Origin of the sequence: Paludisphaera soli, assembly GCF_011064595.1 — a bacterium.
Lineage (GTDB): Bacteria > Planctomycetota > Planctomycetia > Isosphaerales > Isosphaeraceae > Paludisphaera > Paludisphaera soli.
The window spans coordinates 1-56,527 of record NZ_JAALJI010000037.1 but is presented as its reverse complement, the minus strand read 5'-3'; the positions used below and the strand labels follow the sequence as shown (position 1 = coordinate 56,527).

At 70.4% G+C, this 56,527-nt stretch carries 45 protein-coding genes and 1 pseudogene; 15 read left to right on the top strand and 31 right to left on the bottom strand.

Annotated features, from left to right (window positions below):
• Positions 1 to 12: 12 nt before the first annotated feature.
• Complete coding sequence (locus G6O68_RS28725) at positions 13 to 435, bottom strand: hypothetical protein (protein WP_165252652.1); 423 nt, start codon at positions 433 to 435, stop codon at positions 13 to 15.
• 281 nt (positions 436 to 716) lie between these two features.
• On the opposite strand from G6O68_RS28725, the gene G6O68_RS28720 reads away from it, so the two are divergent.
• From G6O68_RS28720 to G6O68_RS28710, 3 genes are all read left to right on the top strand, one after another.
• On the top strand, positions 717 to 3,047 hold the full coding sequence (locus tag G6O68_RS28720; protein ID WP_165252650.1) for a PHB depolymerase family esterase: 2,331 nt from the start codon (positions 717 to 719) through the stop codon (positions 3,045 to 3,047).
• Positions 3,048 to 3,116: 69 nt separating this feature from the next.
• Positions 3,117 to 4,583 carry a glycoside hydrolase family 13 protein gene (locus G6O68_RS28715; RefSeq protein ID WP_165252648.1) on the top strand — a complete coding sequence of 489 codons (1,467 nt, stop codon included), beginning with the start codon at positions 3,117 to 3,119 and terminating at the stop codon, positions 4,581 to 4,583.
• A gap of 15 nt (positions 4,584 to 4,598) precedes the next feature.
• The gene (locus G6O68_RS28710; RefSeq protein WP_165252646.1) at positions 4,599 to 5,414 is read left to right on the top strand and encodes a class I SAM-dependent methyltransferase; all 816 of its coding nucleotides are present in this window, start codon (positions 4,599 to 4,601) and stop codon (positions 5,412 to 5,414) included.
• Here G6O68_RS28710 and G6O68_RS28705 read toward each other — a convergent pair.
• On the bottom strand, positions 5,402 to 6,385 hold the full coding sequence (locus G6O68_RS28705) for a serine O-acetyltransferase (RefSeq protein ID WP_165252644.1): 984 nt from the start codon (positions 6,383 to 6,385) through the stop codon (positions 5,402 to 5,404). The genes G6O68_RS28710 and G6O68_RS28705 overlap by 13 nt on opposite strands.
• A 223-nt stretch (positions 6,386 to 6,608) precedes the next feature.
• Here G6O68_RS28705 and G6O68_RS28700 point away from each other — a divergent pair, with 223 nt between their 5' ends.
• Both G6O68_RS28700 and G6O68_RS28695 read left to right on the top strand, forming a co-directional pair.
• Positions 6,609 to 8,054: a sigma 54-interacting transcriptional regulator gene (locus G6O68_RS28700; RefSeq protein WP_165252642.1), complete on the top strand. Its 1,446-nt coding sequence runs from the start codon at positions 6,609 to 6,611 to the stop codon at positions 8,052 to 8,054.
• Positions 8,055 to 8,302: 248 nt separating this feature from the next.
• Positions 8,303 to 9,445 (top strand): VWA domain-containing protein, encoded by a 1,143-nt coding sequence (locus G6O68_RS28695; RefSeq protein WP_165252640.1) that lies wholly within the window; start codon positions 8,303 to 8,305, stop codon positions 9,443 to 9,445.
• A 9-nt stretch (positions 9,446 to 9,454) separates the two neighbouring features.
• Here the strand turns inward: G6O68_RS28695 and G6O68_RS28690 are convergent, their stop codons facing one another.
• Positions 9,455 to 10,771: a hypothetical protein gene (locus G6O68_RS28690; RefSeq protein ID WP_165252638.1), complete on the bottom strand. Its 1,317-nt coding sequence runs from the start codon at positions 10,769 to 10,771 to the stop codon at positions 9,455 to 9,457.
• A gap of 216 nt (positions 10,772 to 10,987) precedes the next feature.
• Between G6O68_RS28690 and G6O68_RS28685 the strand changes: the two genes are divergently transcribed.
• Positions 10,988 to 12,721, top strand: coding sequence for an ArnT family glycosyltransferase (locus G6O68_RS28685; RefSeq protein ID WP_240911547.1), 1,734 nt, complete (start codon positions 10,988 to 10,990; stop codon positions 12,719 to 12,721).
• On the opposite strand, the gene G6O68_RS28680 is transcribed toward G6O68_RS28685, so the two are convergent.
• The 3 genes from G6O68_RS28680 to G6O68_RS28670 all read right to left on the bottom strand — a co-directional run bounded on the left by G6O68_RS28680 (position 12,677) and on the right by G6O68_RS28670 (position 15,954).
• The gene (locus G6O68_RS28680) at positions 12,677 to 13,846 is read right to left on the bottom strand and encodes a glycosyltransferase family 4 protein (RefSeq protein ID WP_165252634.1); all 1,170 of its coding nucleotides are present in this window, start codon (positions 13,844 to 13,846) and stop codon (positions 12,677 to 12,679) included. The two genes, G6O68_RS28685 and G6O68_RS28680, sit on opposite strands and share 45 nt — an antisense overlap.
• A complete protein-coding gene (gene truA, locus G6O68_RS28675; RefSeq protein ID WP_165252632.1) occupies positions 13,843 to 14,607 on the bottom strand; it encodes a tRNA pseudouridine(38-40) synthase TruA in 765 nt (254 codons plus the stop codon). Before truA ends, G6O68_RS28680 begins: the two co-directional genes overlap by 4 nt.
• 330 nt (positions 14,608 to 14,937) lie before the next feature.
• The gene (locus G6O68_RS28670) at positions 14,938 to 15,954 is read right to left on the bottom strand and encodes an aspartate-semialdehyde dehydrogenase (protein WP_165252630.1); all 1,017 of its coding nucleotides are present in this window, start codon (positions 15,952 to 15,954) and stop codon (positions 14,938 to 14,940) included.
• Positions 15,955 to 16,278: 324 nt separating this feature from the next.
• Between G6O68_RS28670 and purD the strand changes: the two genes are divergently transcribed.
• Entirely contained in the window at positions 16,279 to 17,790 is a 1,512-nt protein-coding gene (purD, locus tag G6O68_RS28665; protein WP_165252628.1) for a phosphoribosylamine--glycine ligase, read from the top strand.
• A gap of 77 nt (positions 17,791 to 17,867) precedes the next feature.
• Here the strand turns inward: purD and G6O68_RS28660 are convergent, their stop codons facing one another.
• Positions 17,868 to 19,562, bottom strand: coding sequence for a hypothetical protein (locus G6O68_RS28660; protein WP_165252626.1), 1,695 nt, complete (start codon positions 19,560 to 19,562; stop codon positions 17,868 to 17,870).
• A 532-nt stretch (positions 19,563 to 20,094) separates the two neighbouring features.
• Between G6O68_RS28660 and G6O68_RS28655 the strand changes: the two genes are divergently transcribed.
• The gene (locus tag G6O68_RS28655; RefSeq protein WP_165252624.1) at positions 20,095 to 20,502 is read left to right on the top strand and encodes a hypothetical protein; all 408 of its coding nucleotides are present in this window, start codon (positions 20,095 to 20,097) and stop codon (positions 20,500 to 20,502) included.
• Here the strand turns inward: G6O68_RS28655 and G6O68_RS28650 are convergent.
• On the bottom strand, positions 20,499 to 20,831 hold the full coding sequence (locus tag G6O68_RS28650) for a hypothetical protein (protein ID WP_165252622.1): 333 nt from the start codon (positions 20,829 to 20,831) through the stop codon (positions 20,499 to 20,501). The two genes, G6O68_RS28655 and G6O68_RS28650, sit on opposite strands and share 4 nt — an antisense overlap.
• 228 nt (positions 20,832 to 21,059) lie before the next feature.
• Here G6O68_RS28650 and ilvD point away from each other — a divergent pair, with 228 nt between their 5' ends.
• Positions 21,060 to 22,952 (top strand): dihydroxy-acid dehydratase, encoded by a 1,893-nt coding sequence (gene ilvD, locus G6O68_RS28645; protein ID WP_165252620.1) that lies wholly within the window; start codon positions 21,060 to 21,062, stop codon positions 22,950 to 22,952.
• A gap of 585 nt (positions 22,953 to 23,537) precedes the next feature.
• On the opposite strand, the gene G6O68_RS32525 is transcribed toward ilvD, so the two are convergent.
• The 5 genes from G6O68_RS32525 to G6O68_RS28630 form a co-directional block, all read right to left on the bottom strand.
• Complete coding sequence (locus G6O68_RS32525) at positions 23,538 to 24,611, bottom strand: type IIL restriction-modification enzyme MmeI (protein ID WP_206108238.1); 1,074 nt, start codon at positions 24,609 to 24,611, stop codon at positions 23,538 to 23,540.
• A 45-nt stretch (positions 24,612 to 24,656) separates the two neighbouring features.
• Entirely contained in the window at positions 24,657 to 25,448 is a 792-nt protein-coding gene (locus G6O68_RS32520) for a DNA methyltransferase (protein WP_206108237.1), read from the bottom strand.
• A complete protein-coding gene (locus tag G6O68_RS32515) occupies positions 25,385 to 26,413 on the bottom strand; it encodes a class I SAM-dependent DNA methyltransferase (protein ID WP_206108236.1) in 1,029 nt (342 codons plus the stop codon). The genes G6O68_RS32520 and G6O68_RS32515 overlap by 64 nt, the downstream gene beginning before the upstream one ends.
• Positions 26,414 to 26,695: 282 nt before the next feature.
• Complete coding sequence (locus G6O68_RS28635; RefSeq protein WP_165252618.1) at positions 26,696 to 28,825, bottom strand: hypothetical protein; 2,130 nt, start codon at positions 28,823 to 28,825, stop codon at positions 26,696 to 26,698.
• Positions 28,826 to 29,128: 303 nt separating this feature from the next.
• On the bottom strand, positions 29,129 to 30,244 hold the full coding sequence (locus G6O68_RS28630; protein ID WP_165252616.1) for an aminopeptidase: 1,116 nt from the start codon (positions 30,242 to 30,244) through the stop codon (positions 29,129 to 29,131).
• Between the two features lie 241 nt (positions 30,245 to 30,485).
• Between G6O68_RS28630 and G6O68_RS28625 the strand changes: the two genes are divergently transcribed.
• Positions 30,486 to 31,250, top strand: a complete 765-nt coding sequence (locus tag G6O68_RS28625; RefSeq protein WP_206108239.1) for an SDR family NAD(P)-dependent oxidoreductase — start codon at positions 30,486 to 30,488, stop codon at positions 31,248 to 31,250.
• A gap of 22 nt (positions 31,251 to 31,272) precedes the next feature.
• On the opposite strand, the gene G6O68_RS28620 is transcribed toward G6O68_RS28625, so the two are convergent.
• Entirely contained in the window at positions 31,273 to 32,448 is a 1,176-nt protein-coding gene (locus tag G6O68_RS28620; RefSeq protein ID WP_165252612.1) for a cupin domain-containing protein, read from the bottom strand.
• Positions 32,449 to 32,696: 248 nt separating this feature from the next.
• Here G6O68_RS28620 and G6O68_RS28615 point away from each other — a divergent pair, with 248 nt between their 5' ends.
• The 3 genes from G6O68_RS28615 (at position 32,697) to G6O68_RS28605 (ending at position 35,802) form a co-directional block, all read left to right on the top strand.
• Positions 32,697 to 33,269, top strand: a complete 573-nt coding sequence (locus G6O68_RS28615) for an ECF-type sigma factor (RefSeq protein ID WP_165252610.1) — start codon at positions 32,697 to 32,699, stop codon at positions 33,267 to 33,269.
• A complete protein-coding gene (locus tag G6O68_RS28610; protein ID WP_165252608.1) occupies positions 33,266 to 35,128 on the top strand; it encodes a serine/threonine-protein kinase in 1,863 nt (620 codons plus the stop codon). The genes G6O68_RS28615 and G6O68_RS28610 overlap by 4 nt, the downstream gene beginning before the upstream one ends.
• An 89-nt stretch (positions 35,129 to 35,217) precedes the next feature.
• Positions 35,218 to 35,802: a hypothetical protein gene (locus G6O68_RS28605; RefSeq protein WP_165252606.1), complete on the top strand. Its 585-nt coding sequence runs from the start codon at positions 35,218 to 35,220 to the stop codon at positions 35,800 to 35,802.
• Between the two features lie 11 nt (positions 35,803 to 35,813).
• Here the strand turns inward: G6O68_RS28605 and G6O68_RS28600 are convergent, their stop codons facing one another.
• The 9 genes and pseudogenes from G6O68_RS28600 to G6O68_RS28560 form a co-directional block, all read right to left on the bottom strand.
• Positions 35,814 to 36,554, bottom strand: coding sequence for an ATP-grasp domain-containing protein (locus G6O68_RS28600; RefSeq protein ID WP_165252604.1), 741 nt, complete (start codon positions 36,552 to 36,554; stop codon positions 35,814 to 35,816).
• Positions 36,555 to 36,596: 42 nt separating this feature from the next.
• Complete coding sequence (locus tag G6O68_RS28595) at positions 36,597 to 37,508, bottom strand: urease accessory protein UreD (protein WP_165252602.1); 912 nt, start codon at positions 37,506 to 37,508, stop codon at positions 36,597 to 36,599.
• Complete coding sequence (gene ureG / locus G6O68_RS28590) at positions 37,505 to 38,143, bottom strand: urease accessory protein UreG (protein WP_165252600.1); 639 nt, start codon at positions 38,141 to 38,143, stop codon at positions 37,505 to 37,507. Before ureG ends, G6O68_RS28595 begins: the two co-directional genes overlap by 4 nt.
• Positions 38,144 to 38,154: 11 nt before the next feature.
• A complete protein-coding gene (locus G6O68_RS28585; RefSeq protein ID WP_165252598.1) occupies positions 38,155 to 38,844 on the bottom strand; it encodes an urease accessory protein UreF in 690 nt (229 codons plus the stop codon).
• A 24-nt stretch (positions 38,845 to 38,868) separates the two neighbouring features.
• Positions 38,869 to 39,439, bottom strand: a pseudogene (ureE, locus tag G6O68_RS28580) (urease accessory protein UreE); the annotation flags it as partial.
• 25 nt (positions 39,440 to 39,464) lie between these two features.
• A complete protein-coding gene (locus tag G6O68_RS28575) occupies positions 39,465 to 41,183 on the bottom strand; it encodes an urease subunit alpha (protein WP_165252596.1) in 1,719 nt (572 codons plus the stop codon).
• Between the two features lie 23 nt (positions 41,184 to 41,206).
• Entirely contained in the window at positions 41,207 to 41,692 is a 486-nt protein-coding gene (locus tag G6O68_RS28570; RefSeq protein WP_165252594.1) for an urease subunit beta, read from the bottom strand.
• Between the two features lie 34 nt (positions 41,693 to 41,726).
• Complete coding sequence (locus G6O68_RS28565) at positions 41,727 to 42,029, bottom strand: urease subunit gamma (protein ID WP_165252592.1); 303 nt, start codon at positions 42,027 to 42,029, stop codon at positions 41,727 to 41,729.
• A 31-nt stretch (positions 42,030 to 42,060) separates the two neighbouring features.
• Positions 42,061 to 42,945, bottom strand: coding sequence for an urea transporter (locus tag G6O68_RS28560; protein ID WP_240911545.1), 885 nt, complete (start codon positions 42,943 to 42,945; stop codon positions 42,061 to 42,063).
• Positions 42,946 to 43,185: 240 nt separating this feature from the next.
• Between G6O68_RS28560 and G6O68_RS28555 the strand changes: the two genes are divergently transcribed.
• Positions 43,186 to 44,895 (top strand): porin, encoded by a 1,710-nt coding sequence (locus tag G6O68_RS28555; RefSeq protein WP_240911544.1) that lies wholly within the window; start codon positions 43,186 to 43,188, stop codon positions 44,893 to 44,895.
• A gap of 14 nt (positions 44,896 to 44,909) precedes the next feature.
• Here G6O68_RS28555 and G6O68_RS28550 read toward each other — a convergent pair whose 3' ends face one another.
• From G6O68_RS28550 to G6O68_RS28515, 8 genes are all read right to left on the bottom strand, one after another.
• Positions 44,910 to 46,262 carry an erythromycin esterase family protein gene (locus G6O68_RS28550; RefSeq protein ID WP_165252588.1) on the bottom strand — a complete coding sequence of 451 codons (1,353 nt, stop codon included), beginning with the start codon at positions 46,260 to 46,262 and terminating at the stop codon, positions 44,910 to 44,912.
• Between the two features lie 36 nt (positions 46,263 to 46,298).
• Entirely contained in the window at positions 46,299 to 46,970 is a 672-nt protein-coding gene (locus G6O68_RS28545; protein WP_240911543.1) for a dienelactone hydrolase family protein, read from the bottom strand.
• 12 nt (positions 46,971 to 46,982) lie between these two features.
• Positions 46,983 to 47,678 (bottom strand): phosphoribosyltransferase, encoded by a 696-nt coding sequence (locus tag G6O68_RS28540; protein ID WP_165252586.1) that lies wholly within the window; start codon positions 47,676 to 47,678, stop codon positions 46,983 to 46,985.
• 212 nt (positions 47,679 to 47,890) lie between these two features.
• Positions 47,891 to 50,857, bottom strand: coding sequence for a hypothetical protein (locus G6O68_RS28535; protein ID WP_165252584.1), 2,967 nt, complete (start codon positions 50,855 to 50,857; stop codon positions 47,891 to 47,893).
• Entirely contained in the window at positions 50,854 to 52,011 is a 1,158-nt protein-coding gene (locus tag G6O68_RS28530) for an ATP-binding protein (protein ID WP_165252582.1), read from the bottom strand. Before G6O68_RS28530 ends, G6O68_RS28535 begins: the two co-directional genes overlap by 4 nt.
• 29 nt (positions 52,012 to 52,040) lie before the next feature.
• The gene (locus G6O68_RS28525) at positions 52,041 to 53,474 is read right to left on the bottom strand and encodes a vWA domain-containing protein (RefSeq protein ID WP_165252580.1); all 1,434 of its coding nucleotides are present in this window, start codon (positions 53,472 to 53,474) and stop codon (positions 52,041 to 52,043) included.
• Positions 53,475 to 53,481: 7 nt separating this feature from the next.
• Positions 53,482 to 54,771 (bottom strand): hypothetical protein, encoded by a 1,290-nt coding sequence (locus tag G6O68_RS28520; protein WP_240911542.1) that lies wholly within the window; start codon positions 54,769 to 54,771, stop codon positions 53,482 to 53,484.
• Entirely contained in the window at positions 54,768 to 55,235 is a 468-nt protein-coding gene (locus G6O68_RS28515) for a hypothetical protein (protein ID WP_165252578.1), read from the bottom strand. The genes G6O68_RS28520 and G6O68_RS28515 overlap by 4 nt, the downstream gene beginning before the upstream one ends.
• A gap of 369 nt (positions 55,236 to 55,604) precedes the next feature.
• Here G6O68_RS28515 and G6O68_RS28510 point away from each other — a divergent pair.
• Positions 55,605 to 56,527 (top strand): 2-oxoacid:acceptor oxidoreductase family protein (locus tag G6O68_RS28510; protein WP_206108235.1); only part of this gene is annotated, 923 nt, incomplete at its 3' end.

Genomic DNA, 56,527 nt, shown 5'->3' with positions numbered 1-56,527 from the left:
ATAGAGTCCGTATCACTTCCAGACGAAATGGCCGATCAGGAGGCCGGCCACGAAAGCCGAGGGGATCGCCGCCAGGACCAGGAGCGACCACGCCAGGACCACGGCCGGGGCCAGGACGACGTCGGCCGCGCGGGGGGCGTCGGCCCCGGCGGCCGGCGGGCGGATCGACGGGGGGTCGTAGCGGATCGGGGGGATCACCGGATCGCCGGCCGGCTCCGGCGCGAGGAGCGCGGCGAACAAGGGCTCCTCGCGAGGCTCCTCGGGGGCGGGGAAGGCCGGCTCGGGAGGGGACGTCGGGTCGCCCGGCCCGGGCTCGGGGACCTGGATTTCGGCCCGACACTGGGGGCACGTCGCCACGCCTCCCGCGCGTCGGGCGGGGGCCCCGAGCAGCTTGCCGCAGCGGTAGCAACGGAACTTGATGGGCTCGTCGGGCATCGCGATCCTCGACGCGTCGAGGCTCCTCCGGTCGGACGTCGACATCCAGGTTACGACCGAGGCCCCCCCGCCGCCAGCCCGCCTCGCAGCCCCGCCCGATAGAATAAATGGCGCCCGGGGAGCGTCCACACAAGGCCGAGAACCGCGACATCGCTCAGGACCGGCGGAACTCGCGTCTGGTGGGGGGGACGCCGCGCCCGGGCGTCGGCTATGCTTGAGTTTGCGGCGGGCGCCGGGAGGGTTTCGGCGGCGGTGGGACGAGCTCAGGGAGGCGGGCTTTGATGCATGGACCCTCGACGAGGACCCGTTCCGGGCCGATCGCGACCCGGCCGGCCCTGGCGATCGCCCTCGCGATCGCCGGCGCGACGCTGGCGGCTCGCGGCGACACGGTGGTGATGAAGAACGGGGTGGCCTACCGGACGCTCGCCCCTCCCGATCGCGACAACACGCTCCTGTACCTTTGGGACGGCCTCAAGAAGATCGTCGTCCGCGATTCCAAGGTCGAGCGCGTGACGGCCGACAACCTCCTCCGCACCGGCGAGAAGTTCTCGCTGGTCCAGCCGATGACCGTCCACGCCGGCGTGATGCCCAAGGCGGTCGTGAGGGTCGCGGCCGAGCCCTGGGACGAGAAGGGGCGTCGCAAGTTCCAGTACTTCGGGACCGCTTCCAGGCCGGTGGCGATGGAGCAGGCGATCAACGAGATCAGCCCGAACGTGATCCGTTATCGGGGCGTGGACGGCTTCTGGCAGGGCCAGGTCGCCACCCGAGCCGTGCCCCGGCCGGTCCTGATGAGCCTGCTGCACCGCGTCGAGAAGGAGAACCAGGCGGAGCGGGAGCGGGTCGTCCGGTTCCTGATGGGGGCCGGCTGGTATCCCGAGGCCAAGGCCGAGCTCGACCGCCTGATCGCGGATTTCCCCGACAGCGACCTGGCCGAGCGGGCCGCGAGCGCCCGGCAGTTCATCGTCCAGGCCGAGGCCACCCAGCGCCGCTCCGACGTGGACGCCCTCCGCCGCGCCCGGCGGTTCAAGGAGGCGGCCGGGCTGCTGAAGACATTCGACGGCGTCGAGATCCCCACCGAGTTGCAGGTCGAAGCCCGGGAGCTGGCCCGCCGCGACGAGGACCAGGCCCAGGCCGACCTGACCGTCCGCAACGACCTGCGGCGGATCGAGCTGAAGCTCGCGCCCCAGGTCCACGCCGCCTGGAAGGCTCGCCTGGCCGAGGTCCAGCGGGCCCTGGCCGAGGCCCCCGACGTCGTCCGCGAACGCCTCGCCGCGTGGCGGAAGGCCAAGGCCGAATCGTCCCCGACGGACGAGGCGCAGCTCGCCCTGGCGATGTCCGGCTACGTCGTCGGCCAGGACGCGGCCGTCGTCGACCTGGCCCGCGCCGACGTCCTCTGGCAGGCCCGCGACCGGATCGCCGAGTACCTGACCGGCGACGAGGCCGATCGCGAGGACGCCCTCGCCCGGCTCGACGACCTGAGCTGGCCCGACGGCACGCCCGACGCCCCCGGCCTCGAACGCATGGAGCTGGCCCAGCGCCTCTGCAAGCTGATGCCGCCCCCCCTGAGGCGCGCGGCCGACGAGGCCGAGAAGGGCCCCGTCGAGATCGTCGTCGAGGCCGAGGACTCGATCCCGACCCGCTACCTGGCCAAGCTCCCCCCGGAGTACCACCCGCTGCGGTCCTATCCGGCCGTGGTCGTCCTGCACTCGGGCGACGGGCCGGAAGCGGCCGTCGAGCAGTGGCAGGCCGAGGCGGCGCGTCGAGGATACATCCTGATCGCCCCCGAGTACGGCGCGGCCGAGGGGGCGACCGACTACCACTACACGCCCGGCGAGCACGCCGCCGTGGAGCTGGCCCTGCGCGACGCCCGGAGGCGCTACGGCATCGACGCCGACCGCGTCTTCCTGGCGGGCCAGCTCGCCGGCGGCAACATGGCCTGGGATTTCGGCCTCGGCCACCCCGACCTGTTCGCCGGCGTGGTCGCGGTCTCGGGCTTCCCGGCCAAGTACGTCCCCCGGAGCCTCTCGCAGCACGAGCGGCTCCCCCTGCTCTGCATGATGGGCGACCTGGCCCCGGCGGCGAACGAGGTGATCTACAACAACTACGTGAAGCCCATGATCCTCAAGGTCTGGGACGTGACCTACATGGAGCTGAGCCGCCGCGGCCTGGAGGAGTTCCCCGAGGAGATCCCCACCTTCTTCGACTGGATGGAACCCCGCCGACGCGACCCCTACCCGCGCGCGTTCGAGTCGTCCGCCGCCCGGATCTGCGACGACCGCCGCCACGGGATCGTCGTCGAGAACTTCGCCGAGGGCCGGACCACCTCGGCCGAGGCGGTCGATCCCCTGGGCCGGAACCTCAACCCGGCGACCCTCAAGATGCGGACCAGCACGCTCAGCAACCTCGTCGACCTGACCGTGAGCGGCGTCGGCCGGCTCGACGTCTGGCTCAGCCCCGAGCTGGTCGACTTCAAGCGTAAGCTGGAGGTCCGGGTCAACCGCAAGGCGCTCTACAAGGGCCAGCCCAAGCTGGAGTTCCGTCCGATGCTCGAGGACCTGCGGATCCGGGGGGACCGCGGCCAGATGTACTGGGTGAAGATCGAGGTGGGATGATCTGCTAGGATGGCGGGCCGGATCCGAGTTCGGCCAGATGGATGCAGAGACCGGGAGCGCCTCGTGACGATGGAAAGACCAGAGACTCCGGATTGGGTGCGGGACGCCGTCTTCTACCAGATCTTCCCCGACCGCTTCGCCCGCAGCCTGAGCGTCCCCAAGTCCGGGAACCTGGAATCCTGGGGCTCCCCCCCGACCTACAACGGCTATCAGGGGGGCGACCTCGTCGGCGTGGCCGAGCACCTGGACTACCTCCAGGAGCTGGGCGTCAACGCCATCTATTTCACCCCCGTCTTCCAGTCCGCCTCGAACCATCGCTACCACACCCACGACTACGAGAAGGTCGACCCCATGCTGGGGGGTGACGCCGCGCTCCGGCGGCTGATCGACGCCGCCCACGACCGCGGGATGCGGGTGGTGCTGGACGGCGTGTTCAACCACGCCAGCCGGGGTTTCTTCCAGTTCCACGACATTTTGGAGAACGGGCCGGACTCGGCCTACGTCGACTGGTTCAAGGTCAGCGGCTTCCCCGTCAACGCCTACCACCTGGACGTCGCGCCGAACTACGAGGCCTGGTGGAACCTGCCGGCCCTCCCGAAGTTCAACATCCAGAATCCCGAGGTCCGGGAATACCTGCTGGGCGTGGCCGTCAAGTGGGTCGAGTTCGGCATCGACGGCTGGCGGCTGGACGTCGCCAACGAGATCGAGGACGACGAGTTCTGGCGCGAGTTCCGCCGCCGGGTCCGCCGCGCCAACCCCGAGGCCTACATCGTCGGCGAGGTCTGGACCGACGCCCAGCACTGGCTCCAGGGAGACATGTGGGACGCGGTGATGAATTACCACTTCACCCGCGCCTGCCTCGCCTTCTTCGCCCGCGGCGAGGTCGACCTGCCGGAACTCCAGCGCACCAGCCTCTTCCCGATCCCCGAGCCCGGCGCCCCGGCGTTCGCCGCGGCCATCGAGCGGTTGCACGGCCTGTACGCGCCCGAGATCACCGGCTCCATGCTCAACCTGCTGGGCAGCCACGACATGGCCCGGTTCCTCACGCTCGCCCGCGAGGACGTCTCGGCCCTTAGGCTGGCGACGCTCTTCCAGATGACCTACCCCGGCGCCCCGTCGATCTACTACGGCGACGAGATCGGCATGAAGGGGGGCCACGACCCGGCCAACCGCGGTGCCTTCCCCTGGCACGACCACGACGCCTGGGACAGGGACCTGCTCCACGATTTCCAGCGCCTGACGGCCCTGCGCCGGGCCCGCCCGTCCCTCCGCCGGGGCTCGTTCCGCGTCCTCCAGGCCGAGGGGGACGTCTTCGCGCACGCCCGCAAGCTCGGCGACGAGGCCGTCCTGGTCGCGTTCAACGCCGGCACCGAGCCGAAGCGGATCGACCTCGCCGTGCACGACCAGGTCGCCGACGGCGTCGAGCTGGCCGACCCCTGGTCGCACCAGGCCGTCCGGGTGGAGGACGGCCATGTCCGGGGGCTGGAACTCCCCCCGCGTTCGGGCAAGGTGCTGGCGACGTCCCTGGGCGGCTGAGGACGAGACCCTCCCATGAGCACGCGACGCCCTCCCCCCGCCTGGCGGCTCCCGCAGGGCGTCGACGCGCCTCTCTGGGAGTACTGCAACACCCCCCGGCTCGCCGCCGAGGAAGACGCCTACTTTTCCGGCCACCCGCTTTTCGAAGCCGACGCCGAGGCTCTCGACGCGCGGTTCAGGACGCCGGGGCGGCTGGTCGACCTCGGCTGCGGGGCGGGCCGGCACGCGGTCCGGTTCGCCACCAGAGGCTTCGACGTCGTGGCGATCGACCTGGCCAGGCCGATGCTCGAGGTGGCGGGACGCAAGGCCGAGGAGGCCGGGACGCGGCTGCTGACCGTCCAGGCCAACCTCTGCGACCTGGGCTGCCTGCCCGACGCCAGCTTCGACTACGCCACGTCGATGTTCAGCACCCTCGGCATGATCCGGGGCCGCGACGCCCGCCGTCGGGCGCTGGCGGAGGCCGCCCGCGTCCTGAAGCCGGGCGGGCGGCTGGCGCTCCACGCGCACAACGTCTGGCTCAACCTCCGCGACTCCCAGGGCCGACGCTGGCTCCTCCGCCAGGCGCTCCGCCTCTTCGGGGGCCGCGACGAGTTCGGCGACCGCCGGATGCTCTATCGCGGCATCCCCGGCATGGAGGTCCACCTCTACCGCTGGGGCGAGCTGAGGCGCGAGCTGGCGTCGGCCGGCTTCCGCATCGACGAGGCGATCCCGCTCGACGAGGTCACCGCCGCCCCGATCCCCAACCCCGGCCGCTTTCCCAGCCTCCGCGCCGGGGGCTGGCTGGTCTTCGCGAGCCGTCCCGGTGGCGGCGGCGGGGGTCAGATCTGGTAGTTGAGGCGCTCGGGGTAGGCGTCGTCGGGGCGTACGTCGGGGCTCTCGCGATAGCGGAGCCTGGGGTTCTCGATGGTCACGGTCGTGTACGGCGCGACGCTCCGGGTGAGCCAGGCGGACGAGCCGACGACGGAGTGGTGGCCGATCACGGTGGCGCCGCCGAGGATGGTGGCGTTGGCGTAGATGACCACGTCGTCCTCGATGGTCGGGTGCCGCTTGCTGCCGCGGACGATCTCGCCGGTGGCCTCGTCGCGGGGGAAGCTGAGGGCGCCCAGGGTCACGCCCTGGTAGACCTTGACGCGGTCGCCGATCTCGGTGGTCTGGCCGATGACGACGCCGGTGCCGTGGTCGATGAAGAACTCGCGGCCGATGCGGGCGCCGGGGTGGATGTCGATCCCGGTCTTGCCGTGGGCGTACTCGGTCATCATCCGGGGGATCAGCGGGACGCCCAGGTTGTACAGCTCGTGGGCCAGCCGGTGCACGGTGACGGCCGAGACGCCGGGGTAGCAGAAGACGATCTCGTCGAGGCTGGAGGCCGCCGGGTCGCCTTCGAAGGCCGCCTTCACGTCGCCGGCGGCGGTCTCGCGCAGCTCGGGGATCCGCTCCAGGAACCGGACCGTGCAGGCCTCGGCCTTGGCCTCCGACTCCGCCAGCGGCTCGCGGGCCTCGCAGTCGTGCTGGAAGGCGCGGGTGAGCTGCTGGCCGAGGCGGTCGTAGAGGCTGTCGATCAGGTCGCCGACGTGGTAGGCCACGTTCCCCATGTGCAGGTTCTGGCGGCGGCCGTAGCCCGGGAAGAGGATCTCGCGGAGGTCGCCGAGGATCTCGACCACTTCGCGATAGCTCGGCAGCGACGAGTGCCCGAGGTGGTTGATCGACCCGCAGCCCTTGTAGGTCGCCACGATCCGGCTCGTCAGATCCGGCAGCGCGTCGCGCAGCTTCCCGTTCGTATCCGCGTCCGCGTCCGTCGCCATTTGCCGCCTCTCGCGTCGACGTCCCGCCCCCGCCTTTCACTCCCGGGCCATCTTACGGCAAGCCGGGCGGCCGAATCAACGCGGACCGGCCCCCTCGGCCCCGCCCGCGCACGTCGCGGCGTTCGTTGACTTGATCGGGGAGTCTCCCTAGCATGACTCGGGAGCTCCTCGGTCCCCGCGTGAATCGACATCCTTTGCGACGTACCCGAGAGGCAGGCGATTGATGGCGACGGATCGGCCCCGGACCCTGGGCGAGCTGCGACGGAGCGGGCATCGGCTGGAATCGGTCAAGGACGAGATGAGGCGCAACCTCGTCCGCAAGCTCCAGTCCGGCGAGCCCCTGTTCCCGGACATCCTGGGATACGAGGACACCGTCGTCCCCCAGATCCAGAACGCGATCCTCTCGCGCCACGACATGCTCTTCCTGGGCCTCCGCGGCCAGGCCAAGACCCGGATGCTCCGCCAGCTCGTCCACCTGCTGGACGACGCGACGCCGATCGTCGAAGGTTCCGAGATCCACGACCATCCGTTCCACCCCGTCTCCAGCTACGCGCGCAACCTCGTCGCCGAGAAGGGGGACGACACCCCGGTCGCCTGGATCGGCCCCGAGGCCCGCTACAACGAGAAGCTCGCCACCCCCGACGTCACCATCGCCGACCTGATCGGCGAGGTCGACATGATCAAGCACGCCGAGGGCCGGTACCTCTCCAGCGAGGCCACGATGCACTACGGCCTGATCCCGCGCACGAATCGCGGGATCTTCTGCATCAACGAGCTGCCCGACCTCGCCCCCAAGATCCAGGTCGGCCTGTTCAACGTGCTGGAGGAGCGCGACGTCCAGATCCGGGGCTATCCGATCAGGCTGGAGCTGGACCTCTGCCTGGTCTTCTCGGCCAACCCGGAGGACTACACGAACCGCGGCCGGATCGTCACGCCGCTGAAGGACCGGATCGGCTCGGTGGTGCGGACGCACTACCCGCTGACCCGCGAGATCGGCATGGCCGTGAACGACCAGAACGCCTGGCTCGACCGCTCCACCGACGGCGAGGCCGCGACTCCCGAGACCGCCGTGCCGACCTACATCAAAGAGGTCGTCGAGGAGGCGTCCCGGCTGGCGCGGACCTCGCCGCACGTCAATCAGCAGTCGGGCGTCTCGGTCCGGATGTCGATCGCCAACCTGGAGAACGTCGTCTCCAACGCCGAGCGTCGGGCGTTGACGAACCGCGAGCCCGCGATCGTCCCCCGCGTGGGCGACCTGGCCGCGGCGCTCTCCAGCTCGCGCGGCAAGCTCGAGCTGACGATGAGCGAGGAGGACGGGCATGAGGACAAGCTGATCCAGCGGATCGTCGACGAGGCGGTCAAGAACGTCTTCCTGCTCCACTTCGACGTCCGCGAGTTCCGGCCGATGGTCCAGTACTTCGAGTCTGGCCAGTCGATCGAGACCGGCGACATGCTCTCCGCCAAGGAGGTCCTGGAACGCGCCGCCAAGGTCCCCGGCCTCAAGAAGCGGGCCGAGGAGGCCGCCGGCGAGCTGGCCCCCCAGGCCCGGTCCCCCGAGGCCAAGCTCGCCGCCACGGCCAGCGCCGCCGAGTTCATCCTCGAAGGGCTGCACGTCCACAACAAGCTGAACAAGTCCGCCAAGGGGGGCGGGACGTCGTATCAGAGGTGACCCCCTCCGGACTCATCCGATCCTTCCCCCCTCGCGCGGTCAGTGGAGAAAGGCAAGCCGTCGCCAATCGTCCTTCTCCCCTCGTGGGAGAAGGTGGCCGAAGGCCGGATGAGGGGGGCGTGTCAGAAGGCCATCGGATCCTCGCATCGTCCACTTTGATGGTCCCCCTCATCCGGCCCTGCGGGCCACCTTCCCCCACCAGGGGGGGAAGGAGAAGAGTGCTTTCCCTCCCGAGGCCCGATCCGCCCATGCCGAACTACGAATACTCGAAGTGGGACGGCTCGCAGGAGTTCCTCCCCCAGTCCGCCGACAAGCTGTTCGAGCAGATCTCGGAGTACCTGCTCCAGTACGGCGAGGACGTCCTGCGCAACCTCGACGATGTGGACGACGACGACCTGCCCGAGGTCGTCGAGATGATCCAGAAGGAAGGGCTGATCGAGCGCGACGAGGAAGGGAAGTGGGCCGTCACGCCCCGAGGCCTCCGGCGGATCCAGGACAAGTCGCTCCACGAGCTGTTCCTGACCTTCAACCGCGACGCGCTCGGACGCCACGAGACCCAGCAGAAGGGCGAGGGGACGGTGTCACTTGAGGACACCCGGCCCTACGTCTTCGGCGACCCCCTCGCCAACATCGACATGCATGAGACGATCAAGAATGCGTACATCCGCCAGGGGGGCGGCGTGCCGATCCGCCTCGTCCCCGACGACTACGTGGTGCACGAGACCGAATACCAGACCCGCTGCGCGACCGTCGTCCTGATCGACATGAGCGGCTCGATGGGCCGCTACGGCAAGTACTACACGACCAAGAAGGTCGCCATGGCGCTCCAGGCCATGGTGCGCTCGCAGTACCCGCAGGACTCGATCCAGATGATCGGGTTCTATACGTTCGCCAACAAGATGAGCGAGCGCGAGCTGCTGAACTCGGCCCCCAAGCCGGTCAGCATGTACGACAGCCGAATCCACCTGCGGTTCGACATGGAGAAGCCCCAGGGGCGGGTGCCGCAGCACTTCACAAATATCCACGCCGGGCTCCGCCTCGCCCGAAACCACCTGGTCCGGCAGCCGGCGGGGAACAAGCAGATCATCGTCATCACCGACGGCGAGCCCACGGCGCATATCGAGGGGCACGAGGTCGTCCTGATCTACCCGCCGGCCGAGAAGACGGCGGCCCACACCCTGAACGAGGTGCGCCGCTGCGCCTCGGCCGGGATCCGGGTCTCCAGCTACGCCCTGATCGAGGACTACTACTACCTCGGCCTGGTGAACTTCGTGCAGGAGATGGCCCGCGTCTCCAACGGCGTCGCTGCCTACTGCTCGGCCGAGGACCTCGGCAAATTCGTCTTCGAGAGCTTCCTCGGCGGCCGCCACACGCGTCGCTATCACGCCTGACCCGAGCCGTCAGGCGAATTGCTTGACTAGGCTGTAGGGCACGACCTTCACCCCGCGCTCGCGGAGGCTGGAGAGCCCCTGGCGCAGGAGGGCGAGCTGCTCCTTCCACTCCTCGTCGTCGAGCGGGTCGAATCGCATGCCGTCGTCGTCGGGTCCGGCGATCTCGCGCTCGTCGAGCAGGAACACGAGGTCGCCCCGGGTCAGCAGGAGCGACTCGATCAGCCCCCTGGTGCGCTCGACGTGCTCGGCGCGGCGGTCCTTGCCGCCGGCCCCGACCAGGGTCAGGACGCTCAACTCCATGCCGGCGGCCTTGGCGTGCGCGGCGAACGACTTCAGGTCGGCGTCGGCCCACCCCTTGCCATACAGCCGCCGCAGTTCGGGCGCGCCCGACTCCACCCCCAGGGCGATGCGGGTCAGGCGACGATCGTAGGCCCGGCGGAGGGTCTCGGCGTCGACCACCGGCCGCTCGAAGTCGTCGAGGAACGCGTGGACCGAGTCGATCCAGGGCTCGCGAGGGTCCGCGTCCACGCCCGCCTCGGACTCGGGCCGGAGTTCGCGGCCGACGACGTCGAGGTACGCCAGGACGTCGGCGCCGGGGAGCCGGAGCACGTCGGCGTCGGCGAGGAACGCGGTGCGGGTTTGGAGCAGGCGTCGGCCGTACAGCCGGGCTACGTCGCGGACGTGCTTCTCGAAGGCCTCGGGGTCCCGGACCTCGTGGTCGCGGACGGGGGCTCCGGCGAAGCTCCGGCCGTCGCGGTCGCCGAGGGAGGCCTGGACGACCACGGCGTTGGGGCAGTCCGGGGGGAGGAACGGCAGCTCGCGATAGACCCGGCGGCCGGACCCCTCGTGGGACTCCCAGGCGCGAGCGTCCCAGGAGGCGATCCGGCCCAGGAAGTCGCGAAGCTCGTCGTCGGAGATCGGCCGGGCCTTGCCGTCGGGGGGGTCGAGGCGACGGCCGCCGTCCCGGTCCAGGTCGGCGATCAGCTCGTGGGCGACGGCCCGGATCTCCTCGTCGAGGCGTCGGGAGTCGGCCGCGTCGAGGGTCCGGCGCCGCATGACGAGTCCGCCGGGCTCGCGCATCCGCTCGATCTCGTGGATCGCTCCGTCGAGCCGCTTGAGGTAGTGGCGGTCGCGGGCGTACGCCCGCTGCCAGCGGCCTTCCAGGTCGAAGTGGTAGATCGGCGCGTCGCCGAAGTAGAGCGAGAACGCCCCCTGCTTGAAGCCGGCGAAGACCAGGTCGCGGCCCTCGCGCTGGAGTCCCTCGCGACGGGTGTAGAGGGCCCCCGTCTCCAGGAGGCATGCCGCCTCGTTCTGCTGCGGAGTCATCGTGCGTCGTCCCTCGTCTGGCCCCCGAGCGTCGCCCGCCCGCGAGGGGCGAGGACCTCGGGCGCGTCCGCGGTTCCCTTCGCGGAAGCGCCCTCGCCGGATTTCCGGGCTCGATTATACTACGGCCGGCGAGGTTTGGGGTCGTCGGCCGGGGCTCGCGAGGAAGTTCGCCGGCGACCCACGCCTGGACCCTCGCCCGCATGGAGGACCGCCGTGATGGGGCAGGACGCCGCCGAACCCGACGCGACCGAGGCGTCGACTCCCACCGCTAAGGCCGGGAGACTCTCCGCCTGGATCGAGCCGCTCGCGCTGGTCGCGGTCTGCCTCGCGCTCAACCTGGCGGGTAACGCCCGGACCGGTTTGTGGGATCGCGACGAGCCCCGCAACGCGGTGGCCGTGCACGAGATGCGGGCCCGGGGCGAATGGCTCTTCCCGACGTTCAACGGCGAGCCCCGCCATCACAAGCCGATCCTCACCTACTGGCTCATGGGAGCCGCCACGGCCGTCCTGGGCGAGGGCCCGGCCGGGATGCGGCTGCACTCGGCGCTGGCCGGGACCGGCACCTGCCTTTTGGTCTGGATGCTCGGCCGGAGGATGTTCGGCGCGAGGGCCGGGTACCTGGCGGCCCTGATGCTGGCCGTCTCGCCGATCATGGTCGCGGAGTCCAAGCTGGCGACGACCGACGCCGTCCTCGCCCTCTGGCTCACGGCCTGCCAGCTCGGCTTGTGGGAGCTGGCCCGCCGCGGGTCGCGACCCATCGCGACCGCGTTCTGGGTCCTGCTCGCCCTGGCGATGCTCACCAAGGGGCCGGTCGGCCCGGCCCTGCTGGCCGCGACCGCCGGCCTCGCCTGGTGGTGGGGATGCCCCGTCGTGGAGGTCTGGCGGCGGCTGGAATGGCGTCGCGGCCTGATCGTCTTCACGGCGCTGAGCGCCCCGTGGTATCTGCTGATGCTCTTCGCCACCCGGGGGGAGTTCGTCGAGGTCGCGGTCAAGCAGCAACTGATGCAGCGGATCGCGACCGGGCTGGAGGAGCATGGCGCGATCCCGGGCTATTACGCCTTGATGTCGACGGCCGTCTTCTTCCCCTGGTCCTGCCTGGTGCCGATGGGGATGCTCGCGGCCTGGCGACGTCGGAAGTCGGACCCGAACCTGGCCTACCTGCTGGCCTGGATCGTCGGGCCGATGCTGCTGCTGGAGTGCGTCCGGACGAAGCTGATCCACTACTATCTGCCGGCCTACCCCGCCTGCGCGCTCCTGGCCGCCTGGGTGATCAAGTCGGTCGACCGCCAGGCGGTGACGCTGCGGCGATGGCCCCTGGGGAGGCTGGCGCAGGGGATGATCGGCGGGATCGGCGTGACGGCCGGCGTGGGGATGGCGGCGGCGGCCTTCGCGGCCCCGTCGGGGCTGGGGCTTCCCCTGGTCGCCTGCGGCCTGGTCGTCGGCCTGGGCACGGCCGCGAGCCTGCTGCAGCTGCATCGCGGGGCGGCCTGGCGCGGGGCCTATGGGCTGGCCGGCTCCGTCGGGCTGATGATGTTCCTGCTCTCGGCCTGGCTGATCCCCCGCGCCGAGCCCCTGCGGGTCTCGCGGGTCGTCGGCGAGCGGATGGCGGCCCTGAAGGCGGAGACCGGGCTGGACCCGCTGCTGATGAATTACCAGGAGCCGGGCGTGGTCTACGCCTACGGCCGGCCGATCGCCCTCACGCGAGAGGCCCCCGCCCTGCGCGCCCAGCTCGATCGCCGAGAGGCCATGATCACGGCCGTCACGCCCGAGGAGCTTCCCGAGTTCGCGGCGAAGTTCGGCGTGACGTTCACGCCGATCGAGGACGTGGTCGGCTTCAACACGGCGAAGGGGAAGGCGTATCGGCTCCACCTGGCGGTGATCCGCAAGGCGGCGAAGGCTCCGGACTCAACCGCCCTGGGTACGGCCGGCGAGCAGCCGCTCGTAAAGTGAGCGGAGCTGGGCCGTCATCGTCTCGTGCCGGAACTGGTCGGCGAACCGCCGCCGGCCCTCGCTCCCCAGTCGTTCGCGGAGCGCCGGATCGGCCGCGAGGCGGATCACGGCTTGAGTGAGGCCGTCCAGGTCGCGGGGTGGGAGGAGCACGCCGGTGTCGGGGGTGACGACCTCGCGGGCGCCGTCGACGTCGTAGCTGATCGCGGGCCGGCCGACGAGCAGCGATTGCGGCAAGACTCGCGCCAGCCCTTCGCGGAGGCTCGGGTGGATCACGGCGTCCGACGCCGAGAGCAGCTCGGGGATGCGACCGGGCTCGACGAGGCCGGTGAGCACGAAGGCGTCGCGGACCCCCTTCGCCTCCAGGTCGGCGATCAGGCGGTCCCGCAAGATGCCGTCGCCGATCCAGACGAACCGGACGTTCGGGTTGGCGCGGAGGACGGCCGGGGCGACGGCGATCAGGTCGTCGTGCCCCTTCAGCTCGAACAGGCGGGCGACGGTCGCGAAGGCGACGTGCTCCGGGGCCAGCCCCAGCTCGCGGCGGACTTCGTCGCGGGGACGGGGCGGGTTCAGGAAGGCGTCGGCGTCCATGCCGCTGTAGACGGTCGAGTACTGCTCGGGACTCCCCACGCCGGCCGCGAGCGCCTGGTCGGTCATCGCGTCGCAGACGCTGACGATCGCGTGGCAGCGGCGGGCCGCCCAGCGCTCCAGGGCGATGTAGAGCCGATTCTTCGCGGCCGATTCGAACGGCCCGAACGGCAGGCCGTGGATCGTATGCACGACGGCCGGCACGCCTTCCTTCCAGGCCGCGGCGCGGCCGACGATCCCGGCTTTCGAGCTGTGGGTGTGGACGACGTCGGGCCGGAGCCGGCGGAACGCCCGCCGCAGCTCGCGATAGGCCGTCCAGTCGGTCGTCGGGCTCACGGCCCGGATCAGGTTGGGGGTCAGCTCGACTTTCAGCCCCTGTTCCTCGGCGCGGCGGAAGAGGTCGCCCTCGGGGCCTTCGGCCGGGCCGGTGATGAGCGTCACGTCGTCGCCGTAGCGGTGGTGGAGCCCTTCGACGGTCAGGAGCGTATTCTCCTGGGCGCCGCCGAGGATCAGCCGGGTGATGACGTGGACGATCTTCATCGGCGGTCGGCCCTCTCCGGCGGGCGGTCGTAGTTGACGTGGAGCAGGAAGAGCCCGCGCGCGGGGGCGGTGGGGCCGGCCTCGACGCGGTCCTCGGCGCGGAGGACCTCGGCGACCCAGCCTTCCGGCCGCTTGCCGGTCCCCACCAGCATCAAGGTCCCGGCGATGGCGCGGACCATGTTGTAGAGGAAGCCGTCGGCCTCGACCTCGACGTGGACCAGGTCGCCGTGGCGCGAGGCCTCGACGTCGTAGATCGTCCGGACCGAGCTGAGCCGGTTGGGCCAGTCGGTCTCGAAGCTCCGGAAGTCGTGCCGGCCGAGGAGCGCGGCGCCCGCCCGGTTCATGGCGTCGACGTCGAGCCGGTGGAAGACGTGCCAGGCGTAGCGCAGCTCGAACGGGCTGGCGTACTGGGCGTTGTCCAGCCGGTAGCGATACCGCTTGGAGCGGGCGTCGAGCGTGGCGTGGAAGGCCTGCGGGACCTCCGCGGCGTCGAGCACCCGGACGTCGCGCGGGAGCGTCGCGTTGAGGGCCTTCAGGTAGACCTCCGGCCCGTGCCGCGATGCCGAGAGGAAGTGGACCACCTGCCCCAACGCGTGGACGCCGGCGTCGGTCCGGCCGCTGGCGTTGGTGTTCGGCCGCGCCCCGAGGAGCCGCTCGATCGCCTCGTCCAGCACCCCCTGCACCGTCCGCAACTCCGGCTGGCGCTGCCAGCCGTGGAAGTCGGTGCCGTCGTAGGCGATCGTGAGCTTGATGTTGCGCATGGGGGGCGGGCTGAGGGGAAGATGCGAGGGAGCGACGTCGGCGTCGTCTTCCCTTCCCCCCGGGTGGGGGAAGGTGGCCCGCAGGGCCGGATGAGGGGGACCATCCAGGCGGACGACGCGAGGACGCGAAGGCTTCGCGGCCGTCCCCCCTCATCCGGCCTTCGGCCACCTTCCCCCACGAGGGGGGAAGGACGATTCGCGAAGGATCATCCAGGCTGAAGAACCAAGAGGGCGACGGCTTACAAGACGTCCCCCCCCATCCGGCCTTCGGCCACCTTCTCCCACGAGGGGAGAAAGCACGACGTCGACGGCCTGCGTTCCTCACCCGGCTCACGCGCGGGCGGGTTCGAGCTTCAAGAGTTCCTCGGCGATCTGGACGGCGTTGGTGGCGGCGCCCTTGCGGAGGTTGTCGCTGACGCACCAGAACAGGAGGGCGTTGGGATTCTTCAGGTCGTTGCGGATGCGGCCGACGAAGACGTCGTCGCGGCCCTCGGCCGAGGCGGCGAGCGGATACTGGAGCTGAGACGGGTCGTCGACGACGGTGACGCCGGGGGCCTCGCGCCAGAGGGCCAGGGCTTCCTCGGCCGAGAGCGGGCGGGCGGTCTCGACTAGGATCGACTCGCTGTGCGAGTAGGCGACCGGGACGCGGACGCAGGTCGGGCAGACGTCGATCGAGTCGTCCCCCATGATCTTGCGGGTCTCGTTGACCATCTTCATCTCCTCCTTGGTGAAACCGTTGGGGAGGAAGTCGTCGATCTGGGGGAGGCAGTTGTTGAAGATCGGGTGGGCGAACTTGGCGGGGGCGGGGATCGGCTCGCCCCGGCCCCAGGCGCGGGTCTGGTCCTCGAACTCGTCGATCCCCTTCTGGCCGGCGCCCGAGGCCGACTGGTAGGTGCTGACGACCACACGCAGGACCCTGGCGGCGTCGTGCAGGGGCTTGAGCGCCACGACCATCTGGATCGTCGAGCAGTTGGGGTTGGCGATGATCCCCTTGTTCTTCGCCACGTCCTGAGGGTTGACCTCGGGGACGACCAGCGGGACGTCGGGGTCCATGCGGAAGGCGCTCGAGTTGTCGACGACGACGGCGCCGGCCGCCGCGGCGATCGGGCTCCACTCGCGGGAGACGCCCCCCGGGGTGCTGGACAGGACGATGTCGACGCCCCGGAAGGCTTCCTTGGAGATCGGCCGGACCGTGTGCGACTCGCCGCGGAACGTGACCGTCTTGCCCGCGCTGCGGGGGGAGGCCAGGAACTGGATGGCGGAGATCGGGAAGTTCCGCTCCTCCAGCAGGCGGATCATCCTCTCGCCCACGGCGCCGCTGGCGCCGACGACGGCTACGTTCTTCACGGTCGAGTTCTCCGGACGTTGGGAGGGCGGGACGCGGCCCCGATCGTCGTGGCGGGCCGGTTCTTCCCCATCTTACGATCCCGACGGCCGCGACGCCACGCGAAGCGGCCGGCGGGGGTCTCGCGGAAACGGTCCTGTGCGCGGCGGGCCCCGGATTATTAGAATGGCGTCCGAGGTTCAGACAGCGTGCCTTCGGCCCGGACGAGGACCGGCCGGCCGCCCCCGAGGCGGACCGAGCCGACCCGCGACGCGCGACGACCCATCGGTCGCTCCGACGCGAGCGTCGCCCGAGAGGTTCGTGCTTTTCTCCGGGGAGTCGACGTCGTGAAAGTCTTGGTCATCGGCAAGGGGGGACGCGAGCACGCCCTGTGCTGGAAGCTGAAGCAGTCGCCGCGGGTCACCACGGTCTACTGCGCCCCGGGCAACGCGGGGACGGCGCTGGACGCCCAGAACGTGGCGATCGAGCCGGGGGACCACCGCGGCCTCGCCCAGTTCGCCCGCCGCGAGGGGATCGGCCTGACGATCGTCGGCCCCGAGGAGCCGCTGGCGAAGGGCCTGGTCGACTTCTTCCAGCGCGAGGGGCTGCGGATCTTCGGCCCCCGCCGCGACGCGGCCGAGCTGGAGGGGAGCAAGGTCTTCGCCAAGGAGCTGATGCGCCAGGCCGGCATCCCCACGGCGGACTACCGGGTCTTCCGCAGCGCGCCCGACGCCGAGCACTACATCCTCTCGCGCGAGGTCGCGCTGGTCGTCCGCTCCCGCGGCCGTTCGATGATCCGCAACACGATTCATTGCCGGACCGCGGCCGAGACCCTGGAAGCGGTCGAGCGGATCCTCGACCCCCGCGAGATGCTCGGCCCCGGCGTCCAGGTGGAGATCGAGGACCGGGGCGCCCGCAAGGTCTTCGGCACCTTCGCCGAGGCCCGCGATTACGTCCTGAACTGCCCGCTCGGCCTGGTCGTCAAGGCCGACGGCCTGGCGGCCGGCAAGGGGGTCTACGTCTGCGGCACGCTCCGCCAGGCCCTGGAGGCGATCGACCAGATCATGGTCCGCCGGGTCTACGGCCAGGCCGGCGACCGCGTGCTCATCGAGGAGCGGCTCGACGGCCGCGAGACCAGCGTCCTGGCCCTGACCGACGGCCGGACCATCGTCCCGCTGGTCTCCAGCCAGGACTACAAGCGCGCCCTCGACGGCGACGAGGGGCCCAACACCGGCGGCATGGGCGCCTTCTCCCCCACCCCGATGGTCACCTCGGACCTGATGGAGGAGGTCGAGCGCGAGATCCTCGTCCCCATCGTCCACGCCCTGAAGCGGGCGCGGAAGCCGTTCCGCGGGGTCATCTACGCCGGCCTGATGCTGACCAACCAGGGCCCCAAGGTCCTGGAGTTCAACGTCCGGTTCGGCGACCCGGAGACCCAGGTCATCCTGATGCGGCTCAAGTCCGACCTGCTCGACGCCCTGGAGGCGGTCGTCGACGAGCGGCTCGACCAGGTCGAGCTGGAATGGGACCCCCGGCCCTCGGTCACGGTCGTCATGGCGGCCGAGGGCTACCCGGGCCCCTACGAGCGCAACCGCTGGATCCAGAACGTCGAGGGGGCCGATCGGCTCCCCGACGTGAAGGTCTTCCACGCCGGCACCAAGCTCCGGCCTGACCCCGAGGCGGGACGCGAGCCCCGGATCGTCAGCGACGGCGGACGGGTGCTCAACGTCACCGCCCTGGGCGACGACCTGGCCAAGGCCCGCGAGCGGGCCTACGAGGCCGTGGCCAAGATCCGGTTCCCCGGCGGGCTCTACCGCCGGGACATCGCCGCCGAACCGGCCCCGGCCCCCGAGGCCTGACGCCGCCCCCCGCCCCTGGGCGGGTCGGCCCGATCGCGGATCGATCCGGCCGACCCCTCGGGTAGGGGCCGTCACCGTCAGACCTTCCAGAGGCCCTTGAGGGCGTTCTGGGCCTTGCCGTACTGCAGCTTGCGGTTGAACGGCGCCGAGTCGACCTTGGGTGGGAAGGTCGCGCCCTTCACGACGTCGACGTGCTTGGCGAAGAACGCGGTGTTCGACGGCACGTCGGGCGAGACCAGGGTCCCCTGGATCGCCGAGTTGTCGACCTCGCCCTCGATCTTGGCGTAGATGTACCCGCGAGGCAGGACCACATTCTCCGGGGCCCCGAACGGGAACCGCTTGGACGTCACCTGCTGGAACTCGCCCGGGTCGTTGAGCCCGGAGGGGTCGGGGTCGACCGACACCGACACCACCGAGTTGACCACGCTGCCGGCGATCTGGGCGTTGATCCCGCCGCCGCCGTGCGCCGAGGGGAGCGACTGGCCGGCGAACGAGTTGAACGTCCGACTGTCGATCGCCTTGGGGGCGACGCCGTTGAAGGCGCCCCCGCCGGCCGAGAAGGCCGAGCCGGGCGAGTTGGCCTCGGCCGAGAGGGTCTGCGTGTAGCCCGACTGGATCAGCGAGTTGACCAGGTCGCCGCCGAGCTTCAGGTTGTCGAGCGTCCGCGAGACCGTGACCTTCGAATTCACCGCCCCGCGGTTGGCGTGCAGGTGCTCGATCCACTGCGAGTTGATCACCACGTTGTCCATGCCGCGGCCGAACGACACGTCGCGCGAGCCGCCCGGGGCGATCAGCATGACGTTGTTGGTCTCGCCGCCGATCAGGAAGTTGGTGACCTTGGGGTCCAGGACGTCGCCGGGGCTGCCGCTGAAGATGCTGCTGGCCAGGGCGAACGTGGTGAAGTTGGTGGCGGCGCCGCCGACCCGGACGTAGCCGATCTGGCCGGTGACGTCGGCCCCCTGCGACACCAGGTAGGTGCCGCCGGCCGTGGGCGTCGTGGCCGACGGGTTGAACTGCGTCGGCGCCAGGCCGGGCGCGGTGTTGCCGTTGATCTGGTTGGCCTGGAAGAGGTTGATCCGCCCGGACACCAGGAACGTCACGCTCTGCTGGTTGACCGTCGGCGTGGTCGACCCGGAGGCGACCGACGTCCCCGCGTTGGTGGTCACGCTGTCGACGATGATCGTCGTCCCCGTGCTGACCGGCAGGCCGAGGTTCACCACGAATTCATTCTTCTGCGCCGAGTTCACCAGCGGCGTGGCGCCGGCGGGCGTGTAGTTGACGTCCACGCCGCCGAAACGCAGGACGTTGATCCCCTCGGGGGCGGTGATGCCGCCGGCCAGGAAGAAGCCCGAGTGGATGTCGGACGAGATCGTCGAGGCGCTGGGGCTGTTCCGGCCCAGCCAGAAGTCGGGCATGTCGACCAGCGCGATGCCGTTCTGGGCGGTGTTCCCCCGCCGCTGGACGTTGTTGGCGTCGATCTGGCCGAAGGCGCCGTTGTTCTGGACGTTCAGGTTCTGGAAGAAGACCTTGCCGTCGCCGCCGGCGGCCGCCTCGACCCGTCCGACCAGGCGGCTGGCGTGGGTGACCGTGCCGGCGACCGTGATCGTGTGGATCAGGTCGGGCGTCGCCGCGTTCGCCTGGGTGAACGCCTGGCCGGTCGGGTCCACGACGTTCAGCGTGCCGGGCCCGTACAGGGTCATGGTCCAGCGGTCGCCGTCGGCGTCCGTGCCGGACACCACGGCCGACGGGATCGTCGAGTACGCGGAAAGCACTTGGCGGGTTTCCAGGCCCTCGGCCAGGGGCCGGAGGGATCGTCTCGAAGGCGTTCGCTTTCGCGTCCACATGGATCATTTCCCCTTTGCCAGGAGGCTCGCCCGGGCTTGAGTCTCGCGGCGCCCCCCGGGCGGTCGCCCAAGGCGTCGACTCCACCCAGCTCTCGGCCCGGCCCCGGTCGGATCGGACAGGCGTCCTCGGGCCGGGCACTGGATGACTGCGGTCATCACCTCGCGGGGAGATGACCCTGGAGATTCGGCACACCTTGTTCGATAATCGGTCCGCCGAACGGCGTCCTTGAGAAATTCGTCAAAATCGGCGCATCCCGCGCAGGACGAACAAGGCCACCCTTTCTATCGGCCTGCGTCTCAAGTTTCGTGAGCGGCGGGGAGGGATTCCCGCGAAGGGAGAGAGGCGGGCCGGGTCGTCCCCCTCTCCGAGATCGGGCCCGAAGTCAGGCGCCAGGACGGCACGTCAGGACCGAGAGGGCTCAAGGAGGAGCCCGAAGTTGATGGGAAGGATAGTCTTTCGATGAGCGACTCTCCGGGCGGTCGACGGCGTGGGTCGGTCCACATCACGCGGCAGCGGGCCTCCCGCCTCTATCGGCTCGTCCGCCTCCTGGGCGATCGGCCGCGGACCCGCGACGAGGTCCTCAAGGGCCTCGCCATCGGCCTGCGGACCTTCTACCGCGAGCTGGACCTGCTCAAGCGCTGCGGCCTGAAGGTCCAGCACAAGGACAAGCTCTACACGCTCGCCTCGGCCGCCGCCCAGGCCGAGGGCCGCCTCCCCTTCCCCGACCCCCAGCTCAGCTTCGCCGAGATGGCCGAGCTGGCCCGCTGCGAGGGCGAGGCCGGCCGTCGGCTCGCCGCCCTCCTCGCCGCCGTCACCGACCAGGCCGCCGCCCCGCCGGGCCGGAAGCGCAAGCCCAAATCGCGCTAGCCGCCGTCGCGACGAGGCGAGCCCCGCGACCGCCATCCCGCCCTCCGCCGGGCGCGGCGGATCCAGGCGTGCAGGGACCGGGCGTCGAGCAGGACCTCCACGAACTCCTCCAGCTCGTCGCCCCTCGTGAAGCGGTAGGCCGAGGCCGCGGCCCCGACCTCGGGCAGGTCGTAGCCGCCGACGTCGGTGATCAGCAGGTAGCCGCCGGCCAGGTCGAGCCGCCAGGCTCGCGAGATCCCCGGCTCGTGGACCAGCTCGAACCCCAGGGCCGCAAGCCAGTGGCCCTCGCCGCCGCTCCGGAATCGGCCGTCGGCCTGGATCGACGTCATCGAGCGCTCCCAGGTACCCGCGCCTCGGGATGGAAGTCGCCGGCGAGGCGGGCCGGGGGCGACCGACGACGGCGTGAGGTTAGCTGCCCCCGCCCCGGCGTCAAGGCGAGCCCACCCGGGCCGAACCGGCCCAGCCGACTTGGATGGCGGGGGGGCGTTCTGATACGATCGAGGGTCGCAGAGAGGGTCCCCCTGCCCCCAGACGGTCCGCCGACCGAGGACGACGACATGCGTTCCGACACGATCAAGCAAGGCGACGCGCGCGCCGGCCACCGCAGCCTCTTGCGCGCCACGGGCGTCCGCGAGGACGACTGGAAGAAGCCGTTCATCGCCATCTGCAACAGCCACGTCGACATCATCCCCGGCCACGTCCACCTCCAGGAGGTCGGCAACTTCGTCAAGGAGTGCGTGCGGGCGGCCGGCGGCGTGCCGTTCCTGTTCAACACCATCGGCGTCGACGACGGCATCGCCATGGGCCACGGCGGGATGAAGTACTCGCTCCCCTCCCGCGAGCTGATCGCCGACTCGGTCGAGACGATGATCAACGCCCACATGTTCGACGGGATGATCTGCATCCCCAACTGCGACAAGATCGTCCCCGGCATGTTCATGGGCGCCATGCGCGTGAACGTCCCCACCATCTTCGCCTCGGGGGGCCCGATGGAGGCCGGCAAGACCGCCTCCGGCAAGACGGTCGACCTGATCGACGCCTTCATCGGCGGCGTGCAGAAGGCCCAGGGCAAGATGACCGCCGAGGAGCTGGACGAGATCGAGAAGGCCGCCTGCCCCACCTGCGGCAGCTGCTCCGGCATGTTCACCGCCAACAGCATGAACTGCCTGGCCGAGGCCCTGGGCATGGCCCTCCCCGGCAACGGCACGCTCCTCGCCACCGCCGCCGACCGCAAGGTCCTGTTCGAGAACGCCGCGAAGCGGATCGTCGAGATGGCCCTGGAGTTCAACCGCGTCGGCGAGGGCCACGGCCTCCTGCCGCGCGAGATCGCCACGGCCGCCGCGTTCGACAACGCCATGGTGCTCGACATGGCGATGGGGGGGAGCACCAACACCGTGCTCCACATCCTGGCCATCGCCCACGAGGCCGGCGTCCCGTTCACGCTCGACCGGATCGACCAGCTCAGCAAGAAGACCCCCAACATCTGCAAGGTCAGCCCGTCCAGCAGCTACCACATCGAGGACGTGGCCCGCTCCGGCGGCATCCACACCATCCTCGGCGAGGTGGCCCGCGGCCTCCCCGGCCTGCTCGACCTGACCACCCGCACCGTCACCGGCCGGACCCTCGGCGAGAACATCGAGGCCTACGACGTCCGCAGCGCCACGGCCCTCCAATCGGCCCAGACGATGACCCGGGTCCGCCCCGGCGGCGAGCGGTCGTCCCAGGCATGGAGCGTCCCGGCCGTCTCCGACCCCAACTCCCAGGCCGCCGGACTGGCCGTCCTGGAAGCCGAGGGGGAGGCCGTGGCCCCGCAGAACGGGCCCGGCGGCGGTTCGGGCGACGGCTTCGACCCCTACGACGTCATCCGGACGGTCGAGAACGCCTACTCGGAGACCGGCGGCCTGACGATGCTCAAGGGGAACCTCGCGCCCGACGGGGCGGTCGTGAAGACGGCCGGCGTCAGCCCCAAGATGCTCCAGCACACCGGCCCTGCCGTGATCTTCGATTGCGAGGAGGAGGCCTACAACGGCATCGTCTTCGGCAAGGTGAAGGCCGGCGACGTCATCGTCATCCGCTACGAAGGCCCGCGCGGAGGCCCCGGCATGCAGGAGATGCTCGCCCCCACCACGGCCGTCAAGGGCTCCGGCCTCGACGACAAGTGCGCCCTCATCACCGACGGCCGCTTCTCCGGCGGCACCGCCGGCGCGTCCATCGGCCACGTCAGCCCCGAGGCGGCCGTCGGCGGCCCCATCGGCCTGATCCGGGACGGCGACATCGTCGAGATCGACATCCCCAACGGCAAGCTCGCCGTCCGCCTCTCCGACGAGGAGCTGAAGGCCCGCCGCGAAGCCTGGCAGCCTCGGCCGTCCAAGTTCAGGACCGGCTGGCTCGCCCGCTACCAGAAGCTCGCCACCAGCGCCGACACCGGCGCGATCCTCAAGTGCGACTGACCCGCATCGGCGGAACCTCCCCCCAGACGCCGACCGGCTCGGACCGGTCGGCGTCCTCCCCCTCTCGACCTCGCCGCCCTTCCGGAATCGGCTTCGTTCGCCCCACCCCGAAAACGAACCCATCGGACGCAACTCATATTCCAGAAAGACTTTAACCGCCGAACTCGGACCCTGAAAATTGGCTTCGTTCGGCGCGCTTCGCCCCGTAATCCCTCCTCCCACATCGCCCCCGGGCGTACGACGACCCGCCCCGGCCGATCGCTCGCGAGCCTCGCTCGCGGATCGGGTTCGTTCGCGCGGCCCGAAAACGAACCCATCGAATACAAACCTCGACCCCATAACACTTTAATACTCCTTTTGCCCCCTGGAAATTGGGTTCGTTCGGCGCGCTTTCGCACTTCGCGGGGACGCGTGTTGCGTCCGGCGAATCGCGGCCGATGACTCCGCGCGCGGTATCGCTTACCTGGATCCTGGTGCGGGATCGGGGATTGCGATCACGGCGGGGTGCGATTTCGAGCCTGCGGACCGGAGGGGGATCGTCGCCGAGGATCTCCGCATCGCAAACGAGCCGGGTCGGCCTGAGGGCTATCGGGCGATGGTGATGCAATCCTCCGTCACCAGCCCTGCCACATCCTTCACGACGGGCGGCAGTCCCGGCCCGACGACGGGCAGCAGGGAAGCCTTGCGGTCCGCAAGCTCTCCGTTGAGCGCCAGCAGGAAGGCGAGCGGATCATCCTTCGGCCTCATGCCGTAGGCCGCTCGGACCGCCGCGTCCAGCGCCTCCTGCGCGGAACGTAGCGGATTATGTCCGGGTATGTCCAACGTGCGATACAACTCCCGAAGGCTCCAGCTGTTCTCGCACATCACCTCGCGACGCAATCGTCGCAGGGCCACGGCGGCCTCGGCGACCTTTTCCACCTGCAGGAGCGTCGGCCCCTGCGGCCAGGGGAAGGTGTCGAACACCGTATCCGAGGTGTAGCGGAAATCCCCCTTGAGGGTGGAGCAACGGGCGACGAACCAGGCCCAATGAATGCCCGATTGCAGGATGCCGAAGGAGTAATCGTCAGGTAGCGGGAAAACAATGAGCGCCGCATTTGGTCGGATTCTCGTCTCTATGAATTCAAAGGTGGGCCTCTTGGTCACCTGGCTGCAGACGATGTACCGGGGTAGGGTCGAAATCCTAGCGATTAGCTCCGGGCGTGGATACGACAGCAGCCACCATCGGTTCAAGAAGTTGCGATGGTGCTGGTTTACCTTCGCTTTGGGATTGGCACCGAGCACCGCCTCATTTCGCGCCGCCTCCTCCGCCGCGGCCGCCTGGCGTGTGGGCAGTACGGAGGCTTTCAGCCGATCGAGCAGCTGCGAGTATCGCCCGGCTTCCAGGATGTCGCGCGGTTGCAGATCGATGACGTAGCGTTGCGGAGCGGGCGGCCGGTTCGACAGCAGGTCGTCGCCCGTTAGATAGGGGAAAAGGACCTGCGCGTTTCCCGGCGATTGCAGCAACGCGTCAGCCTCGGCCGGCGAGAGCAAGAACCCCTCATGCCCGTGCGTCTGCCCCTGGTAGCACGCGCCCGACTCGATGTTCGTCCTGAGCCGCACGGCCTGAATCACGTCGAACCCGGCGGAGAGGGCGGGTCCGATGACGTCCACTTCCACCACGCCCCACGGGCTGTCGTCCGCATCGCCGAGCTGAGTGAAGAGCTTCTACTTACCCGGCTGATCGCCCTTGATCCAGTTGGCGATGGAGACGTGGACCACCGCGTCGCCCGACCAGACCTGGGAGGAGACGGCCTCGGTGATCGTGCCGCCGTTTCGGACGATGTGATCCAGCCCGCCCTCGCGGCTGTAGTTCTGGCGGATCGTGTTCGTGCCGACCAGGCCGGCGCGTCCTCCGGCGGGGAGTTCGTCGTGGGCCCGGCGGAACCAGTACACGCAGTAATCCGCGCGCCCCGGCACCTTGGGATAGGCTTCCCGCAGTCGATTCAGGTAAGAGGGGCCATACTCGCCTTGCATCTTGTTCTTGGACTGGAACGGCGGGTTGCCCACGATCGCATCGGCCTTCGGCCACTTGCAGAAGAGGGCGTCGTCCGCCTTGATGTTGTCATCGAGGTTGTCCAGCGGGAGGGCGGCGTCGAACTCGATGGGGAGGTCGAGCTGCTCGCCGTCCATCCAGGCCTGGCTCTCGTCGATCGCCAGCTCCTTGGCGATCATCAGCGTGACCTTCGCCAGTTCGACCGCGAACTCTTCCTTGTCGAGGCCGTAAAACTGCCTGGTGCCGACCAGCGAGCGCGTCCCCACGGCGCGCTGGGCCTTGCGGCCGAAGTCGGCGTGGATCCGGGCCATGAGCGCCAGTTCCAGCCGCTTCAGCTCGCGGAAGGCGACGTAGAGGAAGTTCCCCGAGCCGCAGGCCGGGTCGAGCACGCGGAACGTCCTCAGCTCGTCCAGCAGGCCGCGAAGTTCCTTGAGCGTCTTGCCGCCTCGATCCGTTCCCGCCACGGCCGGACGATGGTGGGAAGGACCACCTTCTGGATGTCGGTCTCGCTGGTGAAATGGGCCCCGAAGGCGTGCCGCCGTTCCTTGCCCATGCTGCTCTGGAAGAGCGTACCGAAGATCGGCGGCTGGACCTTGCTCCAGTCTTCGGCGGCGGCCTTCAAGAGCAGGTCGATCTCGTCGGGGTTCAGCTCCAGGGGCTGGACGGCCTGGAAGATCCCGCCGTTGAAGTAGCGCACGCCCTTGTACCGCCCGCCGGGGGCCTCGGTCGGGGAGTTCATCTGCCGAAAGAGCCCGCCGAGGAGGTCGTAAGTGCTCGCCCCGCGCCGGCAGTCGTCCAGGAGTTCGCTGAAGAGCCCCTTGGGCAGGAGGTCCGCATCCTCGGAGAACATCGCCACCACGCACTGGAGGGCGAACCGCTGCGCGGACTCCCGATCCTCGCCGCGAGCGACCAGCGAGTTGAACACTCCGGCCACGTCGGCCGCCGCGGCCCGCGTGACGTCCACGCGGTTGTTCTGGAACTGCGGCGTCTTCTCGACCGGGAACAGGAAATTCAGGGCGTTGTAGCGCCGGGGCAACTCTTCCAGGGCCACCCTGTCCACCGGGTCGTCGAGCTGCGAGTCGAAGTCGTAGATCCAGAACTCGTCGAAGTTGCAGAGGATGACGTACTTGGGTCGTTGAGGGACCAGTTGGAGCCAGTATTCGAACGCATAAGAGTAGTGCTTCTGGAGCTTCTCGCCCCGTTTCTTCATCTCCATCAGCAGGCGGGGCCGCCAGAGCAGGTCGGCGAACTTCGTGCTCTTGGCCGCCTTCACCCGGAACTCCAGCGTGGCCCCGGCCTCCTTGTATCCGCCATGCCCGAAGGCCCTGAATAGGCGGTCGCAGAAGACCTGGGCCTCGCCCTTCTCATCGCCGTTCAGCGTGCGGGCGTACTCGATGAATTCGCGGATTTGCTCGACGGGAGTGCTCATTCCGTCCCCTGGAGGTCGTTCGGCCATCATCTCGGCGTGAAGCGGCGGATCGCGGGCCGAGGCTCGCCCGGGCATCCTAATCGCCGCGTCCCGCTCGTCCTAGTCTCCATTTCAGGGGACCTTACGGCGCGGAGGACCGAGACCCGGGCTACTTCCGCGAACTTCCGCCTGAGGGATCCGATCGACGTATGCGCGGATCGACGAAAGCCATCGAGGTGATTTCCGGGACCGCGGCTCGGCTTCGTTCGACTTCGGTTGCCTGCCGTGAAACATCCTCCGGCCTCACCGAGCGGGGGCGTCCGGCCGCGTCTCGTCGGCGAGGAGGCGGACCGTCTGGGTGAAAGCCCCGTCGCCGGCCACGTCCCACGCTTCGAACCGCACCCAGGTTCGGCCCCGAAGGTCGAGCGGGATGCGGAGCTTGCGGGTGCCGAACTCCTCGGTGTCGATCAGGTCGATCCGGTGGCGGAAGACGTGCCGGCCGTCGCCGGAGACGACCTCGGCGAACGCCATCGGGAAGGTCCATTCCAGGCTCGCCTCGACCACCGTCTCCCCCTCGACGATCGGCCCGAGAGTCTGGCCCGACGGCTTGCCGCCGACGGTGAACTCGGGGATCAGGACCTCGCCGGTAGTGGTGAAGTAGCGGCCGCCGCGCAGGGCGTCGAGCACCGGCTTCCAGCCGTCGGCGAAGCGGGGGGTCGCGTCGAGCTGGAGGTAGTTGACGTTCATGTGCGCGTAGGTCTCGAAGTCGGGCTCCATGCGGAACAGGTCGGCCTCGCCGACGATCTGCTTGCGGGCGCCCCAGTTCTCCATGTCGTCCAGCAGGTCGAGCACCCGCCAGCCGAGCGTCGGCCGCGACAGGTCCGCCGGCATGGCCTTCCACGCGCCGCCGAGGAAATGCTCGGACCGGAAGAAGTCGCGGGCCTTGTAGGCGTCCGGGAAGCCGATCGACGACTTGATCCGGGGGTGGGCCGTCCACATGAGTCCGCCTTCGCGCTCCATCAGCTTCAGCACGTCCTCCGAGCTGCCGACGTGGTAGACCGTCCCGTAGCCCTCGACTTCCTGGACGAACGGCTGGTCCTCCCGGCGGTTCAGCACCCAGTAGACCGGCTTCGGGAAGAAGCTGATCCAGTGGCCGCCCAGGTGGACGTTCGGCTCCTCGCCGGGGAGCATGAGTACGCCCTGCTCGGAAAGGCGGGCGCATTCCTCGTGGAGGAGCTTCAGCAGCGGGAGCCGCTCGGCGTCTACCATGCGGGGCGTCTCGCCGACGTGGAACTCGGCCAGGTGGACGATATCCACGCCCCGGGCCTTGAAGGTCGTGACCATGCCCGGCGTCTCCAGCTCGACGGGCAGGCCCGAGATCCCCTGCTCTTTCTGGCGACGGAGATATTCGAGCGTGTGTTCGACGTGATAGTGGCTGGTGAAGGTCTTGTAGCCCGGCAGGGCCTTGTAGCGGTCGCCTCGGGTGTACTTCGCGACCTCGTCGAGCGCCCGGCGGCCGTCGGCCCGGGCCAGCAGCAGGTAGACGCCGAGGTGCTGCTCCGTCCCCGGCGGGGCGTTGAACCAAGGGACGTACCGCCGGTCGCCGGTGAGTTCCTGGCGGACGCCGATCCCGTATCCCGAGCCCGTCCCGCCGTAATCCCGGCCGTGCCAGGCGAACTTGAGGTTGAACGCCTCGTCCAGCGGGTAGAAGTACCGGTGCGGCTCCGGGAAGACGGCGACCGCCCCGCCGGCCGACTCGGCCGCGACGGCCCGGCCCGAGACGGCGAGCGGGGTCGCCGGCGTGCCCGGATCTAACGCCACCTTCTGGAACGGCCCCGCGGCCTCGTTCCAGGCGACCGCCTCCCAGCCCGGCCCCGCGCCGGCGAAGCCCATGTCATAGACGATCGCCCGACCGTCCTCCTCCGTGGCGAGCACCGTCTCGGCCCGGATCAGCGGGCTGTTCGGGTAGAACGTGAAGCGGACGTCCCCGCGGAACGACCCGGCGGAGGCCTCGGCCACGCTCACGGTGGTCCGCGCTCCGTCACGAGTCACGACCGCCCGACGCTTCCCGAGCACGACGGGGAACGTCTGGTGGGGCCGCTTCGGCGGGTTGTCGAAGAACGCCACCCACCCCGCCGGGTACTTCAGGTCGCGGCTCCCCACCGTCAACATCGTCACCGGGTTCAGGCCCGTCGCGACCCGCGTCTCGGCCCCGCCGGCGGCGACCCCGAGCGACTCGATGAGGGGTTTCTCCGCGTCCAGGCTGATGACCGCCGTTCCACTTTCTTCGGCGGACATCGGCCATGTCACCCGGACCCGGCCATCGGCCTCGACGACCTGGACGCCGGATTGGGCGGCGGCCGTCGCGGCGAGGCCCAGCCAGCAGAGGATCCCGATTCGAATCGCCCGGATCGGTCGGAGGGTTCGTGGCATGGGCTTTCTCGCGTCAGTACTGGGCCCGTGGTGCTCTGTCAAAGACACGCGGCGGATCGGCCTCGAACGCCCTTCCCCCCTCGCGGGGGAAGGTAGCCCCGGAGGGCCGGATGAGGGGGAAGACGAGCACGTAAGCCGCTCGGAGGAACAAGCGGGCCGAGAAGCCGTCGCTTCCTCGCGCGGTCCGCCTTGATGGTCCCCCTCATCTGGCCTTCGGCCACCTTCCCCCACCGGGGGGGAAGGGAAGACATCCGAATCCCGAGGTCCTTTCCCGCTCCGCGATCTCGCGAGGAGGCCGGGCGTTCAGGGGGCGTCCAGCGGCATCAGGTCGTCGACGACGAACTTGCCGTCGACGCGGATGGGGACGCCGTCGAAGGCGATGACGCCGCCGCCGTATTCGGGGCGTTGGATCTGGACGAGGTCCCAGTGGATCTTGGAGCGGTTGCCGTTGTCGGCCTCGTCGTAGGCGTTGCCGGGGGTGAGGTGGAAGCTGCCGGCGATCTTCTCGTCGAACAGGATGTCGCGCATCGGGTTGAGCACGCGCGGGTTGCAGCCGATCGACCATTCGCCGGTGTAGCGGGCCCCCTCGTCGGCGTCGAAGATGCGCATCAATTTCTCGGCGTCGCCGCCGGCGCAGTCGGCCTTGACGATCTTGCCCTTCTGGAATTCCAGGCGGACGCCGTCGAACGAGGCGCCCTGGTAGATCGTCGGCGTGTTGAAGCGGATGTGGCCCTCGATCGAGTCGCGGACCGGGGCGGTGAAGACCTCGCCGTCGGGGATGTTCATGGTCCCGAAGCAGGGGACGACCGGGATGCCGGCGATCGAGAACTTCAGGTCGGTCTCGGGCCCGGTGATCCGGACCTCGCTGGCCTTCTCCATGCGGGCGACGAGCGGCTCCAGCGACTTCGCCATCTTGGCGTAGTCGAGCGTGCAGACGTCGAAGTAGAAGTCCTCGAACGCGCCGGTGCTCATGCCGGCCTGCTGGGCCATGCTGGCGTTGGGCAGGCGGAGCACGCACCACCTGGTGTGCGTCACCCGGCGCTCGAAGTGGACGGGCTTCTGGTAGAGGGCGTTGTAGGCGTCGAGCTTCTCGGCGGGGACGTCGCCCATCTCGCTGATGTTGCGGGCGCCGCGGAGGCCCAGGTACGCCTGCACCTGATCCATCCGCGCCCGGTCGATCCGGCCCCAGGCGGCGATGGCCTCGGGCGAGCTTCGGAGGACCAGTTCGCGGACGATCCGCGCGTCGCGGGTCTCCACGAGGGCGATCCCGCCCCGCTCGGCGGCCTTCTGCACGAGCAGGCGGGGGAGCGTGGAGTCTTCGAGGTCGAAGCACTCGATCAGGAGGGTCTCGCCCGGCTTGATGCGGACGGAGTGGTCGATGAGGATGTCGGCCAGGGTCTCCCAGCGCGGGTCGGGCATCGGATCGGACCTCCCGGGGCGTCCCGGATGATGCGACGGCCCCGGCTCGCCGCGGGCGAGGCTCGCTTGCCGGCGGCGGAGGCGTCGATTAGCCTTGAACGGACGAGCGGGGACGCGACCGGACGAACTCCGCCGGCCCCCTCGATTCGCCTCCATGATCCAACCTTCGCACCGCGACGGCAAGACGCGCGGCGGCCGGGACGCCCACGAGGGGCGGCCGGGCCGGAAAGGGAGCGGCTCCTTGAATCTCTTCGACCTGACGGGTAAGACGGCGATCGTGACCGGCGGCAACGGCGGGATCGGCCTGGGGATGGCCCTGGGCCTGGCCGGGGCCGGCGCCTCCGTCGCCGTGGTGGGACGCAACCCGGAGAAGACCCGCGAGGCCGCCGCGACGATCGAGAAGACCGGGGCGAAGGCGCTCGCGGTCGTCGCCGACCTCTGCAAGCCCGAGGAGGTCGAGCGGGCCGTCGCCGAGGCCGGCGAGCGCTTCGGCCGCATCGACGCCCTGTTCAACAACGCCGGCATCAACATCCGCAAGCCGCCCCAGGACCTGTCGCTCGACGAGTGGAACCAGGTGATGGACGCGAACGTCACCAGCGCCTTCCTGGCGTCGAAGGCCGTCTACCCCTGGATGAAGCGCCAGGGGGCGGGCAAGATCATCAACACCGGCAGCATGACGTCGGTCCTCGGCTCGTCGTTCGCGGCGGCGTACGCCACTTCGAAGGGGGCGATCGTCCAGCTCACCAAGAGCCTGGCCCTGGCCTGGGCGGCCGACCGCATCCAGGTCAACGCGATCCTCCCCGGCTGGTTCGACACCGAGATGACCCTGGCCGCGCGCGAGCAGATCCCCGGCCTGCACGAGCGCGTGCTGGCGAGGATCGCCCACGGCCGATGGGCCAAGCCCGACGACATGGCGGGCGCGGCCGTCTTCCTCGCCAGCGCCGCGAGCGACTACATCACCGGGATCGCCCTGCCCGTCGACGGCGGCTATCTCGCCACGCTCTGACGGCCGGGGCCGCGAGCGACTCTCACTCGGCCTCGCCGGCAGGCGCGATGAACACGTCCTTCCTGGGGAACTTCTCGAACAGGGCGGCCGGCTTGCCGAAGTTGGTCGCCAGCACGTCGGGAGGGTTGCCGGCGATCCACTGCGACAGGTCGATCGTCGCGTAGATCCCCGTGTTGAAGCCGATCAGCAACCGGGCCGGCGCGTCGCCGACGTTCTCGATCGAATGGCCGTAGCCCTGGGGGATGTAGCCGACGTCCCCCTTCGCCAGCCGCTCGGCCCGATAGCGGCCGTGCGAGCCGAACATCCCGACCTCGACGTCCCCGTCGATCACGTACTGCCACTCGTCGGCCGTCGGGTGCCAGTGCAGCTCTCGCAACGCGCCCGGCTCCAGGTCGAGGACGACGGCGGTGATGGTCTTCGCGATCGGGAACGAGGTCGAGTCGACCCGCCACTCGCGACCGCCCTTGAAGGTTCGGTGCGGAGGCCGCTTGAGAAGCTCGTACCTATGGGTCAGCGCGGGGGGCTTCCAGCCCTGGAGGGGTGCCGCCGGCCCCTCGGGGGGCTTCGCGCCGCGGGCGAAGTAGACCTCGCCCCTGGGGAAATCGTCGAAGGCGGACTCGGGGAGGCCGAAGTTCTTGGCGAGCAGCGCCTTGGGGACGTGGCCGATCCAGTCGGTGACGCTGAAGGTGCCGAACTCCGAGAAGTAGCCGTTGTCGAAGATCAGGATGAAGTGGCAGGGCGAGTCGCCCAGGCACTCCAGCATGTGGCCGTGGCCCCGTGGGAAGTACCAGACGTCGCCGGGGTCGAAGTCGTTGGTCTCGGCGCCGCCTTCGGGGTCGACGACGGTGGTGCGGACCCGCCCTTCGATGACGAAGGCCCACTCGGCGGCCGTGGCGTGCCAGTGCATCTCGCGCATCGCGCCGGGCTCCAGGCGCATCGAGACGCCGGCGATCCCCTTGGAGACGGGGAGCTGCACGACGGTCGCCTCCTTGCCGGAGCTGCCGCCGATCACCTTGCCCTCGCTCTTCTCCAGCGCGAACTTGAAGGTCGGCAGCTCCGCGCCGTCGAGGACCTCGTCGGGGACGTTGTTCAGGAAGCTGGGGTCGCCGGCCGCGGCGTCCTTGGAAGCGATCGCGGCGGCCGCCGCCGCGGCCAGGCCCGCGGCCGCCAGGAATTCTCGTCTCGGAAGGTTGGACATGCGATTCTCCTTGGAGTCGGCCGGCGAGGCGCTGATCCGCCTCGGCCGGCCCCGGGCTCGTCCCACGACGTCAGGATAGGACGCGAAGTTCGACCCCGCATCCCTCCATCCGCCCCCGCCGGAATCCCCAACGCCCCGGCGCCCTCCGGGCCGCCGACGCGGGCTTGCCCTCGGCCGGCGTCTTGCCGGAGAATGCCGGTGCGTGCGGACTGGCGCGATCGGGCGACGGCCTCCGGTGAAATCGAACGATGGACGCTCGCGGTGAGTTGACCCAGATCCTGGACCGGGCGCGCGTCGGCGACGAGCAGGCGCGTGACGAGCTGCTGGCGCGGATGTACGACGAGCTGAAGCGGGTGGCCGGGCGGATGATGACCCGCGAGCGGTCGGACCACACGCTCTCGCCGACGGCCGTCGTCCACGAGGCGGTGATCCGCCTGCTCGGCGAGGAGGTCTTCGCGAAGGCCGGGGACCGGGGGTTCGTCCTGGCCTCGGCCGCGCGGGCGATGCGCGAGGTGCTGATCGACCACGCGCGACGCCGGGGGGCCGGCCGTCGCGGCGGCAAGTGGCGGCGCGTGCCGCTCGACGGCGTGGTGGACTACTTCGAGGAGCAGGGGCTGGACGTCGTCGCGGTGCATGAGTCGCTCGACCGCCTCGCCGCGATGAGCGAACGCCAGGCCCAGGTCATGACGCTCCGCTACTTCGCCGGCATGACCGTGCCCGAGGTCGCCGCGGCGCTCGACGTGGCCGTGGTCACCGTGGAGCGCGACTGGCGGCTGGCGCGGGCCTGGCTCGGTGACCAGCTCCGCGGGGGCGACGCATGACCCCGGAGCGCTGGCGCCGAGTCGGCGAGCTGTTCGACCACGCGACGGGCCTCGACCCGGCCGATCGCGAGCCCTGGCTGCGCGAGGCCTGCGGCGACGACGCAGAGCTGTTCGACGCGACGGCCCGGCTGCTCGCCGAGGACGAGCGGGCCGGGCGCGACGGCTTCCTGAGACCGCCCCCCGCGTCCTCGACGGCCGTCTGGCCCCGGCGGGAACCGGCCGCTTCCGAGGCCGCCGCGACGGCCAAGACGCCCCGTCGGGGGTTCACGCCGTACCAGGCCATCCGGCCCGGAACGGGCTCGCAGCCCTCGGTCGGCGGCCGCGACCTGGCGCGTCGCCGCCTCCAGGGCCTGACGACGACCTGCATTTTGATCACCGTCCTGATCCTGGCCTGGAAATTCGCGGTGGTCCGCGACCCCGAACCGTCCCAGGCGATCCCCTACGCGATCCTGCTCGCCGGGCTGGGGACCCTCGTCGCCCTCCTGCGAAGCTCGCGGACGTTCACGCCCGCCGCGCTGGAGGCGATGGAGCTGGGGATGATCCTGGCGGTCGCCGGCTTCTACGCGTTCGCCCAGTATCAGACGATGCTGGACTTCTCGCGGCGCGGCGACCCCACCCGCGCCCAGCTCGTGTTCAACCATCGCGTGCTGGTCGCGACGATCCTGATCCTCTCGTACGGGATCTACGCCCCGGCGAGCTGGCGACGCGCGGGGTTCGTGGTCGGTTCGATCGCGCTCCTGCCGTTCGCGGTGCTCGTGCTGCTCCAGGTCCGGCACCCGGACGACATGCTCTGGATGGCCCGCCTGGGGCTGGAGCGCGGGAGCACGCCGCTTGCCCACTTCGGCTTCGACGCGATCCTGCTGCTGATCCTCGCCGCCTGGTCCACCCACGGGGCCTACACCATCGCCCGGCTCCGGCGGCAGGCGCGCGAGGCGCGGCGGCTCGGCCACTACCGGCTGGGCCGGAAGCTCGGGGCGGGGGGCATGGGGGAGGTCTACCTGGCCGAGCACCAGCTCCTCAAGCGGCCCTGCGCCCTCAAGCTGATCCGGCCCGGCTTCGACCCCGGGGGGAAGGTCCTGGAGCGGTTCGAGCGCGAGGTCCGGATCACGGCCGAGCTGTCCCACCCCAACACGGTCGACGTCTACGACTACGGCCGCACCGAGGACGGCGAGTACTTCTACGTCATGGAATACCTGCCGGGCCTGGGCCTGGACGAGTTGGTGAAGCGGCACGGCCCGCTCCCCCCCGGCCGGGTGGTGTACCTCGTGCGGCAGGTCTGCCTCGCGCTGGCGGAGGCCCACGCGGCGGGGCTGGTGCACCGCGACATCAAGCCCTCGAACATCTTCGCCTCGCGCCGGGGGGGCGCGGACGACGTCGCCAAGCTGCTCGACTTCGGCCTCGTCCGCCCGCTGGCGGCCGACCGGGATCCCGACCTGAGCGACGAGGGCCAGATCCTCGGGACGCCGATGTTCATGTCGCCCGAGCAGGCCACGAGCGACCGCGAGATCGACGGCCGGAGCGACGTGTATTCGCTGGGCGCGGTCGCGTACTTCCTCCTCACCGGCGAGCCGCCGTTCGCCGCCGGGGGGACGATCGGCATCCTGCTCGCCGTCGCCCGCGATCCCGCGCCGGCGCCCTCGCTCCGCCGCCCGGACGTGCCCGAGGAGCTGGAGCGGATCGTCCTGACCTGCCTGGCGAAGCAGCCGGCCGATCGCTTTCCCGACGTCCTGGCCCTCGAACGCGCCCTGGGCGGATGCTCCTGCGCCCGGGACTGGGACGCGGACCGGGCCGCCCGGTGGTGGCGGGAGAACGAACCCGGGCATGGGGAGTCCGAAGGGGCCACTTCCGCGGTATCATGAGGCCGCCGCCGTGTCGCCGCGGATCGTCCCCCGCGGACGATCGGGCCGGCCGGCCCTGACATGACGCACGTGCCAAGGAGGACGCTCGCGTGGGGAACTTCTACGTCAACTTCTCGGTCAAGGGCGCCGACCCCCGGAAGGTCGCCGAGGCCCTGGCCCGCGCCGGCCGGCGCGCGATCGTCACGCCGTCCCGGGGCGGCTTCGTGGTCGTCTACGACGAGGAGGCCGACACCCAGGCGACGGCGCCGATCCTGGCGGTCGGCGCGGCCCTCTCCCGCGATCTGGACGCCCGCGTCCTGGCCGTGCTCAACCACGACGACGACGTGCTCGACTACTGGCTGTTCGCCGACGGCGAGATCGCCGACTCCTACTGTTCGGATCCCGACTATTTCGAGGACGACGAAGAGACGCCCCCCCCGGGCCCCGGCGACCCGGCCAGGCTCTGCGGCCTGCTGAGACCGGGTGCCGACGCGGCGGCCGTCGAGAAGGTCCTGCGCGGCGAGTACGTCTTCGCGGCGGAGCGGCACGAGGAACTCGCCCAGCTCCTGGAACTCCCCGACTGGTCGGTCGGCCTGGGATACAAGTACGTCGACGAGGGTGAGATGGACGAGGAACTCGACCCCGCCCTCCTGATCCGCGTGGGCGGGTCGGAGGCGAGGCCGCAGGATTCGTAGAGCTCGGACGATCAGCCGCGCACGTGGAACGTCGCCGCGCGGAGGACGTCGAGCACCTCCACGGGATCGCAACCGTAGATCCCCGATCCCGACGCCTCGTTCGCCTCGACGACCGCCGCGCCGACGCCTCGGATGACGCCCGCGTCGAGCACGAAGGCGGTCGGCAGGTCGACTCGGGGATCCGCGAGCAGCCGATCGAGCAAATCCCTCGTGGCCCCCGCCGCGTCGGCGTCGACGATCCAATCCTCTCCCTCGCGGGCCAGGGCGCCGCTCAGCCAGTACGGCGACCAGGCCCGGACCCGACGATCGCGGATGAAGAAGCGGAACTCGGCAGCCCACTCGACGGGGTCCGATGTCAGGATCGGATCGTCGCCGGGCATGTCGGGCAGGTCCGCCCCCGAGGCGAAGACCCGGGCCGGGAAGAGCTTGCGGTTGGGCGGCTTGAGGAACACCGGGCCGGGGAGCGAACGGGCTTCATCGGCCGTCGTCAGCCGCACGCGACGTCCGACGTACTCCTCCGGGAGCCGCACGAGGAAATCCTCGGGGGGCTCGACGACCTGGAGGCCCAATTGCTCCGCGACCGCTTCGTTGAACAAAGGCTCCGCGTACAGGACCGGCTCGTCCGGCTCGAAGTCCTCGGGCGGACGCCAGCTCGCCAGGCGCACCACGTCCCAGCCGAGGGCGATCGCCGCGCGTCGCAGCGTGATCGAATCATCGGAGAAGCGGGGCGACAGGATCAAGGTCGGGGTCATGACGGGCCTCCGGGTGCCGGACACGCCGGGACGCCGCCCGGTTCAGCGCCAGGCGAACTCCGGAGGAACGGGGCGGCCGGTCACCTCGGGGCGGACGAGCGACCAGAAGTCGCGGATCCGGGCGCGGACGACGCTCGACTCCCGGGCGACGACCTTGTAGATCAGCCCCGCGTCGTTGGGCAGTCGGCCGACGCCGGCGGCCCAACCATCGGCTTTGTTCCAGGCCGAGACGGCGCGCGGGGCCACGGCGTCGGCGATCGCGCGCGGGGTGAGGAGGATCACGTTGCCGAAGACGTCGAAGTCGTCCATGACGCCCGGCCGGAAGACCGGCGAGCGACCCGGCTCGATCAGGAACTTCTCGACGAACAGGCTCTCCCCGGTCGGCCGCTCGGCGGCGACGGTCGACGAGAAGAGGTCGAACCGGAACCGCTCGCCGTCGCCGTAGTACTTTCGGCCCCCCATCAGGGTCTCGGCGTAGAGGAGGGTCGCCGTCGGGGCGATGCGGATCCGCGTGCGGGTCAGGAACCGCGAGCGGGCGAACGGGATGACCGCCTCGGGGAGGTACTCCAGGTAGCCTCCGTCGTCGAGCCTGATCTCCTGGACCTGGGTCGCGTGGTTGGCGTCCATCTCGTGGATCTTGGTCGCGGCCTGGGTCGTGACGTGGCCGATCGCGCCGGGGCCGACGGCGAAGTCCATCGCGTAGCGGTCGCCCTGGAGGATGCCGCCGGAGTTGGTGATGATGAAGACGACCGGCAGGCCGGGCATCCCCTCGTCGCAGTAGAGGGCCTTCTGAACCAGCAGCGGGGCCTTGCGGACCATCTCGGCGAGGATCGAACGTCCGCCCCGGCGCTCGAACCGGAGGAGCAGGCGCGCATCCTTCCCGAACGCCCCGGCGCGGAGCTGCGGAGGCTCGTCGAGATACGGGGCGAGTTCGTGGGGCGTGTCGGCGGTCACGCGGGGGCCTTGGTTTCGAGGTCGAACAGGACGTTCTCGCGGATCAGGTCGATAAGGCGGTCGATCCCCTCGCCGGTCTTGCAGTTGGTGAAGACGAACGGCCGGTCGCTCCGCATGAATCGGGAGTCGCGGTCCATGACCTCCAGGCTGGCGCCGACGTAGGGGGCCAGGTCGGTCTTGTTGATGACCAGGATGTCGGACTGGGTGATGCCCGGGCCGTTCTTGCGGGGGATCTTGTCGCCGGCGGCGACGTCGATGACGTAGATGAAGAAGTCCACGAGGGCGGGGCTGAAGGTGAGCGTGAGGTTGTCGCCGCCGCTCTCGATCAGGACGACGTCGGTGTCCGGGAAGCGGGCCTCCATGTCCTCGACGGCCGCGAGGTTCATGCTGGGGTCCTCGCGGACGGCCGTGTGCGGGCACGCCCCGGTCTCCACGCCGAGGATCCGCTCCTCGATCAGGACCCCCTTGAGCGTGCGCCGGACGTGGTTGGCGTCCTCGGTGGTGACGACGTCGTTGGTGATGATGAGGATGCGCGAGCCCAGGTCCAGGAGCTTGGGCGTGATCGCCTCGATGATCGCCGTCTTGCCCGAGCCGACGGGCCCCCCCACGCCGATCCTGGTGATCTTCTTCGCCATAGGAAAGTCTCTCAATTCATGAACATGCGGACGTGGGCCCCGACGTGGAGCGAGGCCAGGACGTCGAAGACCGGGGAGAAGGCCGCCATGTCGTCCAGCGAGCGGCCCGAGACGCGGTCGTAGGCGTCCTCGGCGTCGGCGTTGATCTCGTAGAGGATCGCCTGGGCGTCGAGGTAGTGGATCTTCATCAGGCGGAGCGAGGCGTTGACCATCATGCCGGCGACGCCGTACTGGTGGACGGCGAAGGCGTCGCGCTCGGAGGGCCCCAGGGCCGAGAAGACGAGGGCCTGGCCCACCGGCAGGCAGCCGGGGGCGGAGCCCGACCGGATGCGGCCGAGCCAGGCGGACGCGGCCGACGGCCCGATCACGCGGTCGGCCATCTCGGCGAGCTTGCGGCCCATCCGCACGGTCATCGTCCGCATCTCCTCGTTGAGCTTGCGGTCGAAGACGGCGCGGTCGGCCCGGTCGACCCCCTCGGCGTCGCCGGCCGCCGCGGCCCGGAAGGCCGACAGGACCGCCACGCCGTCGGAAGTCGCCGCCTGCTCGACGGCCGCCCGCACGAAGTCGCGCAGCGAGTCCAGGTCGCGCACGACCCCGAGCTGCACGGCCGACTCCAGGCCGTTCGAGAACGAGAAGGCCCCCACCGGCAGCAGCGAATCGCCGAACTGCAGGACCCGCATCAGCTCCGCGATCGTCGCCAAACGCTTCCCTCGCCTTCGCTGTCGGTGATCGTGGTCATGGTGTCGGCGCGTGCGAATGGGGCGTGGAGTCGGCTCCGCCGAAGAGGCGGCGGGACTCGTGCGGGGCGAGGTACGGGATGACCTCGGCCCCGGGGACGAACTCGCAGGTGATTCCTTCGAAAGCGTGGGTCTTCATCACCGAGGCCATGACCTTGCGGTCCACGGTCAGCGGGACGTAGACGGTGGTCCCCTTGACGACGGCCGGCCAGTGCTGGTTCCCCAGCGCGTGGCCCAGCTCGACGCAGGTCCGAGCGAGGGCCTCGGGAGCCTGGCCGAGCACCGCGTCGAGGCGGAGGACCATGACCTCCTTGAGGCTCACGCGGGCGACGATCGCCGTCAGGTTGGCCTCGTCCCAGGCGAGGACGTCGCCGTCGCGCAGGTGGGTGTTGCGGTCGAGCGCCATCGCGACGTCGACGCCCGCGGCCGTCTTCAGCCGGAAGCGGTTCTTCTGTGCCTGCCACTGGTCCAGGTCGAGGGGGTCGATCACGGCCCCTTCCAGGAGCTGGGCCCAGGCCGGGTCGTCGGCGTTGCCGAGCGGCTTCTCCACGAGGATCATCGGCATCCTTCCCGCCGGTCCGGCGTCAGCAGAAGAAATAGAGCTGGTTCAGCGAGATCGACTTCGGCGGCTCGACGGTCGCGTGGACGCCGTCCACCTTGACCGCGAACGTCTGCGGGTCGACCTCGATCTTTGGCAGGAGGTCGTTGCGAACCATGTGCCGTTTGGTCAGGACCCGCGTCCCGGAGACCGGCTCGACGATCCGCTGCAGGCCGTACTTCTCCTTCACGCCCAGGTCGTAGGCGGCGCGGGAAACGAACGTCACGCAGGTCTTGGCCAGGGTGGTACCGAAGGCGCCGAACATGGGGCGGTACATCATCGGCTGCGGCGTGGGGAGCGAGGCGTTGGGATCGCCCATGTTGGCCCAGGCGACGAAGCCCCCCTTGAGGACCAGCTTCGGCTTGGCGCCGAAGAAGGCCGGCTCCCAGAGGACCAGGTCGGCCATCTTGCCGGGGGCGATCGAGCCCAGCGTCTCGGCGACCCCGGCGGTGATGCAGGGGTTGAGCGTCACCTTGGCCAGATAGCGGAGCACCCGGAAGTTGTCGTTGCCTGGGGAGTCCTCGGGGAGCGGGCCCCGGGCCTTCTTCATGGCGTCGGCCGTCTGGAAGGCCCGCAGGAAGGTCTCGCCGATACGGCCCATGGCCTGCGAGTCGCTGCCGATCATGGAGATCGCGCCCATGTCGTGCAGGACGCTCTCGGCCACGATCGTCTCGGCCCGGACCCGGCTCTCGGCGAAGGCCACGTCCGAGGGGATCCTGGGGTTGAGGTTGTGGCAGACCATGATCATGTCGAACAGCTCGGCCACCGAGTTGACGCCGCAGGGGAGCGTCGGATTGGTCGAGCTGGGGAGCACGTTGGGCTGGCCGACGACCTTCAACAGGTCGGGGGCGTGGCCGCCGCCGGCCCCTTCGGAGTGGTACGTGTGGATCGTCCGGCCGTCGAACGCGGCGATCGTGTCCTCGACGAAGCCCGACTCGTTGAGCGTGTCGGTGTGCACGGCGACGCTCACGTCGTACTCGTCGGCCACCGACAGGCAGGCCCGGATCGCGGCGGGGGTGGTGCCGTAGTCCTCGTGGACCTTGAACCCGGCCGCCCCGGCGCGGAGCTGCTCGATCAGGGGGGCGGGCGCGCTGGCGTTCCCCTTGCCCTGGAAGCCGAAGTTGATCGGCAGGCCCTCGACGGACCGGAGCATCATCTCCAGGTTCCAGGGGCCGTTGGTGGTGGTCACGCCGTTGGTGCCGTCGGTCGGCCCGATCCCGCCACCCCAGAGGGTGGTGATCCCGTTGGAGAGCGCGGCCCAGACCTGCTGCGGGCAGATGTAATGGACGTGGGTGTCCATGCCGGCGGCGGTGAGGATCAGGTGCTCGCCGGTGATGGCGTCGGTGGCGGTCCCGGTGGTCAGGCCCGGCGTCACGCCGTCCATCGTGCTGGGGTTGCCCGCCTTGCCCACCCCGACGATCCGGCCGTTGCGGATCCCGACGTCGGCCTTGATCACCCCCAGGATCGGGTCGAGGATCGTCACGTTGGTGATGACCAGGTCCAGACAGCCGGCCTCCTGGGTGAGTTGGTTGTCCGACCCCATCCCGTCGCGGAGGGTCTTGCCGCCGCCGTAGACCAGCTCGTCGCCGTAGACCCGAAGGTCCTTCTCGATCTCGACGTAGAGGTCGGTGTCCCCCAGACGGATCTTGTCGCCGACGGTCGGGCCGAACAGGTCGGCGTACTGCTTGCGCGAAATCTTCGACATGGCCTTCGATCACCCTCGTGGCGTCAGGACTCGGTCGACTTGAACCCCTGCTCCTTCGCGCGTCGCACCGCCGCCTCGTAGTTCGGGCGGAAGTCGGGCGTCGGGCCGTCGCCGGTCCAGCCGTCGACGAGGTTGGCGAACCCGAGGCAGAACTGCTTGCCCCCCATCGGCACGAGCGTCACCTCCTTCTCGTCGCCGGGCTCGAACCGGATGGCGGTCGTCGCGGGGATGTCCAGGCGCTGGCCGAACGCCTTCGGCCGGTCGAAGTCCAGGTGGCGGTTGACCTCGAAGAAGTGGTAGTGCGAGCCCACCTGGATCGGCCGGTCGCCGGTGTTCCGGACCTTGAGCGTCGTCGTGGGCCGGCCGACGTTCATCTCGATCTCGCCGTCGGCCAGGATCAGCCCCCCCACCGGGACCGCCCGGCCCTCCTCGGCGTGGGGCGACGCGTCGGGATGCCGCTTCCAGTCGCCGACTCCGGGCTCGTCCGGCTTCTTCTCGGGCTCGGCCATGGTTCGCCTCCGGGTTCGTCGCGGTTGCGGGGGATTACTTGATGGGTTCGTGGACCGTCACCAGGCGGCTGCCGTCGGTGAAGACGGCCTCGAGCTGCACGAACGGGATCATCTCCGGGACGCCTTCCATCACGTCGTCGCGGGTCAGCACGGCCGCCGCGTCCTTCATGACCTCCTCGACGGTCTTCCCTTCCCGCGCCCCTTCCAGGGCCGCCGCGCAGATCACGGCCATGGACTCGGGATGGTTGAGCTTCAGCCCCTTGGCCTTGCGCCTCAGGGCGATGTCGGACATCTGGTGGATGATCAGCTTCTCGAGCTCGCGAGGCGTCAGATGCATGGGGTTCCTCCGATCCTTTCCAGGCCTTCGATCATCGCCACGGGCCGAAGAGGCGGCCCTCGGCCCGCAAGACCGCCAGGCCGATCCAGGCCGCCGCCACGAACGGGGCCGTCAGCGCGGGGAGGCCCAAACTCGGGAGGGATTCCGCCAGGACCGTGGCGAGCAGGGCCGCCAGGATGGGCGTCGTCAGCGACTTCCGGCGGAGGAAGAGCGCCTGCGCCGCCAGCGCCGCGTTGTAGCCGTAGAGCCCCAGCGAGATCTTCCCCGAGGGGTCGCCGTGATACGCCGCCAGCGCCGTCCCCGCGATCGATCCGAGCACCGCGATCGCCGCGTGCCAGGGGTCGCTCAAGGCCAGGCCCGCGACGAACAGGGCCCCGGTCGCCGCGGTCGCGCCGAACATGACCTCGGCCTCGCCCCGCAGCACGGCCGAGAAGAATCCGACCGGGGACGGCGAAGGCGGGGGCGACGCGGCGTCGATCCCCGGCCCCGAGATCGCGTGGGCGAGGATCAGCAGCAGCCAGGTCGTCAGCACGAACGGCGCGGTGTACGCGGGGATTTTCCAGGCCCCCGCCAGCCGGGTCGCGAAGGTCGCGGCCACGCAGCCGAGCAGCAGCAGGCCGAAGCTCGGCGGGGCCGGCTTCAGGAAGACCAGGACGGCCAGGCCCACCAGCGTCGCGTTGAAGCCGTAGAGCCCCTGCTCGATCTCGGCGCGGTCAAACCCGGCCAGGTAGGCCGTCGCCGGCCCGATCAGGGCGCCCAGCACGGCCCCGGCCAGCATCATCGGCGACGCCAGCGCGATCCCCGCCAGGAAACAAAGTCCCGTCCCCGCGTGGGGCTGGAACATGATCTGGCCCACGCCCCGCAGGACGACGAGGGCGAAGGTCCGGGGGTCGGGCCTTGCGGCAGGATTAAGCACAGTGAATCCGGAACTGAAACGTCGTGGCGAGCCTTCGGAAGCCGATTTCGCGAGGGCACAACGAGGATCCCAGATTCACCGCCTCGGTTCAATCGGGCAGGGGCGGACGCTTTGGCTCAAGACCGACGGCCGACGCAATCGATACAACACGCAAGCTCCGGACGGAACGCCGCACGTCGGCTCGCCTATTCCGGTCGAATCGAAGCAGGGGCCGCCGGCCTGCCGGTCGAGGGGGTGATCGTGCGAGGGCCCGAAATCCGCCATGCGGCACGGAACGCCTGCCTGGCGGCCTCATGCCTCCTCGCCTGGGCCGGATCAACGTCCGCCCAGACCCCGACCACGCCGCCGATCCCCGCCGGCTCGCTCCCGCCGGAAACCCCGGCCGACGCGCCCGAGCCGACGACCGACGCCGAGGTCCTCGCCGAGATTCGCAAGCTCCGAGCCGAGGTCGCCGAGGCTCGCCAGCTCAAGGCCCAGGTCGAGTCGCTCCAGCGCCAGCTCGAAGCGGCGAACGCGGGGGGCGGCCTCGGCTCGCCACCGCGCGGCGGCATGGGCTACCCCGGGATCGGCACGCCCCATACGGCGGCCGAGGAGTCCCCCGGCGGCTTCAACGGCGTCCCGGATCGCTACCACTCCGGCGCGTTCGCCCCCGAGCGGGGCGAGAAGCCCGACGCCGACCGCTACCCGATCAAGGGCCGTTACAAGTACCACCACGACGGCACCGGCCCCAACGGCGGCGGCGGCTATTTCAGCTTCAGCGACCACAACGACGAGTTCTCGCTCAACATCACCAACCAGCTGACGATGGACGGCACGTTCTTCGATCGGGCCAACCTCCCCACGATCGAGCAGAACTTCAACATCCCCTTCGCGCGTCTCTACTTCTACGGCAACATCACCAAGGACTGGAGCTATCAGGTGGGGACCCAGGGCTTCCTGGGGACGTACAACCTGCTGGACATGTTCATGTCCTGGCACATCTCCAAGAACATCACCCTCCGCGCCGGCAAGGGGCTGGCGCCGCCGCTCTACGAGTACTACGCCTTCTCTCCGGCGTTGGAACCGGTCATCACCAACTCGCCGCTGTTCCAGCTGGCCGCCAAGCGTCCGATCGGGCTCATGTTCAGCGGCACGGCGCTGGACAACCGGATGCAATGGTGGTCGGGCGTAACGAACACCGGCATCAGCCTGTTCGGCGACCTGAACCGGAACGTCGAGTACAACGGCGCCGTGGACTTCACGCCGTTCCGGGGCGAGCGGTGGAAGGGGTCGCCCCTGGAGGGGCTCGGCGGCGGCGTCGGGCTTTCGGCCGGCGACCAGAATTACGCCCTGCACCAGACCAGCATCGCCTTCCTGAACAACGGCGAGGCGACGACGAACCCCAGCTTCGTCTCGGTCGTCGGCCTGCCGTTCTACATCTACAACCAGGACGTCTGGGCCGACGGCATGCGGTCGCGGGTCGCGCCGCACATCTACCGCTACGGCCGGTTCAGCATCCTGGCCGAGATGATGAACTTCAGCCGGATGCTGACCGACGGGCGGACCACCGGCCGGTCGACGCAGTGGGCCTACTACGTCAACGCCTCGTACTGGCTCACCGGCGAGCGGGATTTCATGGGCAACGGCTTCCAGGGCTACACGACGATGGAGCCGCTGCGGCCGTTCATCCCAAGCCGGGGAGAGTACGGCCCCGGCGCCTGGCAGCTCGCCGCCCAGTGGTCGCAGTTCAACGCCGGCCGGGGCGACATCGACCGCGGCTTCGTGGACGCCGCGCGCTCCACCGAGCGGATGGACAGCTTCATGACCGGCGTGAACTGGTGGCCCAACAAGTACACGCGGCTCAGCTTCGACTACGTCTACACCGGGTTCAACAACCCGATCCCGATCGTCGGCCCTGGGTCGATCGGCCAGTACAATACGTTCTGGATGCGGTTCGCGATGTTCTTCTGACGAGCCAGGCCCGCCTACACCCCGGAGGGATAGGTGTCCGGGGTCTCGCCCCCCTCGCGGACCGGGATCCCGTGCAGCGGATGCAGGGCGCGGGTGGTCTCCAGGTGGAGGAAGGCGTCGTAGCGGCGGGGCAGCACCGTGGGGACGTAGTTGCCCAGCCGCTCGCGCCCCGGATGGTACACGACCCCGATCGCGCGATGGCCGCGAGGCCGGAGCAGCTCGGGCGAGTCGGCGGCGGAGGCCGACAGCAGCAAGGCGTCGCGCCCGACGGCCCGGTGCAGCAGATCCTCCCAGGAGTCCTCGCGGCCGGAAGGGACCGGCATCCGTTCCATAGGCGCCTCCCACTCCCGGCCGGCGATCACGCTCCCCCGATGCGAGCCGAAGCCGACGATCGTCACCCCCTCGTCGCCGTGACGCTCGCGGACGAGCTGGCCGACGTTGAACTCGCCCTCGTCGGCCATGTCGGTATACCGCGCGTCGCCGACGTGGGTGTTGTGTTCCCAGACGATCGCCTTCGCTCGCGGGCCGTGGTGGCCCATCAGCCGTTCCAGGGTCTCGACCATGTGGCCGTCCCGGAGGTTCCAGGTCTCCGAGCCCCCCCGGACCATCGCTCTGTAGTAGGCCTCGGCGTGACGGAGGACCAGGGCGTTCTGCTCGGCGACGAACCGCGCCTCGCGCTCGTCGCCGGAGGCGGGCGATTCGGCGCCGCGACGCCGCAACTCGCGGAGGAGCGCGACGACCTCGTCCTCGCACGAGTTGGGGACGAACCGCGCCGCGCGGGCGTAGTCGCGCACGTCCTCGCCGTAGGGCTCGAAGCAGCGGAAGGCCCGCCAGGCGGAGGGCAGCGCCAAGGGTTCGTAGGCGTGGAGGTATTCCAGGATCGCATAGAGCGACTCCCAGAGGCTGTAGACGTCCAGCCCGTAGAAGCCGACCCGGCGATCCTCCGCGACCCCCTCGTTCCACCTTCGCAGCCATTCGGCCAGCTCGGCGACCTCCTCGTTCGCCCACATCCAGGTCGGCCAGCGCTGGAAGGCGTGGAGCGTGCTCCGGGCGGTCGCGCCCGGTTCGCCCCGGCCCTTGACGTAGCGGTCGATCCGGTAGCAGTCGGGCCAATCGCCCTCGACGGCGAGGAACGAGAAGTCCTTCTCCACGATCAGGCGTCGGCTGATCGCGGCCCGCCAGGTGTAGTACTCCGAGGTGCCGTGCGAGGCCTCGCCCAGCAGGACGTAGCGGCATTCGCCGACGAAATCCAGCAGCGGATCCAGGTCCTCGGGGCCGTTCAAGGGGCGGGCCAGGTCTCGGACCTGGGCGATCAGGCTCGGGGTGGCGGGGGCGTCCCGGCGGGTGAGACGATCGGCGCGGGCCATGGCTTCCTTCTCCGCGCCCGGGACCGGGGCCGCGGTTCAGAGATAGCGATCGAACCAGCTTCGGGCCAGCAGGGCGACCTGCTCCAGCGCCCCGGGCTCTTCGAACAGGTGGGTCGCGCCGGGGAGGACCTCCATCTCCACGACGCCGGTCATCCGCGCCATCGTGCGGCGGTTGAGGGTGACGACGGTCGCGTCGTCGCCGCCGACGATCAGCAGCGTGGGGGCGCGGACGGCGGCCAGGAGCGGCTCGGGCGTGAGGTCGGGCCGGCCCCCCCGCGAGACCACGGCGGCGACCTCGGGCCGCTCGGCCGACGCACCCAGCGCCGCCGCCGCGCCGGTGCTGGCGCCGAAGTAGCCGACCCTCAGCCCGCGGGTCTCGGCCCGATGCTGGATCCAATCGGTGGCGGCGACCAGACGGCCGATCAGCATGTCGATGTCGAAGCGGAGGTGGCGGGTGAACCGCTCCTCGTACTCCTCGACCTCGGTCAGCAGGTCGAACAGCAGCGTCGCAAAGCCGGCGGCCTGCAAGGAATCGGCGACGAACCGGTTGCGCGAGCTGCGTCGGCTGCTGCCGCTGCCGTGGGCGAACAGGACCACGCCCCGCGCCCGCTCGAGCGTCGTCAGGTCGCCTTCGAGCGTCGTGCGGTCGACCTGGATCTGGACCGGGGTCGGGTTCGGCATGGGGGCCCGGGTCGATGCGTCGTTCATGGCGGACGTCCCCTACCTGGAGGAGGAGAGGCGGACCCCGCCGGCCGGGCCGGCCGCCTGGCGTTCTTGCGCCGCACGACCCAAGAGGGCGCGGACCTCCTCGTCGGTCGTCTGGGAGAAGTCGTGATACCAGAGGCCCACGGCGTGGAACCGCTCCGGGGTCCGGGGACAGACCACCTCGTCCACCTGCCGGAGCAGCTCGCGGCAGGTCGACGGGGCGCCGACGGGCACGGCCACGACGATCCGGGCGGGGGCCCCCTTGCGTACGGCGGCGACGGCCGCGCGCATGCTGGCCCCGGTAGCCAGGCCGTCGTCCACGAGGATCGCCGTCCTGTAGCGGACTTCCGGCGTGGGGCGGTCGCCGCGGTATTCCCGCTCGCGACGCTCCAGCTCGGCCCACTCCTCGGCGGCGATCGCGTCGACGACCCCCGGCGAGACGCCGAGGGCCTGCACCACGTCGTCGTTCAGCAGGCGGACGCCCCCGGAGGCGATGGCGCCCAGCGCCAGCTCCGCGTGCCCCGGCACCCCGAGCTTCCGCACGAGGAACACGTCCAGGGGCGCGCCCAGGGCCCTCGCCACCTCGTACGCCACCGGCACGCCCCCCCGGGGCAAGGCCAGGACCAGCACGTCGGTCCGCCCGGCATAGGCCGCGAGCCCGGCGGCGAGGACCCGCCCCGCCTCCCTTCGATCCCGATACGCGTCGCGCATCTTGGCTCGCCTCCTCACGTCGCGAGTCGCACGCAGGTCGTCGACGGGTTCGCGCGGGCATGTTCCCGCGCGACCGGACTCGCCGGCCTCCCCGCCCGGGCCACGTCGGCCGGCCGGCGAGGCTTTGCGTCGTCGGGGATCGACTCCAGGAAGACAGGCGTGCAAATCCCGATCCATTTCGAGCACGGCCGGGATCGCGGGGCGGGCTGGGCTCACCCGCCGAGGCGGGCGGCGGCCTCGGCCGTCGCGGGGTAGGCCTGGAGCAGCGCCCGGGCCTCCCCGTGGCCGCGCGGCTCCGGGGCGGCCTCCAGCGGCCTCGCCTGCCCCGCGGCCGTCCAGACGGCCGGCACCCCCAGGGTCGCGGCGACGGCCTCGGTCGTCGCCGGGTGGGCGTGCAAGAGCGCCGCGGCCGCCCGCTCGACGGGCCCGAGCGACCGCCGAGCGGCCGCGGCCCCGGCGGGAGTCGCGGGGATCGCCTCGCGGGCCGGGTCGTTTCGGCTCCAGGGTGGTCGCCAGTCGACCAGCGCGTCGAGCCCGCGCGGAAAGACGGCCGCCGCCTCCTTGATCAGCACCGGCAGCGCCGCGTCGGCGTGGGGGCGGAGCATTCGAAGGAGCTTCGGCATCCACGGCATGAGCAGCCGGTCCGGCAGCCGCTCGAACGCCTTGCTGAGCAGCTCCACCGTCAAGCCCCCCACCAGCGGCGTGAACACCAGGGCCAGCAGCAGCCCCTCCAGGTATTCCGGCAGCGCGGGGAGGGTCAGTTCGCTGTCGGTCAAGGCGTCGAAGCGCTCGCGGAGTCCGGCGACGTCGCGGAGCCGGAGCACGCACTCGGCCGACCAGAGGAGCGCGAGCTTGGGGGGGTCTTCCGTGACCGGCCCGGCCTGGCGGACGGCGATGACGAGCTGGCTCCGCTCGCAGCCCAGCGAGAGCGCCAGGCTCTCCAGCGTGAAGATGAACTGGAGCATCGCCGCCAGGTCCGTCGGGTGGACGCCCCGGTCGGCGAAGGCGTTCGGCAGCATCGTCGCGTAGTGCGAGTACCCCGTCGTGACGAACCGCCTGAGCCAGGCCGGGAGGCCGGCCTCGGTCGTCCGGTAATAGTGGACCAGCCGGGCGATCCGCGCGTGGATCTCGCGCGCCTGCCGGGCGTCGGGCTCCTTCACCAGCAGCTCGACGGCCCGCTCGCCCAGCTCTTCGACCAGGCGGTCGCTCTTGAGGAACAGGATGCCGTCCTCGGCGGCGCGGAGGGCGTCGGCCGCGCGGGCGTCGGGGTCGAACGCGGCCTTCTTGAGCCGACGTTCGAGGACGTGCTCGACCGTCACCCCTTCGTATCCGAGCTGGATGACCTCCCCCTGGCTCTTGCCGATCGCCACGTCCCAGCTCTCCTGCTGCGGGACGTGCCCCAGCGATCGCTGGCCCATGATCGGCCGCACCACGCCGGGCGAGAGCAGGTAGCGGAGCTTCCAGAGGAGATCCGAGCACGGCAGCAGCTCGGGCGACTTGCGAAGGTCCAGCAGCGCCCGCTGGATCGTCCGCGATTCGAGCGAGATCGGCAGCGGGGCGAGGCGGTCGTAGACGTCCCGGGCCAGCAGCGGCAGGGATTCGAAGCCGATCCGGCCGACCCGGTCGCCGCCGAGGAGCACGTCGCAGAGCCGGGAGACGTCGCGCTTGCCGGGGACGGCCTCCTTCTCGATGCAGGTGATCGCCGCGTCGCGGAAGTCGTAGGGCGTCGGGTGCCGGCGGTTCCGAAGGTTCGCCAGGAGGATCGCCGTCTGGTAGGTGGCGATGCCGTCGGCCGTCGACGCAAGGTAGCCGTCCTTCCGCGCCAGCTCCACGATCCGCACGCAGTTCTTGAGCAGCTCCTCCTCGTCCGACTCGACCTGGGCCGGCGGGCCCTGGAGGTAGCCGAGCAGCCGATCGGGCGCGGGGCCGGCGTCGAGCGGCGGCGGGACGACGGCGGCCGCCCCGGCCTTCCGCCTGGGCTTCACCTCGGGCGCGGGTGCGGGCGTCGCCTCGAGATCGATCGACGCCGCTTCCTCGACCTTTTCGTCGCGCTTTCGCTTCTTCTCGCGCGGCTTGAGCGCGAAAGGCTTGAGGCCGTGGCGGGCGAGGCCCTTGCGCCATCGGGCCTCGGCCAGCGTGACCGCCCCGCGAGGGTGGCCGAACTGGTGGCAGATGGCGCTGTAGCTGCTGGGGAGGAGTCCGTAGAGCCAGGTCGTGCCTGTGCGCGGGGGGATCTCCCAGGCGGCGTCGCTCGCCAGGCCGAACTCGGCGACGCGGCTCGCAGCGTGGGCCGCTCCGCAGATGTAGAGGGCGTCGCGGGGGTCGACGGCGGAGGCTCGCAGCCCTTCCTTGATGCGCGTCCACATGAATCGCTCGCGCAGCTCGTCCTCGCGGCGGTCGGGCTCGGCCGTCCCCAGGCGTCGGAAGAGGCTGCCGATCAGGAACATCACCTGGCGGTAGGCCGGGTAGTCGCCGTCGACGACGGCCTCCTCGACGTACTGGTCCCACCATTCGCTGAAGTGCTGGACGCGGGCGTTCTTCAGGAGCAGCCGCCGGAAGGCGTCGAACGTCGGCTCCAGCGAGCCGATCTCCACGCCGACGGCCGATCCGTGCAGGCCCGCCTCCTCGTCGTCGGCGGCGGGGTCCTCGGGCACGGCCTTCTCCAGGGCGTCGGCCTCCTGCGGCATCCACTGAAAGACGTGGTCGGCCGAGCGGTCGACGAACACCAGTTCCGCGTCCGGATTCTCCAGCGCGTAGGCGATCGCCTGGTACTCGGCCGAGAACTCGGTGAGCGGGCAGACGAGGCTCAGGGGGGTCCAGGCGGCGGGGAAGTGGTCCGACGTGGAGGCGAACGCCTGCAGCGCCACCGGCGCGCGGCAGTCGCGCAGGCCCTCGACCACCGGGCGGAGGTCCTCGCAGCATTCCAGGAAGATCATCCGGGGCGGCCTCGCCGCCAGCCTTCTCGCCATGTGCAGGGCCGATGACGGGGAGTGGTGGCAGACCGGGAAGATCTCCATAGGCTCGCGGAAGGCGCGTTCCACGTCGTCGACCAGGCCGCCCAGGATGGCGCCCAGGGCCTTGGCGTCGTCGGCGAACGCGTCGGCGGCGGCGAGCAGCTGGTCGCGCAGCGGCGCGAAGGCCACGGGGAGGTCCTCGCCCTTCGGGACGTTCGCGCTCATTTCAGGTTCTCGAGGGCGTCCTTGCCCGCGGCCTCGAAGGCGCCCCAGGCGCCCCCCTCCTTCTTCGCCCGCTTGGACACGCCCGCATGCCAGAACTTGTTCAGGATGGAGACGTCCTCGGGGATGCGCCTCACGAGCGTGCCGACCAGCGACCGCGCCAGCAGCCCGGGCTCGGGGGAGCCGTCGCCGAAGAAACGGCCGTGGAGGATCGCGTCCTCCAGCACGCCGATCTGCTCGGCCGTCGACAGGGCGCTCTCCAGCCGACCGTCCTCCGACGTCTCGGACGCGGCCGCCTCGCGGAGGTCGGCGAAGGTCTGCAGCAGGATGTCCAGGAGCGCGGGGGGCGTCTCGACCTCGAAGCGATTCCGGGCCAGCAGTTCCCTCGTGCGGAACAGGACGATCTCGCGCTCGGTCTTCTTGTTGGTGACGACCGGGATCTGCACGAAGTTGAAACGCCGCTTGAGCGCCGAGGAAAGCTCGTTGACTCCCCGGTCGCGGGCGTTGGCCGTGGCGATGATGTTGAACCCCGGGCGGGCGAAGACCACGTCGTCCCCCTTCAACTCGGGGATCGTGATGTATTTCTCCGAGAGGATCGAGATGAGGGCGTCCTGCACGTCGCTGCTGCAGCGGGTCAGCTCCTCGAACCGCCCCATCAGCCCCCCCTGCATGGCCGTCATGATCGGTGAGGGGATGAGGCTCTCGCGCGACTGGCCGGCGGCGATGACCATCGCCACGTTCCAGGAGTACTTGATGTGGTCCTCGGTGGTGCCGGCGGTCCCCTGGACGACGCGGGTGCTGTCGCCGCAGACGGCCGCGGCAAGCAGCTCGGCGAGCCAGCTCTTGCCGGTGCCCGGGTCGCCGATCAGCAGCAGGCCCCGGTCGCTCGCCAGGGTGACGATCGCCCGCTCGACCGTCCCCGGGTCGCCGAAGAACTTGGGCTGGATCGCGCGGTCCAGCCGATCGGCCGGCGTCGAGCCCAGGACGAACACGCGGACCATCCTCGGCGAGAGCCGCCACGACGCCGGCTTCGCGTCGCCGTCGATCGAACGGAGCCACTCCAGCTCCTCGGCGTATTTCGCCTCCGCCGGCTCGCGGAGGATCTCGCTCGCGCTCCCAGGCTCGTTCGCGGCTTCGGCCGATTTCGCCTTCGACATGGATCGACTCCGGTCGTCCCTCGGACGGGTCAGTTGAGCTGCTTCTTCAGCTCGACGATGAGCTTCTTAATGTTGCCGGTGAGGACCGGCAGGCCGATCCCCTTGAGTTGCTTGCGGAACCACTCGTTGACGCTGAAGTAGCCCCGGCCGCTGACCGAGCCGACCGGGACGAAGTGGACGCCCGACTGCTTCACGGCCTTGATCATCTCGAACAGCGGCCGGTCGTTGTGGAACTCGTAGAAGTCCGAGATCCAGACCATGGTCGTCCGCCGGGGGTCGACGATCAGGCCGCGGGCGTGGAGCATGGCCTTCGGGCCGTCGTTGCCGCCCCCCAGGTCGGTCCGCATCAGCGACTCGAACGGGTCGGCGGCCCAGGGGGTCAGGTCGATCACGTTGGTGTCGAAGGCGACCAGCGACACCACCACGCGCGGCAGGGTCGCGAAGATCGAGGCCAGGATGGCGCACTGGACCATCGCGTCGACCATCGACCCCGACTGGTCGACCACGACGATCAGGTACTTGTTCAGCGATTTCCGCGCGGTGTGGCGATAGAAGAGGCGGTCGACGTAGAGCCGGCCGTCCTCCGGGTTGTAGTTCGGCAGGTTCTTCCAGATCGTCCGCTTAAGGTCCAGGTTGCGGTAGACCCGCCGGGGGGTGACGGAGCGGTCGATCACGCCCGTCTTGGCGCCGAAGACCTGCTTCTTGAGGACGGCGGCCAGGTCGTCCACGTACTTCTTGATGAGCCGACGGGCGTTCGCCAGCGCGGGCCCCGTGAGGTTCGACTTGTCCCTGAGGAGCTGCTCGACCAGCGCGGGCGTCGGGGTGAGCTGCGCGGCCAGGCGGTCGTCCTTGAGGACCTCGCGGAGGTCCATCCGCTTGACGAGGTCGCTCTCCATCGCCGTCAGCTCCTCGCGGAGCTGCCGGTCGTCGATCCTCGGGGCGTTGCCGCTGACGCCGAACCCCGAGCCGCCGAGCCCGGGCGGCCCCCCCCGCCCCGCGCCAGCCTCGCCGCCCGAAGCCCCGCCGCCGGGCCGCAGGCTCCCCGGCGCCATCCCCATGCAACGCTCCAGCGCGGCCACGTCCTGGCACCACTGGTTGTACTGGGCGGCGCTGCACGAGGGCGATCGAGTGTTCGGCCCGAAGACGTTCAGGAGGAGCTTCGAGTAGGCGAAGGTGCGGCGGAGATCCACCTCGTCGTCGGGCGGCGGGGCCGCCGCTCCCTCGGGCGACTCCTGGAGGCAGCCCTGGATCGCGTCGAAGTGCGGCTTGAGCTTGGGGTGGCGATGCAGCAAAACGTCGACGCCGATGCCGGGGTCGAGGATCGCCGGGGGGAGTTCGAGCCGGTCGGCCAGCTCGACAGCGGTCGCCTCGAACGCCGAGCCGGCCTCCTCCAGGCCGCTCGTCGCGGCGAGGAGCCGCCAGTAGAGCATCTGCCGCTGATTGAGCACGACGGGGTCGGGCATGGGCACCTCAACTCCCGCGAAGGAGCCGGCTGGAGCGTTCCTTCAACACGTCGAGCGAGCGGTTCTTGAGCTTCTTCCGCGCGGCCGTCAGCTCGCCGCCGGCGATCGCGTACTTCTTCCGGGTCCCCGCGCAGAGGGGCTGCACGCGCCACCCGCCCCGATCGAAGCGGAGGAGGCCGATCAGCTCGGTCGCCTCCCCGGCCACGTCCTTGGTCAGTTCGGACCCGTCGGGGATCCGCTCGGTCGCGATCGGCAGTCCGTGGCCGCGAGGGAGCTTCACGGGCTCGGCGATGTGGACCGGGTGGCGGTACAGGGCCGGGGGCGGGGGCGTCGCGGTCAGCCGATCGGCCAGGCCGAACGGGTCGGCGGCGCCGGCCGCCTCGGGGGGCGACCGCAGGATCAGGTCGCCGTCGGCCCGCAGCTCGGCCCTGGCGACGCGCAGCGTCTTGCGGCCGTCGAGGGCCTTCAAGACCGGCTCGGCGACGTCCCCGAAGAGGTCCCACGCCTCGGCCCCGGCGATGGCGTCGACCTTGTAGCCGGAGAAAGGCACGCGCACCGTCCGCGCCTCGCCGTCGTCGAACAGCCCGTAGAGGACGAAGCAGGCGAAATTCTCGTGCGCCTGCACGTCCAGGCCCAGGGGGGTGAGGACGCCCTCGGCCTCGCGGAATGTCGGCGAGCCCGGGACCTGATGGGTCCGCACCATCGCCGCCGACCACAGGTCGCCCCAGCGGAAGGACGGCAGCGACGCGGACTTCGAGGCGGGCGCGTGCCGCATCAGCTCGTTCACGAACCCGGTCAGCAGGGCCGCAAGCCCGGTGAGGTCCGGGTCGGCCTGGAGGTTCTCCAGGGTCGCCGCGAACGGGGCGACGGTCGTCTCCTCCAGGTGCGACAGCCCCGCGATCGCCAGCTCCGACAGCCATTGCTGGGAGCTCGCCAGGAGCGCGGCCGAGCCCGCCGCCGGCCGGGGCGTCGGTTCCTCGGCCGGGGGCGACGGACGGCCCAGGGCTTCGCGGGCCTGGGCGAGGAGCGCGTCGTGAGCGGCGCCCAGCAGCGCGACGCGCGCCGAGGCCAGCGTCAGGAACGATCGCGCGACGAACTCGCTGCGGCCGACCGCGGCGACGGCCTCGGCGACCGCCGGGCCCAGGGGCGAACCCTCGAAGACCCCGGCGAGCGCCTCCAGCCGGTCGCGATGCTCGTCGCCCAGCCGGGCGAAGCCGTGGAGCAGGGCGTCATCGAGTTGCCCGGCCAGGCCCAGGGCCTCGTCCACGCCGGGCGGCAGCGTCGTGAGCGCGTTCATGGCGCGAACCATCCCATCTCCAGGACCGTGCCCGGCCTCGCTTGCAGCTCGCAGTAGCGGAGATAGCTCAGGAACCGGCTGAAGACCACGCCCGGCGACTCCTTCCGCTCGTCCCCACGCAGCCCGCCGAGCAGCGTCCGGGCGTCCTCGGGCGGCGGGCCGTCGGCCACGCCGAGGTAGGCCGCCACCCGCGCCGCGCCGAACTGGAGGATCGCCTCGTCGACCAGTTCGTGAATGTGCTTGCACGGGGCGCCGCGCAGGCCCCCGCACGGACGATTGTTGTTCGTGCAGCACGAGTAACCGCCGCCCGATTCGACGAACGAGACGTAGACGCGCTCGACGTCCGAGCCGCTCGACACCACCCCCTGCACCCGCCCGCCGGAAAGCTCCACGAACGGCACGTCCTTGACCGTCCTGCGGCCCGCCGGCCGCCCCCCCTCGACGACGCTCGCACGCTCCCGCATGGCCGTCATCCTCGTCACGAGGATCCACCTCACTCCGGCCGGACTCCGCGGCCCGGACCGGATTCTGGACTATTGAACAGTAGGTCGCGATCGGGATCAAGGGGCTCGCGCCGGTCGTTTTTTTTGGACGTTCCGACGGGCCGCGCAAGTCGCGGCCGGCTGCGTGGGCGGGACGGGCGGCCTTGGGAGATCGTCGAGCGTTTCGGGGATTTCGCTTGGGGCGGACGCGGGGCGTCGTAGAATCGGGGTAGGTCCGGGCGGTTCGCGAGGCGGCCCGGCCGACGCGGGAGTCGTCACGAACGCTCGACCCGTCGGGTCCGAGGCCGCGCCCGAATCGCCGGGCCCGGCCGGCGCCGAGGAGACCGATCCATGGCCGCTAGCGCCACCGCCCCGGCCCCTTCGCCGGCCGAGGCCCACGCATCCTCCACCAGGCCCGCGCCGCCGCCGTCGGTCAACGACCTGCGGATCCGGGTGGGCACGATCAACGGCTCGGGGAGCCAGTCGTCCAACCTCGTGCTGCTGCGGGCGCTGCACCACATGGGCGTCCCTTGCAGCGGGAAGAACATCTTCCCGTCGAACATCGAGGGGCTGCCGACGTGGTTCCACCTGAGGGCTTCGGGCGCGGGGTACGTCGGCCATCGGCTCGACCCCCAGATCATCGTCTGCATGCACGAGCCGACGGCGCCGGACGACGTCCGTTCGGCGATCCCGGGGTCGATCATCATCTACCGCGAGGAGTTCAAGGAAGACCTGCGCGGTCTGCGCGACGACGTGCGATTCCTCCCCGTCCCGTTCCAGAAGCTGGCCGACGGCGCGTACCCTCCCGACGGGACGCCGGCCTACCGCGACAAGCTGCGGAAGGTCGTCAACATGGTCTACGTGGGGACGCTCGCCTTCGCGTGCGACCTGGAGATGGAGGGGGTCGAGTTCGGCGTCCGGCGGGAGTTCCCGGGGCGGAAGGCGAAGGCGGCCGAGGTCAACCTGGCGGCCGCCCGCGCCGGGTACGAATGGGCCGCGGAGAACTGGAAGGGCGAGGAGTTCCCCTGGAAGGTCCGCCGGGCCGACCTGACCGGCGGGCAGCTCCTGATCGACGGCAATCGCGCGGCGGGGCTGGGCCTGGTCTTCGGCGGCGCGACCGTGCTGACCTGGTATCCGATCACGCCGTCGAGCAGCCTGGCCGAAGCGGCCGAGCATTTCCTGAAGGCGCATCGCACCGCCCCCGACGGCGAGCGGACGTTCGCCGTGGTGCAGGCCGAGGACGAGCTGGCGGCGATCGGGATGGTGGTGGGGGC

Excerpts from the sequence above, each read along its gene's own strand:
- G6O68_RS28725 (WP_165252652.1), bottom strand. The coding sequence starts at position 435 with ATGCCCGACGAGCCCATCAAGTTCCGTTGCTACCGCTGCGGCAAGCTG.
- G6O68_RS28720 (WP_165252650.1), top strand. The coding sequence starts at position 717 with ATGCATGGACCCTCGACGAGGACCCGTTCCGGGCCGATCGCGACCCGG.
- G6O68_RS28715 (WP_165252648.1), top strand. The coding sequence starts at position 3,117 with ATGGAAAGACCAGAGACTCCGGATTGGGTGCGGGACGCCGTCTTCTAC.
- G6O68_RS28710 (WP_165252646.1), top strand. The coding sequence starts at position 4,599 with ATGAGCACGCGACGCCCTCCCCCCGCCTGGCGGCTCCCGCAGGGCGTC.
- G6O68_RS28705 (WP_165252644.1), bottom strand. The coding sequence starts at position 6,385 with ATGGCGACGGACGCGGACGCGGATACGAACGGGAAGCTGCGCGACGCG.
- G6O68_RS28700 (WP_165252642.1), top strand. The coding sequence starts at position 6,609 with ATGGCGACGGATCGGCCCCGGACCCTGGGCGAGCTGCGACGGAGCGGG.
- G6O68_RS28695 (WP_165252640.1), top strand. The coding sequence starts at position 8,303 with ATGCCGAACTACGAATACTCGAAGTGGGACGGCTCGCAGGAGTTCCTC.
- G6O68_RS28690 (WP_165252638.1), bottom strand. The coding sequence starts at position 10,771 with ATGACTCCGCAGCAGAACGAGGCGGCATGCCTCCTGGAGACGGGGGCC.
- G6O68_RS28685 (WP_240911547.1), top strand. The coding sequence starts at position 10,988 with ATGGGGCAGGACGCCGCCGAACCCGACGCGACCGAGGCGTCGACTCCC.
- G6O68_RS28680 (WP_165252634.1), bottom strand. The coding sequence starts at position 13,846 with ATGAAGATCGTCCACGTCATCACCCGGCTGATCCTCGGCGGCGCCCAG.
- truA (WP_165252632.1), bottom strand. The coding sequence starts at position 14,607 with ATGCGCAACATCAAGCTCACGATCGCCTACGACGGCACCGACTTCCAC.
- G6O68_RS28655 (WP_165252624.1), top strand. The coding sequence starts at position 20,095 with ATGAGCGACTCTCCGGGCGGTCGACGGCGTGGGTCGGTCCACATCACG.
- G6O68_RS28650 (WP_165252622.1), bottom strand. The coding sequence starts at position 20,831 with ATGACGTCGATCCAGGCCGACGGCCGATTCCGGAGCGGCGGCGAGGGC.
- ilvD (WP_165252620.1), top strand. The coding sequence starts at position 21,060 with ATGCGTTCCGACACGATCAAGCAAGGCGACGCGCGCGCCGGCCACCGC.
- G6O68_RS32515 (WP_206108236.1), bottom strand. The coding sequence starts at position 26,413 with ATGAGCACTCCCGTCGAGCAAATCCGCGAATTCATCGAGTACGCCCGC.
- G6O68_RS28635 (WP_165252618.1), bottom strand. The coding sequence starts at position 28,825 with ATGCCACGAACCCTCCGACCGATCCGGGCGATTCGAATCGGGATCCTC.
- G6O68_RS28630 (WP_165252616.1), bottom strand. The coding sequence starts at position 30,244 with ATGCCCGACCCGCGCTGGGAGACCCTGGCCGACATCCTCATCGACCAC.
- G6O68_RS28620 (WP_165252612.1), bottom strand. The coding sequence starts at position 32,448 with ATGTCCAACCTTCCGAGACGAGAATTCCTGGCGGCCGCGGGCCTGGCC.
- G6O68_RS28615 (WP_165252610.1), top strand. The coding sequence starts at position 32,697 with ATGGACGCTCGCGGTGAGTTGACCCAGATCCTGGACCGGGCGCGCGTC.
- G6O68_RS28610 (WP_165252608.1), top strand. The coding sequence starts at position 33,266 with ATGACCCCGGAGCGCTGGCGCCGAGTCGGCGAGCTGTTCGACCACGCG.
- G6O68_RS28600 (WP_165252604.1), bottom strand. The coding sequence starts at position 36,554 with ATGACCCCGACCTTGATCCTGTCGCCCCGCTTCTCCGATGATTCGATC.
- ureG (WP_165252600.1), bottom strand. The coding sequence starts at position 38,143 with ATGGCGAAGAAGATCACCAGGATCGGCGTGGGGGGGCCCGTCGGCTCG.
- G6O68_RS28575 (WP_165252596.1), bottom strand. The coding sequence starts at position 41,183 with ATGTCGAAGATTTCGCGCAAGCAGTACGCCGACCTGTTCGGCCCGACC.
- G6O68_RS28570 (WP_165252594.1), bottom strand. The coding sequence starts at position 41,692 with ATGGCCGAGCCCGAGAAGAAGCCGGACGAGCCCGGAGTCGGCGACTGG.
- G6O68_RS28565 (WP_165252592.1), bottom strand. The coding sequence starts at position 42,029 with ATGCATCTGACGCCTCGCGAGCTCGAGAAGCTGATCATCCACCAGATG.
- G6O68_RS28550 (WP_165252588.1), bottom strand. The coding sequence starts at position 46,262 with ATGGCCCGCGCCGATCGTCTCACCCGCCGGGACGCCCCCGCCACCCCG.
- G6O68_RS28545 (WP_240911543.1), bottom strand. The coding sequence starts at position 46,970 with ATGAACGACGCATCGACCCGGGCCCCCATGCCGAACCCGACCCCGGTC.
- G6O68_RS28540 (WP_165252586.1), bottom strand. The coding sequence starts at position 47,678 with ATGCGCGACGCGTATCGGGATCGAAGGGAGGCGGGGCGGGTCCTCGCC.
- G6O68_RS28535 (WP_165252584.1), bottom strand. The coding sequence starts at position 50,857 with ATGAGCGCGAACGTCCCGAAGGGCGAGGACCTCCCCGTGGCCTTCGCG.
- G6O68_RS28530 (WP_165252582.1), bottom strand. The coding sequence starts at position 52,011 with ATGTCGAAGGCGAAATCGGCCGAAGCCGCGAACGAGCCTGGGAGCGCG.
- G6O68_RS28525 (WP_165252580.1), bottom strand. The coding sequence starts at position 53,474 with ATGCCCGACCCCGTCGTGCTCAATCAGCGGCAGATGCTCTACTGGCGG.
- G6O68_RS28520 (WP_240911542.1), bottom strand. The coding sequence starts at position 54,771 with ATGAACGCGCTCACGACGCTGCCGCCCGGCGTGGACGAGGCCCTGGGC.
- G6O68_RS28515 (WP_165252578.1), bottom strand. The coding sequence starts at position 55,235 with ATGCGGGAGCGTGCGAGCGTCGTCGAGGGGGGGCGGCCGGCGGGCCGC.